The sequence below is a fragment of the Roseibium sp. TrichSKD4 genome, assembly GCF_000148725.1.
Taxonomy (GTDB): Bacteria; Pseudomonadota; Alphaproteobacteria; order Rhizobiales; family Stappiaceae; genus Roseibium.
Genome location: NZ_GL476320.1, coordinates 227698 through 282958 on the forward strand (window position 1 = coordinate 227698; position 55261 = coordinate 282958).

Here is a 55261-nt window from a genome sequence, read left to right on the forward strand (position 1 = left end):
GATGATCCAGCGGTGGTGCGGTTTGAGCACAGCTCGAAGCGGCATGGTGCGCGGCCTTTGGCGCCAGTGCATCTCAACGCAATCCGGACGCCTGAGGGAATTCAGGTCTCATGGGTTCGGCGCGCTCGATATGGCGGCGACAGCTGGGAGCAGATTGAGGTGCCTCTGGCCGAAGACCGTGAGGCCTATGAGGTCGATATTCTGACGAACGACGGTCAAGTGCTGCGAACGCTCTCAAGCGACCAGCCCACGGTTGTCTACCCCGAAACAGAAGAACTGGCGGATTTCGGCGGGCCTGTGTCTTCGCTCTGCCTGTCCGTCGCCCAGCTGTCTGCCACCTATGGGCGCGGCGCATCTACAAAGAGGTGTCTTCATGTCTGAAACCCAGCGCTTCAATCTTCCGCTTATCGCCGCCGCGCAGGCGCAAAAGCACATCACTCACAATGAGGCACTTATCCGTCTCGACCGATTGATGCATCTGGCGCTGGTCAGCAGAAGTCTTATAACGCCGCCAACAGCGCAAGAAGGCGAGGCCTATCTCGTTCCAAATGGAGCCAGTGGCGTATGGGCTGGTGCGGACGGGCAGTTGGCATTTTATGAGCAAGGAAGTTGGATTTTCACAAGCCCGGTCATCGGTCAGACGGCCTTTGTTCAAGATGAAGGCTGCCACTTGATCTTTGATGGTACAAGTTGGCTTCTGCCTGAAACGCCGACCACGTCAGAAACTGTTCTGGCTCAAGGAGCGCTTGGTGCGCGCAGCTGGCACAAGGTGATCGAGGCAGACTTGTCCAATTTGTCCGGTGGGTCCGTCACCGCGCCGGGTCTCATCCCTAACCGAGCCATTGTCATGTGTGTCTCCACCCGCACCAGCGAAATGGTGCAAGGGGCAAGTTCTTATGACTGCGGCATTTTGGGGAAACAAACAAATTTGGTGGCAATCTGGGTGTTGCTGCTGGCAGCAGCAATCTCGGAGTGATCGGTCCAACCGCGTTTTACAGCCCAACGGATGTGGTTCTGACGGCACGGGACGGAGCCTTTACGGGCGGTCGGGTGAAACTGGCCGTCCATTGTTTTGTGCCCGAAGCAACGATTTGACGGCTATTTCTCGTATCGGCTTCCTGTCCAGCGATACCGGATTTCACCCACCCAGACATCGCGCATGCCGCGCTGGCTTTCAGGGCCGAGTGTCAGTGGTTGAAGGGCAATGCCTTGCAGAACTTTCCGATAAACACCCTTGTCGATGGCCTCGGGCGCATCCCAATACCAAACGTCCAATTGGCAGGCGTTGGCAGTGCAAAAGCGCGTGTCGGTCCAGCTCACAAAAATGGCGGCGTTTCCCGGTTTTCCGTCCAGGTCGCGGATCGCGGTTTGAAACGGCGGCGATGACCAATTGATCGGCTCAAGCGTTTCAGCCTCGAAGGCCTCGGCATAAAGCTCGTTGAGCCAACTGACCTCCCATTGCGAGGTTGGCGTGCGGAAGGAAACCTCCTCCACATCGTCAGCGCGTGATCCCGTCGCAAAGCCGACCCCGGCAACACATACGCAAAACAAGAAAAACAGCCGAAAAACCTGATCAATGCCATGCAAGGCGGGATGATGGTTCGCGTTCATGCGAAATCCCCCTTGGTCTGTCCGACCGCCTGCGCACCCAATGGGCAGGCAATGCGGTGCAAGACATCATTAACCATAATTTTCCTTAGGACTTCGTAAAGGCGCGGCGGATTTCTCACGCGCCTTTGCTCGAAACGTCCTTTTTCCCGACACCCTGGAACACACAGGAGAGCGCCCATGAAAGTGAGTGAGCGCGGACTGGCCTTTATTGCCAAGCACGAGGGCTTTGTCTCCCGCGGCTATCTTGATCCCGCTGGCATTATCACCATCGGTTACGGCTTCACAATGCGAAGTCGTGTTTTCTCAAGCTGGTGGCGAGCCACCCATAATGGGAGAGCCTTGAAGGTCGGGGATCATTTATCACGCAGCGAAGCCAATCAACTTTTGTTGCGTTTGCTGGATGAGGAATACGCACCGCCAGTCTCAGACGCTTTGCCGAATTTGAAGCCCTACCAGTTCGATGCCTGTGTGTCGGTTGTCTACAATCTTGGCTGCCGGGCGCTGCGCTGGAAATGGTCAAAAGCTCTAAAAAATGGTGAGATCGCGCGAAGTGCTCAGCTTCTGGAGAGAACCGGAACCACCGCAAACGGGATTTCATTGCCCGGTTTGATCAAGCGGCGCTTGGGCGAAGCTCGCTTGCTGCGCACTGGGCATTATGGTCTTGCGCAAAGCCGGATCGCTCCAACGAAAGACGACATCGCAACCTTACAAACCTCGCTCAAGCAGGTGGGGTTCGATTCAGGAAGCATCGATGGTGTGTTGGGAGATCGAACGCGGGACGCCATTCGTGCCTTTCAGCGCAGCCATCCGCCGTTGGTGGTTGACGGGATTGCTGGTCCCGCCACCCGCACCCGTCTGCAAAGGCAACTTGCAAAGCGAAAAGGAACGGCATTGGCGATGCTTTCGGCCCTCCTTGCCCTTTTGGGTAGAGCCATGGGGCAGGTGCCAGTGGATCTCACCCTGATGGTGGCCGTGAGCGCGCTTTGTCTTCGGGGGCTGGCCAGCCTGGTCTGGCGCTACCGCGGTCGGGTTTCTTCTCACATCGCAAAGATCGGAGATTGGGTTCATGACCAACAAATCTAACGCGGAGCTCAGTAAGCCTTCGGGAAAAACACATGTCTTGGCCGGGTGGAAGACGTTCATCTTCAACGGCTTGGTTGCATTGGCCGTTATCGCGGTTCAAGTGCTTCAGTATCTGGGTCAATTCCCCTGGCCGGAGGTTCTGCCCACCGAGGAAGCTGGTTGGGTGGCGCTGACATTGGGGGTGATCAATATCATCCTTCGTCACATCACAATCGGGCCAGCTGGCTGGGTCTCAGGGGAGAATAAATGATCAGTCTCTTGTTGAATTGGCTCTCATCCGGTGTTCTCAGACAGGTTTTGCAAGTGCTGGAAAAACAGATGACCCACCGCGCTGCACACACAGTGGGCCGTATGGATCGTGCCAGAGAGGAAATTCGTGCAGAACTGCAAGCTCGGTCTGAGGCACGAAAGGTGTTGCTTGCGGAAAACGGGTTTTTCTGGAGCGCTGGGCGCCTGGGGCGACTGGTATTCGTTTTGCCGCTTGGCTTTTGGTGGGCAGCTGTCTGTCTCGACAGTGTGTTTCGCTTTGGCTGGAATGTTGCTGAAGTTCCCGTGCTGCGAGACTGGGGCGGAGTGATCGTCGCCAGCCTCTTTTTGGTCGATGGCGCAAGGGCTATCAGTCGCGGTTTTGTCGCAGGGCGGAAAGCATGAGGAGCCAACGTCGCATTAGTGAGATCTGACGGTTTCCTCCAGCCAGTCTGCGATCGTCTGCATAGCTTGTGTTTCCATGGTCGTGCTTATGGTCAGATACTCTTCCAACGCTCCTGTGGCAGACCACTGAAACAGGTGATTATGATGTGGTAAGGTCACAACACGTGATGACTGGTGGCGCAAATAAGAAGCCATGATTGGAGCATTCTCTGCGGCGGACACCTGAATGTCACTGCCTCCATAAAGCGCAAATACCGGGATTTTCAAGTTTTTGAGAGCCGGAGCTGGGCCATGGTTGGCGTAAAAACGCGCCCATTCTGTGGCCCATACCTCCATATTTTCATCTCGCTCGGCTTTCGTTGCATTCGCTTCTTTCAAAAGTCGTGAAATGCGGTCTTTAACTTCATCCAGAGTCTCCGCAGATTTTAGTATGGCGGCAAGGGTCTTCACTTGCCGCCGGTTAGAGGCAATTTCCGCGTCGGTTGCGCCAGATGTTTTGGCGACATCCGCGACTTGAGACAGCATAACATCCGGCAACAGCGGGAGTGCGGGTCCCGCCAAATAGACATGGAAATCGGCAGGTTCCAGCTGTTGTGCCATTGGTGCTATATATCCGCCTTCTGAATGCCCGAGATATCCTGTTGCTTGAGGGTCAACCTTTGGGTGACTTCGTAAGAATGAGAGGGCTGCTGCGGCATCTTCAGCAAACTCTTTTGGGGTTGCGCTGGCGAAGTCTCCTGTGCTCTGGCCGACACCACGATCATCAAATCTCAAGACTATGTATCCCTTGCGAGTCAGATAGTCTGACAGGACAAGAAACGGCTTGTGGCCGAGCAGCTCCTCATCCTTGTTGTGCGGGCCTGATCCCGTAATGAACACAATTGCCGGGGCCTTGTGAGCGTTTGTTGGGATGGTGATTTCAGCATCAAGTGTGATATGGCTCTCTCCCCCTTCAATTTTGACATTGTGAATTGCATAGGGCCTGACCTTTGGTGTCTGGGGGCGGTCAATTAGCCCAAAGGCAGACGCATAACCTGCAACAAGGGCTAGAAATCCTTCAAAAATCATCTGTTTAAGTGTCCCTGGTGGAATTAGTGGTTCAAAATAGCTCTGATTCCATATGGGAAAAAATTATCGTAATACAATAATTAATTATATAAATGGACGAATCTATTTGCTCCAATTTTTGGTATCCCGTCCCACTCTCCTGACAGAATGTTGTCAGGAGGGGGGTGCTAGTCCTTGCCTCGTTGAAAAACACAATGAGGACGTTTCAATGACTTTTAAACCCGCCGATTTCGCAGTCTGGTTCGAGCTTCCGGTGTCTGATCTGGAAAAAGCCACCCGGTTTTACAACACGGTGTTTATGACAGAACTGAACCGGATTGATGATATGGGCCCGAACCCGATCGCCATGTTCCCATATGAAAGCGACAATGGTGTTGCTGGACATCTTTATCCGGGCAAGCCACCTGCAAGGGGAACCGGGCCAACGATCCACCTTGCGTGTCCTGACAGCCTTGAGGCAACTGTCGAACGCTTTGGGGCAGAAGGCGGAGAAATTGTCTTCGAGCCGGTCGCCATTCCCTCTGGACGGTTTGTTTATGGTCTTGATCCAGATGGCAATTCCGTCGGAATGTTCTTTTCCAATCCCAAATGATTTGATCGAGCTTTATTGATGAGACGCGCAGACCGCCTGTTCCAGATCGTGCAATACCTTCGGGGCGGGCGGCTTGTGCGGGCACGGCAGCTGGCCGACAGGCTGGAAGTGTCTGAACGTACAATCTATCGCGATATTGCAGACCTTCAGGCGACCGGGGTGCTGATAGATGGGGCTGCCGGGGTTGGTTATATCCTGCGCGATGGCTATGACCTCCCGCCGCTGATGTTCACGCGTGAGGAAATTGTCTCGCTGGTCGCTGGGGCACGTCTGATCAAGGCATGGGGCGGTGCAGGTATGGCACGGGCCGCGGAAGAGGCCTTGGTCAAGATAAACTCGGTTTTGCCGAAAAATCTCAACACACGTGCGGACTCAGTTGAAATTCATGCGCTTGCCTTTGAGATGACGCCAGAGGTTCGCAATCTTATTGATCTACTGGAAACAGCAGCCAATGAACGAAAACGCTTGTCGATCAATTATCAGGACGCAGCCGGTAAGGAGACGCGGCGGGTTCTCAGGCCGCTGGGACTTTGGTTCTGGGGCAAGGTCTGGACACTGGTAGCCTGGTGCGAACTTCGGGATGATTTTCGCATGTTCCGGTTGGACCGCATTGCCGCTGTTTTGGACACCGGTGAGACCTTTCGGTCTGAATCTGGAAAGACGCTAAAAGACTTCTATCGGCTGATGGAAGAGGAAAACTGCTGAGCTACAATTACGGGCAATAGCGATCCGGAATAGTCAGCGGCGTGATGATTTGAATATCACTCAAGCTGTTGTCAGGCGGAGCATTCGGCAGAACGCGTCGATGAGCGAGAATATGTTGAATGGCCGTGCGCATATCCTGTTCAAGATCATGATAGAGGACCAGCGTCAGCGCTTCTGAGCGCAGGAGGTCGACATTGTCTTCGTCAAGGTCGTGGCCGATTATAGCGATTGGTTTTTGCCGGAACTGGGTCAGCGTTTTGATAACTCCATGATTGCCACCACCCATGGAATACACGCCGATAATACGGGTGCCTTTTTCATAAGCCTTCTCAATGGCTTCGGCGGTGCGTCTGTTGAGGCCCGCACCGCTTCCAACCTCCAGAATGGGAACGTCTGGCCGACTGCGGCTGAACTGCTGGCGAAACCCATCCAGTCTGTCTTCTTCCCCTTGAAATCCGCGATCACTCTGAGTCGCTAATACGGTGCCATCAGCGCCATTCAAAAGGCCGGACATCAGATAACCAGCCGTTTGCCCAGCCTTGTAATTGTCGAGCCCGGCATAAGCTGTTCGCTGCGAGGAAGGGCAATCGGTGAAGATGGTGACCACTGGAATGCCGCGCATTGTCAGATCAGAAATCGCATTTCGGATTTCCGGTACATCGCGTGCCTTCAGGCAAACACCATCGCTGCCTCTTTTCGCAATGCGGACAAGTTCCGCCACACAATCCGGTACTGACAGTGTTTCGTGAAACGTGAACCGGGCGCGGATTGAAAGCGGTCGAAACGTGCTAAGGGCCCGCTCTGTTGAGCTGCGAATTTCCCGCAAGAACCGGGAAGGGGCTTCTGCCACAACATCTATAACAAGCCGCCGTCCGCGTGCAGACAGTTGCTGTTCCTGGGCTTCAAGCTCACGGAGGGCGGTCTCCACCCGTCTTTTGGCCTGTGGGCTCACTCCGGCCCGCGCATTCAAAACACGGTCCACCGTCGCCGTACTGAGGCCGGATTGAAGGGCTATCTCTTTGGCTGGAAACCGGTGTGTCATTTGATGGATTTTTGATGGTTTTTTCCGCTCACGCAAGGGAAGGTGCTCAGTACCATTCTCTCATGACCAGACAGGGAGGGGATCATGGACGCACAAACACCAATGAACGGGTATTTCGACGCGCAATCTTGCCGTCTTGAAGACTTCAAGGCGCTTTTGGATCAAAAGCTCTCGTCTTCAGATCTGAACTACACGGATACCATTGAGCAAAACATCCCGATCTATGACGTATCGAACTTGCGTGGCATGCTGGGCGAAACGAGTGCCCGCCGGCAGATTATGGCTGAATGGGCGTCCGTGTTGAAAGACCGCTCTGGTGTGCTGGTTCTCAAAGGTGCGTATGACGACACGGCTCCGCTGGATGCCGCCACTGAAGTGTTCCTCTCGATCATCGAACGGGAGAAGACAAAAAGCGGCGGCGGTGCAGATCATTTCGCAAAAGCTGGAGCCAACGACCGAATCTGGAATTCACTGCAAAAACTCTGTCTGGAAGCCCCGGACGTGTTTGCACGTTGTTTCGGAAACGCGGCGATTGATGCTGTGTGCGAAGCTTGGCTCGGCCCGAATTATCAGATGACGGCACAGGTCAACCTTGTGCGGCCCGGCGGCGAAGCCCAGCAAGCGCACCGGGATTATCATCTCGGATTTCAAACGGCAGATATCAGTGCGTCCTATCCAGCTCACGTTCATGACCTGTCGCCCGTCATGACGCTTCAAGGCGGCATCGCGCACGCAGACATGCCGGTTGAGAGCGGCCCAACAAAACTGCTTCCGTTCTCTCAGCTTTACAGAGCAGGTTATGCGGCATGGCGGCTAGATGAGTTCCGGGCCTGTTTTGAAGAGCGATATGTGCAGCTTCCCCTTCAAAAAGGTGATGCCATCTTCTTCAATCCTGCGCTCTTTCATGCAGCTGGGGCAAATCGCAGCGAAAACGTCCAGCGGATGGTCAATTTGCTGCAGGTCTCCAGCGCCTTCGGGCGAGCTATGGAAAGCATTGACCGGACAGGGATGTGTAAGGCGCTTTATCCGGCGATACAGTCGCTAAAGGCTGCTGGCACCCTTTCTGATACAGAAATCGAAGCAGCTGTGTCGTCTTGTGCGGAAGGGTACTCATTCCCAACAAATCTGGATCGGGATCCGCCGGTTGGCGGACTTGCTCCGGAAACGCAGAAGCAGCTGTTCCTGCGCGCCTTAACTGCAAACTGGACAGCTGATGAATTCGCTGAAGGCCTTGAGGCACAAAACCAACGGCGGTTGGCCTGAGACCAGGGCTGCTATTTCCGGCGGATCAGTTCAAAGAAGCTGGGGTAACGCGGTCACTCCGGCTGCTCGCCAGAACTTCAACTTCCCGGTCACCGCCGGTTTGCACCTTGAATTTATCCTGAAACAGGCGGCCATTGTTTCGTGCAATCACCTCATAGTCGCCCGCAGCCAAAACGAAGCTTGGAAAAGCTCCTGTGGCTTCCACGACAACATCACCGCCAGGGCTGAGGACCGACCATGATGTATTGGCAATGGCTTCACCGCCTTCTTCATTGACCAGCTTGAGGGTGATTTCAGCGGCCTTATGGAAGAGCGTTGCTTCAGTCAGCTTGCCCGGAAGGACTTGGACATCGGCACGCACAACGGAGTTGCTGTCCCCATAACGGTTGACAATGTGATAGGTTTCGGCGTTCAGGCGCACAATGTCACCGGGTGACAGACCGTCAACGATCAGCTGTCGCTCACCGCGCTCATTGAACTCCATTCCGTAAACGTCAAATTGCACGTCTGTACTCAGTGGTGTGTCCTGATCAAGACCCGCATTGAGCTTCACACCTCCGGCATTGAGTGTCACCATTTTGGATTCGACCTTGCGGCCCATCACAATCCGATTAACCGCCGAGGCATACCCGTAGCCGGTGTGAATCAGATAAACGCCCGGATCGAGTTGAAACTCCGCATGCCCACCTTCAGATTTCGCGATGAGTTCCAGACGGCCATCTGAATTGGTGGTCTCGCTGTAAATCCGCCAAGTCAAACCACTGGTAAGCGGTGCGGTGTCCCGGGTCAGCTTGGCCATCAGGTGAAGAACGCCGCCATTGAGTTCAGATGGAAAGCCGCTGCCGCTTGGGCTTGCTGGGGCATAGGGAAGCAAGGCATCTGAAAAGAGAGGTTCGGGAGGACGGTCCAGAAGGTTCTCAACCGGCTTTTGGGCCTCGATCACGACGGCATTCGGATCGGGTTTCAAGCGGGGCGGCATCGGCGGCCCATTTTCACGCTGTTCGGATGCGACAGTATTCTTCTCTGAGATGGCGTGTGCAGGTAGGGCAGGGCCAACTGCCACCAATGCTGCCAAACACAGCGCGGACCATTTATTTTTGAACGAACCGTTCAGCACCCTTACCACTCCTGACCAGTCAATCGGGTTGCCAAGCTGCGTTTTAAAACGCGTCTAATGCTCTTCCTGCTATGAAAATCCAGACGATTTCAAGGCAGTTTCACCGAAGTTGACAATTGTGGTCAATAGATTACCTGAATAACCGCCTCATCACACTCGCATTTTGCAGGATTTTACAATGTCATCCATTCTATCCCCAAGGCCAGAGGTGCTGGACTTCTTGCTCAGCCGCCGCTCTCATCCATCCAAGACGATGACATCTCCCGGCCCGGATGAGGTGATCCTTCAAAAGCTCCTGGCTGCTGCAGCCCGTGTTCCTGACCATGGAAAGCTGACCCCTTGGCGGTTCGTGATTTACCGCTCGGACAAGGCGGTCGAGATTGGCGAGAAACTGGCGGAAATGGCAGAAGTTCGCTGCGGGCCGCTTGACGAGGCTCGGAAGGAGCAGGAACTCACCCGGTTTTCCCGCGCGCCTATCGTTATTGGCGTGATCAGCACAGCCGGAATGCACCCCAAAATTCCGGTGTGGGAACAGGAATTGTCAACTGGCGCCGTTTGCATGAACCTTGTAAATGCAGCCGGTGGCGCGGGCTTTGCCGCTCAATGGCTGTCCGAATGGTATGCCTTTGATGAGGAAGCCAGCCAATATCTCGGGTGTCGTGAGGGCGAGCGTTTTGCTGGTTTCATCCATATTGGCACACCGACCCAGGCTCCGGTGGAGCGGGCGCGCCCGAACCTTGACGAGATTTGCACCAACTGGCCGGAAAGCTGAGGTTTCATGTTTTACGAAACGTCCAAAAATGATCACGGACTGCCCTTTAACCCGTTCAAGGCCATCGTATCACCGCGGCCAATTGGTTGGATTTCCAGCGTTGATCTGGAAGGGCGGGCCAACCTTGCGCCCTACAGCTTCTTCAACGCCATCGGGGATACGCCGCCTATCGTGATGTTCTCGTCCACCGGGTACAAGGACAGTGTTTCCAACATCGACGAGACTGGCGAATTTGTGTGCAACATGGTCAGTTGGGACCTAAAGGACGGCATGAACACATCATCCGCGCCTCTTCCGCACGGAGAATCCGAGTTTGAAGCGGCCAAGTTGGAAATGGCTGAGAGCAATCTGGTGAATGTTCCGCGCGTGGCCAGCGCCTATTCCGCGCTGGAATGCAAACACCTTAAAACCGAGAATATGCGTGACCTGGATGGCAACGAGACCGGCAGTTATGTGGTGTTTGGTCAAGTGGTGGCGGTGCACCTCGCTGATGACGTTTTGACCGATGGACGTTTCGATGTGACCAAGGTGCGTCCGCTGTCGCGGTTGGGTTACAAGGATTACGCGGTCGTAAATGAGGTCTTTGAAATGGGCCGCCCCGGCGCTTGATCCTCTCAATTTAGCTCGATTAATGAATAAGCGGTCCTTTTTTGAAGAAGGCCGTTTTTGCATGTTCTACGTTTGAGAGTTCTGCCGGTCAGTGCGTCGAGTCATTCAATTGATTTGCATTTTGCAAAACCGCTTGCATGAAGAAGCACACTGAAGTATGAGAAAATTAATTACTTCTATCAATGCTTTCGATCTCCAAAGAAAAAATGATCGCGTTACCATAGCATGTGGATTGTTAACTATTTGTTAACCTTTGTGGCCCGAAATTAACTAATAGATAACGAAACTCTCGAGGAGCGGGTATCATGCGTGTAGCAGAGACCGCGTCGGTAGCGTCCCGGATCGAGCAGGCCTTTCAATCGGCAAGCAGTTCGACGGGAACATCCTTCGACTATCTCTTGAAGACGGCCCAACGAGAATCTTCGATGAACCCGACCGCCAAGGCGCGCACGTCGAGCGCGACCGGTCTGTTTCAGTTCATTGAGTCCACGTGGCTGGAAACATTGAAAGAGGCTGGCCCTAAACACGGGCTTGATAAGTTTGCGGATCAGATCAAGCGGACCAAAAGTGGTCGCTATTATGTCTCTAATCCGCGGGCGGAACAGGAAATCCTTGATCTGCGGAAGGATCCCAAGGTTGCCGCGTTGATGGCAGGCGCCTTGACCCAGAAAAATTCGGATCAGTTGAGCCGCAAGATTGGCCGTGAGCCATCAGACGGCGAGCTCTACATGGCCCACTTCCTTGGAGCCACTGGAGCCTCTCGCTTGATTAATGCCGTGGATAGCAATCCGGACCTGCGGGCGGACGCTTTATTTGGCAAGCAAGCGCGCGCCAACAAGCCGATCTTTTACCATCGCAACGGATCACCACGCTCCATGACGGAGGTCTATGATGTCATCGTGTCCAAGCACGATGCGGTGAACATGATTGCGACCGTGACCGGGCAGGGAGGGCGTGCCCCAAAGGTCTCGGGCCTGACACAGGTGGCAACTCTGCCAACGGCCAAGCCGACGGATAATGTAGGTGTTCCGATTGCTCGCCCTGACCTGTCGCTGTTTGCAGATGTTCAAACCGGAGAGGCAGAGCAGACTCAGGTTGCCTTTGCGAACAAGGCCGCGCAGGCAAGTGAGGATGCGCCGGTTGTTGATCGTGCCACTCGCCGGATCGCATCCGCATTCAAGGCGACTGAGACCGTCAACCCGTTCGAGGCCCTGTTTCGAAATGACAACGGGTCGGAACAGGTGCAGGTCAATGCCCGCCTGACCTCAGCTTTTGCAGCTGTTGAAGAAAGCGCTTATTCACGCCTTTCCAACAACGGGTCCAAGTTGGCCATACAAGAACTGGCGATGGCTCAAGACGGCATTCCGCTTGATCTTACGCGCTTCTTGACACTTGATGATCGCTGGGAACAAAGAGACCTACTTCCCCCTGCGTAAGAAAAATCACCTGCGAAATTTATGGTGAACCGATCGTTAAGGCTTTGATGTCACTTTTAACTGGTGGAAACAGATCAGTAGTGCGTCAGAGATGGTCATAAACGAGTTTCTAAAATGGGTTGAAACAGCCCCGGATGGGCCAAGAGCGGAAGCTGCGGGAGCACTTGCGCGGGCATGGTTGCATTCCGAATTGTCTTATGAGGAGCGGAAAGGGGCGACAGTTGCCCTAACCTTGCTGCTTGATGATCCTTGCGTGGATGTGCGCAAAGCGCTTGCCGAAAATCTGGCGCGCAGCACAGAAGCTCCAGCTCATGTTATTCGCGGGTTGGCAGGTGATATCGATGAAGTGGCCGAGCCCGTGCTTCGCCGGTCTCCCATTTTCTCCGATACCGAGCTGGTGGACTGGGTGGCTGAAGGGTCCGAGCGCGCTCAAGTCGCGATCGCCCAGCGGGCTTATCTCTCTGCAGCCGTCAGCGCTGCGCTTGCTGAGGTGGGGGAGGCATCTGCCTGCGCTGCACTTCTCGACAACACCAATGCTACGATTGTTCACTCAGCGATTTCGCGAATTGCAGAACGTTTTGAGGATCATGCAATTGTGCGTGAACGTCTCCTGCAAAGAGACGATCTGAACATTCGCCTGCGCCATGGCCTCTTGCTGCGGCTTGCAATCAGCCTTGAAGCCAATCCGCTTGTTCAACGGGGCATGTCGGAGCGCGCTAAGCAGAAATTTGCAGCTGAAAGCAGTGACAAGGTGATCCTGCGTCTGGCGTCCAAGGCAGACGAAACTCAGCTGGCAGATTTTATCCCCTATTTGCGCGATGAAGGGCATTTGAACACACGACTGCTCTTGCGGGCTGTATGTTGCGGGCAGCTGCGCCTGTTTGTGCATGCCCTGTCAATTCTGGGCAATGTCCCGGCACCGCGTCTGCGGGACACGCTTCAAACAGCTCGTCCGGCCGTGTTGCGCGCCTTGTTGCGTAAAGCAGGCCTTCCGGTTCGAGCCCATCAGGCCTTCTTGCTCACCATGGATCTGGCTCGTCAGGTTGAAGCAGATTTTACCCGGGATCTGCATATCGAGCAGGCCCGGTACCTGACCGAATATCTTCTGGAAGAGTTGCAGGATGAAGCCCTGGGCGGGGACGATGATATCGTCGCCTTCCTGCGCAACTTTGCAGTGGATGTGGCGCGTCAGGAAGCACGCGCCTTTGTGAAGGAAAACAACATTAAGTCGCTTGCAGCTGCATAGCGCCTTCTACATTGCTTCCCTGCTGAAATGAAACTTAATAACCTCCGCTAAAAGTGGAGGTTATTTCTTTTTTGATTGGGCTTTCAGGAGCGTGTCGGTGATCTCCGCCAGCCCCTGCACCAACTGTTGACCTGCGGGGCTGGTTTCATCGCGTGCGCCTTCCGCCACCATGGCTCTGATCGCTGCAACATATCTGCCGACAATTTCCGTCGGCAGTTGGGCGGCATCCTGCGCACAATCTACAAGGTGGCAGAATAGGGCAGCAGCTTGCCCGACAAGCGGATATCCAAGCGTCACGGCTTGACCCTTGATGTTGTGAGCCGCCTGATACACCGGGTCGAGGGTCTCGGCAGTCAACCCATTCTCCTCAACGGCTTGCCAAGCGCTGCCAAGCTCATCAGCTTCCTTGCGCATCCAGCCGTCAAAGTTACCCGACAGGCGTTGCATCGCCGCTTCTGCGGCCTCAATCGGATTGAATTTGGCTGTTTCGCGCGGGCCGAGTTCGCGAACCTTGGACCTCAGGGTTTGCGGTGGTTTGATAACCTCATAGTCCTCATCGTCTCCCGGCGTGTCCGCAGCCATGGCCTGCCTCTTGAGTGAGCGTTTCCGATTATTCTGTCACATGATACTTGAAACAACCTCAATTGGCGAAGTCATTCAACACCCTTGGGCAAAGCTGGAGGGTGTGTGCCGGGTTATGCAGCGATCTTTGCTCACTTCGCTAGAAGAACGGCGTCAATATCGGAACATCTCTGTCAATATGCGCTCATCCCAGCCGTGGTCAGGATCAAACATGATCAGGCCATCCAATGCCAGCTCCTCACGAATTGACACGCTGACTACATTTCTGATTTCCCGATGATCTGCCGATGCACTGACAGGTCGCTTCAATGGATCGAGGATTTCAATATCCACCTGAGCATGATCAGGCAAAAGAGCACCGCGCCAACGCCTAGGGCGAAACGCGCTGATCGGTGTGAGCGCCAGAAGCGGGGAGGAGATTGGCAAAATGGGGCCGTGCGCTGATAGATTATAAGCGGTGCTGCCTGCCGGCGTCGCCACAATGATCCCGTCACAAACGAGTTCATCGAGGCGAACACGCTGATCGACCGACACTTTCAAACGTGCTGCTTGCGAGGACTGTCTGAGGAGAGACACTTCATTAATGGCGCGCGCCGTGTGGCGGGCGCCATCCTGGTCTGTCACGTCCATGGTAAGTGGGTGAATCGTTGTGATATCTGCGACCTTCAGTCGAGCGCGCAGGTCCTCGGCCCGAAATTCGTTCATCAGGAAACCGACTGAACCCCGGTTCATCCCGTAGATCGGTTTTCCCGACCCCATGAATTTGTGCAGGGTTTGAAGCATGAGCCCGTCACCGCCAAGAGCGACGATGATATCTGCCTCGCCCGCAGGAGCGCTGCCATATGCAGCTTCCAGGCTTTGCCGTGCGGCAATGGCCTCTTCTGTGTCGCTGGACACAAAGGCGAGCTTATCCGTCTCGATATCTGCAGGTGTGTCTACATGCTGGTTCATGGCGCGCTGCTGAAATCCCCTCAGGCGTCGTCGGCCTCGTATTTTGTCCATTGCCAGTAAATGCAGGAAAATCCAATCACGCCAAGTGGATAATTAGGCGGAGGGGTACGGTTGCATCCCGTGGAGAGAGGAGCGCTTAGTTATTTGGCCGCGGACGACGGGCAGGCATCAAACGGTAACATGTCACTCCACTTGGTAAAGGGAACGGCAATCGAGCGAGACTGTTTCAGTTTTGCCGAGAGAACCCCTGCGACGACAAGCTGGTTATCGACGTTAATGAACACCGGGCCTCCAGATGCGCCTTTTTCAGTCGCACAAGTGGTAACCCAAACGCCGTCTTTCACGCCATCCAATCGGCAATTGGCGTCGAGCGTCGGCAGGAATTTTCTCGAACGGCGATAGCCAGCTGCTTGTAAGCGCGTTTCACGGGTGATTTGTTTGGTGTTGGAGGGCGAAAACACGGCCGCTGGGGTGACTTCAATTGGTCTTGAGAGACGAACAACAGCTACGTCGAGTTTGGTGTCTTTGAGTTTTGGTGTGCCGATGTAAGTGTGCCCCTTGGGATATCGCACGCAGTCAACCGAAGAGACGCCACTGTTTTGATCGCGCCGAACCCCGGCCACAAAGCGCAGTTTGTCAAGCCGGTGCGCCTTTCCGGTCCTGCCATCAAACAAACAATGCGCCGCCGTCAGGATCGTTTGTGGCCCTATGAGGGTGGCGGTGCACATGGCGATCCTGTCATAGCCAACCACATTCAATCTCCCAACTGCAGGCCAAGGGGCTCTATCGGTGTCTACGACTTGAAACCGATTGGTATCGGCAAATGCGGTTTTAGGGTTCCCAGACAACGCTGTTACCGCGATCCCTGCAAAAACCAAAAAAAAGCGGAGCATCAGCGGCGATTACAGTTGTGAGGAGTGAGGACCTTGGGAGAGGAGAGTGGCTGCAATTTCTCGGACCGATCAGTTACATGGCATTAGATTAAACCTAGCGCTTCATGCACAAATTGGAAGTTTTGAAGGTGATATTTGAGGGTGTTTTCACCTAAGGCGTTCAACTTAAAGTATTTAATGCGCAGCGGATGATGAATTTATAAAAAATATTGCCCTTGCCTAAAATAACCAAAGGTATCGAAATATACGGCGATTTCTTCGGCAGAAATTGATATAGGTATTACGTTTGTTGGTGGCTTCTATATTTTGTCCGGGGGTGGGGTGGCAAATAAAAGCAACTTTTTATTGTGCTTGAGGCTGGGACTTGGATTGGATCGCCTTCCACGCGCCGAACAAACACTTGCTCTCAAACATTTCGACGGAACACGCTTAAGGACTGCTCGCGGAATCGCGGTTTATTTTGAATTCGCCCGATTGAGTGTGTTCTGTGTGTTTTTGCTGACCATTTCGGTATTTTGCTACGATTTGGCAAAACCCGAGTTTCAATACAGTTTCACCCCGTACTTACTCGCTTTTGCTCCATCCATTGCCGCCGTATTGGTGAGTGGCGCGCTGAAGTTGGCGTTTTTGCAAAAGTCCTTCAGTCTATCCAACTGGGTATTCTATCGAAAACTCCATGCGATTTTTGGCATAACTTGTTCACTTGCTGCCTGCGCATTGTTCGTTGTGGAAGCCGGAGAGAAAAACTTTGCAATCGTTTTTGCGGCCGCTTGCATCCAAATGCCAGTCAAACTTGGGTATGTCGCCTTTAGCAGAAGGTTCCTGTATTTAGCGTACTTTGTTGTTCCGGGTCTTTTTCTCGGCTTTCTCTCTATTGTTGCGGCGGAATTTGGAAACTTCCCGATTGAGCCAGGAATGGGTGATTTGTTTTGGTTGGTCATCCATGGGACGACAGCAGCAATTAGCGCCACTTTGGCAATCAACTGGATATCGACACAAGCCAGTTTTGTAGAAAGCAAGGTTATCCTCGCAAATGCTGACTTGGAAGAAGAGAGAGAAGGTCTGAGAGCGGAGAAAGAATTTTCCGAGAATATCAGAAACTCTTTGAGCGAAGGTGTCGTGATTGCAGATCATGCATTGTCGATCATTCAAATGAACCCGGCTTTCGAGGTGCTGTTCTCAGGTTTGAGCGTCGGAGACAAGCTTCCCTCCCATTTGGCGGAGTTTGCAGGCAGAACAAAGCTCGGCTCACGTAGCGAGCGTTCAGATCTGGAATTGGAAGACGGGCGTATTTTAAACGTCGGTTGCCAACCGTTTTGGATAAAGTCTGATGAAATTGGCTACATTTGCACTTTGCTCGATGTCACTGAACAAAGACGGATTGACGAAGAAATAGCGAAGAACGAGCATCTGAAAGCACTTGGTGTTCTGGCCAGCAGTGTAGCACACGACTTCAACAATTATCTCGCAATCATGCGGGCAAACACCGAACTCCTTTTGAAACTGGATACCGTTGGAACACAAAACCGACACTTGCAGAATATCCTGCACTCCTGCGAAAGCGCCTCTATCGTCACTCGGCAATTATTGTCCACCGTCAGGGATCTTCCAGAACAGATCGAAATCGTGGATGCGGCAGATGTCTTGAAGGCTGCTGCGCGCTTGTTGTCCCATTCAGACCGATATCGAGTTCCAATATCCATGGATCTTGAGGATGGAGCATATATTCTGATAGATGCGCTTTTGCTGGAAACGATGATCCTGAACCTTGTGTCGAATGCCTGCGATGCGGTGGGGAGTGACGGTCAGGTAGCATTATCCGTTCGACGGTATGACGGCGAAGTCAGTTTAAACGTCATCGACAATGGGGAAGGTATTTCCGCCGACATGATCGAAAAGGTCACTCAGCCGTTCTTCACCACCAAACGGGATGGCAGGGGAACCGGGTTGGGCCTGTCCACGGTCGCCTCATTCGCCAAGCGTCACAACGGTCGGCTGAAATTGCACAGCGAACTGGGCAAGGGAACAACCGCATCTCTTATCTTTCCAGCACAGGACGTGACTGCTGAAGGTGGTCAAATGGTTGAAAGTGAAAGTGATCGAAGCGCATCGGATAGCTGTAAAGTTCTGGTGGTTGAAGATAACCCGGAATTGAGACTTACGCTGGAGGAGCTGCTTAGGGTCTTGGGCCATCAAGTCATTACTGCGAGCGGCACTAACGAGTTCAATAGAATTGCAGATTCGCAGCTGCAGGATGTTGATTTGGTATTCTGCGATATTCTGTTGGATCAGGAATTCGGAAGCGAGGTGCTGAAGGCGTTTAGATCCAAGGGGCATACTGCGCCATTTGTGTTCATGAGCGGAAATCTACCCAAACACGAAGAAGAAACGATCCTTGAAATTGAGCCTTGCCAGTTTCTCCAAAAACCTCTGACCCTTGCAGACCTTCAAAAGGTATTTTCAAAGCAAACTGTTCGAGAGTATGCCTGATACTAATTCAGAAAACTCTGTCACGAGATGCAGGTGATCGAGGTTTCAGCCAGGTGAGTAAATCATCCGCAGTCATTGGCATGGCAAAAAGGAACCCCTGAAACCGGGTGACCCCTGCCGACTTCAGTTTTGAATACTGTGCCCCGGTTTCAACGCCTTCAACGATCAGTTCTGCGCCTAATTTCCGCGTCATGGAGACAAGTGCTGAAACCATTGCGCTGACACGGCTGTCCGTTTCGATATGGGTTATCAGCGAGCTGTCGAGCTTTAAGAGGGAAAATGGAAATTGGGTCAAGCGGGCGTAACTCGAATAGCCCTTGCCGAAATCATCGATCGCAATGCGTATTCCTGCCGCTGACAGGGCTGAGAGGTTTTCGCCAATTTGGCCGTAATTTTGCGCCATGTCATTTTCCGTAAATTCCAGAACAAGCCTTTGAGACTTGAGACCGTTTACGGAAATGGCTTGCAAACAGCTTTCAACGAAGTTCTGCCCAGATGCGTGCGAGGGCCGAATATTGATTGAAAGCTCAATGTCTGGGGCTGCATCGAAAATTGGTTTGGCGCTGCGGCAAGCCTGTTCGAGAACGTAATTTCCAAGAGCCGGGCCAAGCCCGATTTCGTCTGCGATATCAAACATCTCTTCAGGACCAATTGTTCCGGTTACCGGGTGCAGCCAGCGCGAGAGCGCCTCAAAGGCCACAATCTTTTCATCGGGACCTTTCACGATCGGTTGGAAGACAATTTCGATTGCCTGATTTTGAATGGCGTTGGTCAATTCCTCTTCAATTTATACGCGTCGTCTGAGTTCGCTCGCCATGGAAGGGTGATAGAAACACGATTGACGGCGCCCGCGCCCTTTTGCCTCATAAAGGGCAAGGTCCGCCTCATGCATCAGGTCTGACATTGTCCGATACTGACCTCTGTCGGAGGTCGTAATGCCGATGCTGCCCGTTATGGAAACCGTGGCTCCTTCATAGTCGATACGTGCGGAAATCACCTCAATCACTTTTTCGGCCAATTCGGCAGCAATATCCTGGGGGCCGTCGACGACAAGGGCAAACTCGTCGCCGCCAAGACGCGCGATCAAACTAGCGTCAGCCAATGATTTCAATCTTTTGCCGATTTCCTTCAAGACAAGATCGCCGGCAACATGGCCGAGGCGATCGTTAATCGGCTTGAAACCATCCAGATCCAGAAGCAGGAGATTGAACTCACTGGTCTGATCATCTGCTTGCAGTTTCTCTAGGTGTTCGGAAAAGGCACGGCGATTGTATAGGCCAGTGAGAAAATCGGTTTCAGCGACCTCTCGGACCTTTCGATTGGTTTCATGAAGTTTTCGCGCCAGTTTCATGCTGCGGAACAATTCAAACAGCAAATAGAGAAAGCCCAATAGACCGCCGGCACCCAAAGCGATATTCAGGCTTTTCAGCATGTTGGTCGCCTCAAATTGGGCTTCAAGCGCAGATGCTGCCTTGTTGCGACGCTTGTGATAGGCCGCCTGAGCCAAGTTTAAAACCTCTTGGCGATGCGCAAAATAGAGCTTTTCCAGATCGGCTGCTGTCTCGGGCTTACCTTCAACAATAGCATTCGCAGCCTTTTCGAAGTTCGGCAAGTCGTCCTTCAGGCGATTGACAATCAGCTGTGCTTTGTCCTGATCGTCGTAGGCTTCGATATAATCGGCTTGCGCCAACGTGTGCGTTCGCGACCAGAAAATATCCAGCGCGCGGTTCATGTCCTTTCGTGTCGCCCAATCTTCACCTTTGGCAATCGCAATCGCCGTCTCGAAAAAAGTCCGATACTCCCACCCAAATTGACCGACTTCTTCCAGCCGAGCAGAATAAAACTCTCGCCGATCAAACTCGGTTACCGCCGTGTTGATGGTGATTTGAGTAAAGATCATGCCAACCACAAACAGAACAATGACAAGCGCGGAGCGCATGAGCGACCACTGTCCTGTCAGTGTTTTGGTATTAAGTTTCATTCTGAAACCCTGTTTGCTGGTGCAATGTAAGTTGTATGAAGCCGCTGGCCGTTACTGCAGAACCGAAATATCGGCTATCTGCCAAACGCTGCGCGCTTCACGCAATTGATCGTGAATTTCCGGGTAGTCGGTGAACGGATAAACGACCCAAGACGGACCTTTGCTGCGCACGGAGAGACGGTCGCCGTTAATTTCGATGGCAATCAAGACCGGATAATTTTGCAGCTCTTCAACCGGGATTTCGGCTGAATATCCATCAAGCCCTGTGACCAGCATCCGATCTGCACTTACGTTGAAATGGTCCAGCAGTTTTGAAAACAAAACCCCTCGCACAGTGGCAATGTCTTCAGATTCGCCAACAAGGTGCGTCTTGATCTCCGTACTGCCGATTTCGGTTAGGTCGCTATCTGTGACGCCGACACTGGTGCCCGAGTTTGGGGTCAAGGTGAACAAGGGTTCGGAGGCCTTGGCCGGTGTCGCCTGTGCAGTTTGCAGCACCAAAATAGCCAACGCCGCAAATAGTATGCCGGAAAGTGAGCTTGATCGCATGACGTGCTCCCTACTTGGTTGTTCGCGCAAGTTTATTGCATAGTAAAGTAGAGCAGAATGCTAGTTAAAATATGTTATGTGATCGCATGAAAACTTCGAAGAAAACACCGTAAGAGGCTGTAATTTAAAGAAAAGGTGCCTGAGATTGTGGTTTGGGTTAACAAAGCGCAATCGGCATCTGCGGAACTTTTGTGAAACTATAAAGGCTGTCTCAGCCCATGAAGATGGTGCGGAGAGAATTCAGGACTTGGGGAAGGGTGGTGGTGCCGGCAGCAGGATTCGAACCCGCGACCCCGAGATTACAAATGTTGGTGGAGTTAATATATTACAATTAGTTACGCTTTGTATATTTCTGAATTCAAGTATTTCTCACACGCAACCATAAAGAAGATGTTGTTATTGAAAGGTGCGTTGCGATCCACGGGATCAACAGGTTGCTGACAATTCGGTGATGATGGACTTCATGCTGAAACTTCGACGGTGCAAGGTAGCGGTGTTTGGAAAAATCGATATAAGTGGGGTAACGATTCACTGAGCAGATGATGTATATGATGCCCTTTGCCGGCAACGGAGGCATGAATGAATTGGGATGAACTCGTCGAGATTGGCGCTACAGGAACGGTTGATACCGAACTGCTCCATTTCGATACTAACAATCCACGCTTCACGCCTGACAAACGTCCGAATGAAGATACTGATCAGGCCATCATCGCTGAATTGGCGAGGAGTGCTGATCTGTCCGAACTCGTTCAATCCATTGGAACTAGTGGTTACATTAATATTGAGCCGCTAGTTGTAGTTGTTCGTGGGGGAAGGCTTGTTGTACTCGAGGGGAATCGAAGGCTTGCTGCGCTTAAAGCCCTGCGGAACGAGCAATATGCACAGAATGCGAAACTCAGTATCCCGGAATTTGGACAAGAAGTCAGCGAAACTCTCAATAAAATCTTAGTCTACAGGGTCGAGCGCGAGGAAGACGCCCGTCAATTGATAGGGTTTAAACACATTAATGGCCCGCAAGCTTGGGATGCGTTCGCAAAGGCAACGTTCGCCGCCCGCTGGTTGGATTCGCAAGCAGTAGAAGAGACCCCCTTGTCGCTCATGGCTATAGCCAGCCGAATGGGCGATAAGCATGCGACTATCCATAGGATGGTGACTGCATTTTATGTTCTTATGCAGGCTGAGGATGAAGAAATATTTAGTATGGAGGATCGTTACAAGCGCGCCTTTAGCTTCTCGCACCTGTATACTGGACTCTCATACGCCGAATATACAGATTATTTGGGGATGCCACGGCCTCAAAGAACAGAGGATCCAAAAAGAAACCCTGTGGAGCCGGAGTATTATCCTAAACTTAGATACTTGCTGACTTGGCTGTATGGCTCCAAAGAGCGGGAAATACAGCCAGTAGTACGGAGCCAGAATCCGGACCTTGGTCGTTTGCGGGAGGTTCTCAAATCAAAACCAGGGATAAAGGTGCTTGAGCAGACGAGCCATCTTGAAGATGCACTTATTACGTCCACGCCTAAAGATATTCGATTTTCGAAACATATAGTTGATGCAAATGCCGAATTGAGGCTTGCCCTTGAAACGCTCGATGGGTTTGATCCTGAAACACAGCCAGAGCTTCAAGAGATCGTAAATTCTGCTTATAAACGCGTTCAGCTCATTAAGACGAGTGTTGATGTGCAAATGACTGACTTCGAAAGAGAAATAGAAAAATAACGATGGTTGGGGAACCCGTTGTTACTCCAGTGCCAGGAGAAAAAGACCACGTCATCGTTGATTGGCTGGAACTGGTAGCGTTTTTTAACGACTACCGCACAGCTCGTGTCGACGAACTCGTTGCAGCGCTCGAAGAGCAATTTGAAAGCGCTAACGATGATGCCGATGTCGATGAAGACGACCCTCTCGGATCCGATGACGTTGGAAATATAGGCAGAAAAGACGCTGAAAAAGAACAGCTTCTCGAGCGAATTGAAAACGAAGTCGAATTCCGCATTAAAGATTGCGATGGTACTTACCCGTTCGAGCTTACAGATGATGCTGAAGAATTAATTCTAGTAGAGAATTGGCAAAGCGATCACTATACACCCTATCTTACTTGTCTAATTACTACGCATTTGACACGAAGTAGCCTATTCGATTTTGTTGTGCCTGATAGAGTCATTCAAAGACTCCGGAATCGTGTATTTCAAGTACTCTCAACCTTTGCTATGGCTGGTTTAGTATCCGGAAGCGCTGCGAGTATTGGTTGGCCGCGTGAAGATCGAGCTTCGATACTTGATACGCTGCGGCGCGCAGAAGGGCGAAATGCGGGTTTTGCAACCAAGGGGCAGCCGGGAAGGTATACTTCACCAAAAGAAAAGGATGGTGGAGTAGATGTTATCGCGTGGAGGATCGAGAATCGTCCTCCGCCGATTTTGTTTTATTTTGCGCAAGTCGCTAGTGGTCACAATTGGCCCGGTAAACCGGTGAGCGTACACAAGGACTTGTTTGAAAGAAACTATATGGATGATCCGCATCGCGGGAATGTTAACTTTGCCACTCTCTTGCCGTTCCGTATTCATGACAAATTAGAATGGCAAAATGAGCATGTAATTCATGGTACGTTACTGGATAGAACGCGATTGCCGAATTACGCGGTTAAAGGGAAGTTGCTTGCCGATAGTGGAGTGGAAATGGATGAGTCCGAAAATATGCCTCAAGTATTAGATTGGATTACACAATTCCGAGGTGTCGCTGGCCTCTAAACCAAATTTGGTTCTATTAGTATTTCGTTCTCTCTGCGCTTCGATTGCAGGCTATAGTTTACAGAAATCGAAGAACAGTTTTGTGTGTGGTATATTTCGCGGATCAATGGAGCGTCATCATATGTGAGAATCCAATTAGGAACGGATCCACTAGTCAGAATATCAGATAATGCAACGTGTTTTGCTTCGCTCATCCCATTTAAATAAAGCCTCCCTCCTACCTTAACATAAGGGGGGTCAATGAAATAAAAGATCTTAGAAGGGTCAGTTTTTCTTCGGCTCTGATCAATAAAAGACAATCCATCCTTATTCGAGAGCGCAATCCTACGCCTGTTGTTTCCGAGCCATAGAATTCGTTTCTTCAAGTTATCTACATTGAAACGAGCGTTTATTTTCCACTTGCCTGATTGATCATAGCCACCAATTGGGCCAGCGTTGATTACAATGCCCGACCTCGTTGTGCGGTTCATGTAAAATGTTGAGAAGCCAAGTTCGAAGTCATACTCAGAGCCTTTGAAGTTAGTTACAGTTTCTCGGTGACGATACCATTCGTCCATATCAAGGTGAACTTGCTCCAATCTGGATATGAAAAGATCGGTCTCCTCAAGCATTGCGTGCCACGCGGAGTAAATGCGTAGGTCGGCGTCGTTTAGCATGAGAGCATCCACATCTCCGCTTGCCAATAGTATCAGTGCAGCACCAGCGCCACCGCAGAAGGGTTCCGCGAAAATACGGACGCCTTGTATTGAAGAAAGTCTCTGTCTGAGAAAGGCTGACATGAAACCTTTTCCGCCGGGATACCGAAAGGGTGATATCGCATTCTGACTAGATCGACCTTGGTCTTTAGGTATCTCGGTAGTGGGTAGCATCATAACAGGATTTTGTGGGTTGTCTCTGGGAGCCAATTTGGGATTCTAGAATTGACCAAGGCATGTTTGGTGGCTCGTCATATCAAGAATTATTGAATAAGTCTGATACTTTTTGGTTCATAAAGTGCTAAAATGAAGCAGTTTCAACGTTCTTAGAACGCAATGGTCTCGCGCAAAAAGTATTTCCGCTTATATCTACGGCGAATATGTCATCCCCGCGCCAAATCATACCAAGCGGTCAGTTTCCCGATTGCTCTCCGGGCAAGGTCCGGGTGCAGGCCGAGATAGTGTTTCATGATCTCGTTGACTGACTTCAGGCTGTGGCCGGTGATCGCCGCGATCTCGGTCACCTCGCAGCCGGCCAGTGCCAGCCAGGTTACGGCCGTGTCGCGCAGATCTTGATCTCGAAAATCTTCCAGAGACGGTGTTGGTTGGATGACCGGTTCGCCTTCGGGTTGATTTGAAACGACCGTCAAGGTGCTCACCAGCTTGAATTTGGTTATCCGGTAGCCCTTCGGTAGCGGAGAGGCGAGGGAGCCGTCCTGCAAGCGCCAGATGCCGAATGCGGCCGCGATGCAGATCTCGCGAAACAGGTGCTGGTAGTGCTTGGCCAGAAACGGCCGTCTCTGGCGCTCGTCTAGGTTCACATGTGGCCAGTTGACCCGCCAGTCTCTTCGACGCTCCTGTGCCGCTTTCTGCCGTCTGTCGACGATATCAGAAACCGGCAAAAGGAGAGGCTGGCCGTGTTTCTTGCCCTGGCGAAAGAGGACGCCGAGTTCGCTCATCTGTTCATAGGTCAAGTTGAGCCGATCGGCTTGCCGTTGTCCGAACCAGACGCCTTGTGTCACGATATCGCCAACCTCGGGTCGACCAACCACATCGCATGTTTCGACCAGGATCCGCATCTCGTCGATTTCGCCAAACCGGACGCGGGGAGGGGCCACGGGAAGGCTGTCTTCCATATGGCTTACTGGGTTGGAACGGGCCTTGTCGTTCTTGATGGCAAATTTGTAGACCTGACTGAGAAACGATCGCGCCCGGCGTGCCTGTGAAAGGCCATGCCTGATTTCAACCTGGTCCAGAAGCAGGGCCATGTTGCGCGGCGTGAAGGCTGCCGCCAGTTCTTCCCAGAAACGACCATTCTCAAGTTGCTCGATCAGCCTGGCCGTTTCCCGGTAGCCTTGAGCCGTCTGCGGCTTCAATGGCCGTCGGACCTTTCGCCCCTCCCTGATTTCCTTGCCCAGCATGCGCGGGTTTTTCTCGCAAAAATCGGAAATGAGGTGGGCTAGGGTCGGAAGTCCTGCAGCGCGGGCATATTGTAGACCAGCGCGCCGACGTTTGGCCTGGCTGATTTCCCGCGTCTTTTGGCGAAGGGCGGCGAGTTCCTGTTGCTTGGCGGCTGACCAGGCGATGCATTCGTCGATCGAGAACCAGGTGCCGTCCGGATGCTGAAGGTTCTCACCTTTCAGGCCGAAATTCCTGCGTAGATCCGGTGCCGGGAAAAAACGCGGGCGACCATCGCGCCATGTCACGAGTGGGATCTTGATGTCGGGTTTCTTGATCATGGGTCTACATCTTTGCTGACGATGTCATTTTAGCAAAAAGAAAGGCGGGGCAACCACCGCTTTGCCCCGCCAGTCGGGATTGGCGTCGTCTCATGCCAATCCGGGGAGGATATTTGACCGTCAGAACAGCCGACCGAGTGTCGGCTTTTCCTCGGGTGTCTCTTCGAGTGGCCTCACGTAGACAAGAAGGTAAAAGATCAGGCCTGCGCTGATGGCCAGGGCGAGAAGCCCGGCTGCGCCGACGATGGTCCAGATCAGGGCTTGCGGGTTAAACGTGGTTATCTGGTCCATCATCTTGCCCGCCTCTGCTTCTTGATGTGAAGGGCTTCGGCTTCGCCTGAATGCGTCAGTTCCAGACGGGTCGTTCCCTTTCCGGCTACTTCCACAGCAAGCCCGCGAATTACGAGTTTGTCTGCCGTTTCCAGTCGGATGCGGCGGTTTGAGCCCTTCGGTCGCCATCCCCCGCCTACGCGCCATGCGCACTTGCGACCGGAGATTTCGACCAGCAGATCTTCCTGCGCCTTTGTGAGGGGATCTGTCTCTGGGGTGCTTCGAAGAGGGCAGGTCATGCGTGGCCTCCCTGCACACTTGTGACTTCGGTCAAAGAGGTTGTCACCCGGTCCGGATTATCTTCGAAGACGTCATTCAGCTCTCTGAGGAACAAAGACATGAAATTCGGGCCATCGTTCAAAACACCGACCTTCACCTCACTGGCCAGCAGTATGGCCAACGCCCTCATTACAAGCGCTTTTGGATGGCCAGCGTTGAGCAGTTCAAAGGTGGTTCGATCCACTTCGAAATAGCTGGTGCGAAGGTCCCTTTGCATTTCAACAAAGGCCCTGTCGTCATTTGAGCGACATTTGGAGAGCGACAGGGCCGCACTTGCCATGAGGTCCCGCCGAGCCTTTTCGATAGCCTTGTCGACGTCAAAATGAACGTTCATGCGGCGCTCCTTCCGAATTCGCTGGCCAGCCGGTCGGCGGCGTCTGAAATGATCTCAATGAAGTGTGGGTCGGTTCCCCCGGCAACGTCTTCCGGGGATCCGGGCAAATAGGTGTTGCCGTTGGTGGCGATCCAGCGTTCGACGGCTGGAAGTGACCAGCCGTTGCAGCCGGGGAGTTTCGGCGGAAAGCCGTGCTCCGCCTCCAGCTTTCGGCGCTTTGAACGAAACGTGGTTTCCGTGCATCCCAGTCGCTGCGCCACTTCATGGGCCTTGATTGTTCGGGCTGGCGTCATGTTTCTGCTCCGAATTCAAAATCCACCAGACCGTTGTCCCGTGCCGTGTGCATGGCTTCAGACGGCCTGGAAACCCGCCACCAGGTTCCGGTCTTGATGCAAGTGAGAATGAGAGTTGGTTTCTCCGGTTTCCCGGTCGGTTGACCGATGCCGAGCAGCTTTAGAATTGGGTGCATCACCTCCCCACAAGGTGACGCACCCCACAACACCAACTCACGGAGTAAACATCGATGTTGTGTTTTCAGAAATTCGAAATTGTTATCAGTTTGGAGACTGTCGCCATGTCCAAGGATGATGCCGGTCGGCCCTTTGGCGAATTTACATTTCAGCTGGAAGGCCCGGATTTTCGGGGCCAAATGACGGTAAAGGTCACTGATATTGACGCGCTTGGCGAGGGAACCTGTCCGGCAAAAGTCGCCAAGCGAAGCCTTCACCGAGCGCTGAAAGCTGCTGCAACTGCGGCGGGCGAAGATGGACCGGATGCCGAATAGAAAGCCTGCATCCCTCGTCGAATGACGGGGGAGCGTTTGAGTTCGCGTAGAATAGTCTCTGAACATGCAGAAGCGCATAAGCCTCACCTATTCAATCAATGAATGAAGTGAGATCAGATTATGCAATATGAATTAAAAGTCAATGCAAATGTATAATGCTCAATTTTTGTACGAATGAAAATTCGACGAGCCGAGTTTGATAAAATTATATATGCAATTATTACGGGAGAAATAGCAGTGCGCACCGCAGAAATGACAATGGATGTAGCATCGGCAATCGGCTTGATTTCAGCTGAGTTGCGTATGGTCGGCATGAAAATAGTTTCAGGGCATGATTTCGCCGAATACGCAGATCTGGTTGCTGCATCGAACAGGGTGCTAACAGAGCACTTTGCCATTGACTATCACACGCTTTCGCCTGTGGAAGGCTTCTGGATAGTTCTAACCGATGGTTCGGGAATGCCTGCAGCTACGGTAGCGGCGCGTTTGGATTGCCTCGGCCCAATGACGTTGGCGCAGCATTGGAAGATGTATCTGCCACGTATATACAGCTCAAAAACTTCTGGCACCGTAACAATTAGTCAGCGACAGCATGGTTTTTGCCAAGAAGTAAGCGGCCGTGTTGCTTACCTTGGAGAGATGTGGGTCAAAGATAAATTCAGAAAGCAAGGATTAGCTAAGAAGCTCGCTATTCTGGTACAGCTCGTCGCACTACTTCAATTCGATCCGGACTTCATCTACTGCTGGATGTGGGAGGATCGCGCTAAGAGTGGGTTTGCCCAGGCATGTGGATTTACCGAGGTGGTTGCGAGGGGAATTCGTTGGGAAAACCCGCCATCGAATAAGTCTGAGATTGCAAAGCTGTGGCTGGCTGGAAATCGAAAATCTCGTCTCTTTGATCTGGCTTTGAATGTACTAGAGTGCGCTCTAGAATGAATGAGTAGCAAATAATATGAGGTATTCCCGTTTTAGTTCTATAAGGAAGAAGTAAGCGGTCGTATACTATCTTCTCCAAACCGTTTATTGTCGATATGAGCGTAGAAACAATATCGGAGATCGGAGTGTTACACTCAGAGGTTTCTTTGTAACTTGAAGCTACAAATTTTCTATATGCATTTCCTATGGCTTCGTCGATATTTATTCTTTGCGCGCTGCCAAGTTGGAGGACCTGTGCAGTAAGAGAATGTTCGCCGGCCATCAATACTGATGGTGCTAGATCCCCGATTGATACTCCCGACATGAGAGTGTAGTGCGGGGAAACTTTTGCTAACTCGGTTGTCTTAGTGCCGCCATGCGTGCGCCAGTGATCGAGAAGAAAGCGACCAATATCATTGTGTGACAGCATAGCTGAAGAAAGATTTTGCCTAATTATATAGTTCATTTTCTTTGCTCGGGCGGTCGTATTTGTTAAGGAACCATTCGGCTTCGATGAGTACATCTCGACATTCGAGCATGATTAGCAGCCTTTGGTTGTCAGTGAGTGATGGTATATCCGTGGAACCTGTTACCAAAATGACAGCGGCGAGAAACTCTGTTTCAAGTCCGTAGAGAAACATCTTATGCAAAAATTGCTTGTAGGCGTCCTCAAACGGGATTGCATTGATGTTTGTTAATGAAAATTTCTGAAGATATTCACTTAGGTTTTCCATGAAACATGCCTACTCTATATCTTCGGTTGCTTTGGCATTTACCTTTTCTCGCTCCAGCATGTCGAGGTAAGTTAAAGTTAACAGCTTTTTGTATGAGTCGTAGTCGGATACTCCGCCATTTGTTATTGTCAACTCAATCTCCCGCGCCACTCTTCTTGCTTTCTGAAATATCTCGAAATTTATTTCGTTAGGAAGGAGGCTGTAGTCCCTCTCGATTATTTCCGTGTTTGCCGTTGGTTTTGGTTCGCCTTTACCGTAGATCAGCCAAAGAACGTCTACACCAAACCGGCGCGCATATTTCCGAGCTTTGTCTTCTTTAAAGGAGCGTGATCCGTTCTCATGAGCTGAGTAGGTCGGGACACTTACTCCTAGTGCTCGTGCTGCATCTGAGGCGGTGGGAAAACCAGCCTGTTGCCTAGCGAATTGCAATCTCTCGTGCTTGTCCATCGGGTCCATTCGAAGTCTGGGGGGTGTAAAAGTTATCCCCATGATGCAGCTCCGCTGTATGCAATTGGCTTGATTGATATTATGCAATACGAATAAGATGCATAACACAAAATGGAAAATGCATCATGAATTTTTCAACTTTGCAGGAATTGAGACGTGCTCGGGGATTAACTCAGGCGCAACTCGGTGCGCGGGTCGGCTGTTCACAATCGACTGTGCATCGGATTGAAACAGGCGCCTATGACCCATCGGGCGCGCTTCGAATAACCCTGACAAACTGGATTGAGAGTTCAGCTGGTCCGATCGAAGGGTCACCTTGTGAAAACGAGGGAGGCGGGCATGAGTGATCAGGACAAGCAGCCTTGCACCTCGATTGTCTCTGTGCAGCTGCTCTCCAACAAGAGCAAGACGCGGCATGTGGCCGAAACAGATGACCGGCGTCTGGTCGTGCTGGAGACAACGGCGGCGAGCAACGATCCGAATGTGATTTGTGGCCCGGTGACGTTGCCGCAGGTTCTGGAGCATTGCGAAATGATCCTGGCCGGATCGGCCCGTCATATCAGCCACAACTCCACACCATTGATGCTGGCGGCTGCCTTGCTCGCCATCGAGGGCGAATTGCGCCGGCTGAAGAATCTGGCTGAACCGCAGTCACCGGAAACCTGACCAACAGTCCCTCGCGTTCCGGCCGACAGGTTTCGCGTACGGCTGGCTGAGACTTCCAGATTTTCCATTTGGAGGCACATGTGCCCAATATCAAAAGACCGGATGCCGCGCAAAAGCTGGCCCGCATAGAAGCACGGCGCAGACGCCTCGGCGTGACGCTGGATGAATTGGCAGCGCGATCAGGCATTGATCGCCGGAAACTATCTCGAATGAAGGCGTCCGGTCGTGCCCGTACAGCCGATCTGCGAAAATTGAACACTACGCTTCGTACGATAACGCGGGAGAGGAAATCAGAAAGGTCTTGCTTCTGGATCTTGAAAAACACTCTGGATGCTGCGGCAAAGGTCGCATTTCAAGGGTTTCTTGCAGCAACTAGCTCCGTACTCTCGGAAAAGCATGTTCATCAAGTTGCTGTCTATTTCCTCGTTACCGGCGCAAATGTGCCAGCGGCTACGGCAGCGCGCGTAACAAATTGCACCCGTCAAAACATCTTTAAGACAGTGCGTCGCGTTGAGGACCTTCGAGAAGATCCAGAGCTTGGCCCTGTGATCGACAAACTTGAACTGGCGCTCTTTCCCAATGGGGAGGGCTGAATGTCCCGGTTCGCGATCGCCAAGTCGAAGGTGCTGGACAATCTGGAAACCTTGATTCCGGAGCTTTTCGGGGAAAATGCCAATCCGCGCCACCGCAAGCGCGGGAGCTGGAATATCACGTGGCCCTGGAGAAATGGTGCCAAGCCGAGCCAGACAATCATCTGGCTGAGCGGCGCGCGGCGAGGCGGCTGGTGCGATTTTCCATCCGGTGAACGTGGTGATGCGATCGATCTGGTTGCGGTTGGTTTGAAGGGGGCCGTGACAGATGAAAGTCGCCTGGAAGCCGTTGCCTGGATTGAGGATCGGTTCGGGCTGCGATCCATGAGCCCGGTGCAGAAAAAGAAAATCGCAGCCGAGGCGGCAGCCAAGCAAAAGGCCATGGAAGCCGAGGCTGAACGGCATCGCCGAGCTGCACGGGAACGGGTCCGCAAGTTCTTCTTTTCCTGTACCGATGCGATCTTCGACACACAGATTGAAACCTATTTTCGGGTCAAACGCGGTGTTGAGTTGCGGGATATTCCCAATCTCGCACCAGCCTTTCGATATCACCCGGCCTGCGAATACTGGCTGGGAGCGCCGAGGGACAGTGAGGGTAACAAGCTTGCGAAAGGTCCTCTCTTTCCCGCCTTGATATCTGCCATGGTCGACAAGGACGGACGACTGGGAGCCTGTCACTACACGTTTCTTGCCCATGACGGCCGCGACAAGGCCGAGGCCATTCCTTTCGGGGAAGACGAACCCAAGGCGAAGATGATGTTTCCCGAGACAGCGGGGCTGATGATCCGTTGCACCTACGGGCCGAGCGGATTGAACATGGAGCGCGCGGCCGCTGCGGGGATCTCCGGAATGGCGAGCCTGACCGAGGGCATCGAGGACGCATTTTCTGTTGCCTATGCGGATCCGGATCTGCGGTCAAACGCTGCCGGAAGCCTGCCCAATCTTCTGACCGTCTACGACCACCCTTCGGTGAGTTCCTGGTTCGTCTTCAAGGACAACGACTGGAACAAGCCCCAACCGCAAGCGCTGTTCGATCGGGCCGTGCGCCGAATGCGGGGATTTCGAAAGCCGATCGAGACCATCGCCATGCCTGCGAGCTGGGGCAAGGACGTAAACGACGCCCTGACGGGCAATTCGTAAGGAGAAGAAAGATGGATTTTCTGGAAATCGACTGTGAGAGCTATGCCACACGGATTGCCTATGCAGCCACCAATGAACTGTTTGGCCTGCTGCAGGCGGAAGAAAAACCGGATGTCGCCGCAACCAACTTCCTTGGCGTCTTCGAGGAGGAAGAACTGGAGCGGCTCGTCCAGATGATGGGAGCCTATGTGTGCAACAAGGGCTGCGATAGCGGTGAACGCCTGTTTCGCTTCATCAATGAAAAGGAACGCATGCAGGAAAGCTGGCAAGACGCGCCAGCGCCCCTGAAACTTCTGCTTCAGACCTTTGTTGATGTGTGCGCCGGCATTCACACCAAACTGCGCTGTTATCAGATCCAGGCGGAACAGAAGGCGCAACGGCCCGCTGCCCCCGGAAAGGTCGCACTCGAGGATACCATCTTCGAGCCGGTCGGGTCCCTGAATGAATTGCATCCCCACGCGGTAGAAGCCAGTCGCCAAAGTGCCCGGCTGGGCAAGGATCCGGTGTCGGCACCGGTCGCGGCAACCGCTGCCCCTCTTTCGGCTGGCGAGACCGTTCATTCTGGTGAAGGCAATGAGCCCGATACCTCATTGCCTTCGGTGCCGCAGACGCCATCGAAGCGTAAGGCATCGAGGAAGAAACCGAACAAGGCTTCGGACAAGGTTAACTGAAAGCCTATTCCACATCCTTTGATACTTCCGGACAGCTGAAAATGTCCGGACATTTGTCAACCAAACGGCCCTAGATGACCGGATCAGAAAAAGACACAAACGGTTTTCCACAGGAAAGAGGCAAGCGGCGCGTTGCGGCGGTGACGGGCGCTGCAAAGGCTCGCCTTGAAATCTCGTCGCAACGCTTCTCGCCAACGCAATGGCCGATCAAGGGCATGCCTTATCAGGGTGTGGATCCGGGCAAATGGCGAGAAGAAGGCGACGTGGATGATACTGGGTGCCTGCCGGAGGATTGCCCGGTTTATCCGCTCGGGTTCGATGGCGAGAATTACTACTACATCGACACGAAGGGCCAAGTGTTTTGCACTGGCGACAAGGCCATGGGGGTTGAGCGCCTTCAAAAGCTGTTTTCCAGGCATGAGGATTTTCTGTGCTGGGCATGGCCCGCCTTCAGCAAGAAAAAGGAAGTCGTGGGGTTCAAGGCCGAGGAGGTTCGCCGCGATCTCTTTGCTGCCGCCCACGAGAAGGGGGGGTGGCAACCCAATGAACTGGTGCGCGGCCGGGGAGCCTGGCGAACGGATGATGATCGCCTTGTGCTGCATTGTGGCGAATATCTCTGGATGGATGGACGGCTGCGCGATACCGGCGAAGTCGGGGCCTATTTCTATATGCGACGACCAGGTGGAATGGTTCCCTGGGATCAGCCTGTTCCTCATGAAGACAATCCCGCCATGGAAATATTCCGCATGTTGCGCACCTGGAACATGGAGCGCGGCAATGTGGATGCCATGCTCACGCTAGGCTGGTTGGGGGTCGCCATGCTCGGCGGAGCGCTGGAGTGGCGACCTTCGATATTCGTGGTTGGAGAAGCTGGATCGGGCAAGTCCGAGTTGATCCGTCTTTTGAAGATCATCCTCGGCCGGGGACTGGTTTCGACAACAAACGCAACGGAAGCCGGTCTTTATCAATATCTTGGCTATGACAGCCTCTCGATCTGGATTGATGAGATCGAGGATGAGGACGATCCGGCCCAATCCGCCAAGGTCTACAAGATGGCGCGTGATGCAGCGTCCGGTTCGGTCAGGATCCGTGGTGGTGCCGATCACAAGGGCGTTGAGTTCATGGCGCGATCCGCTTTCGGGTTTTCCGGGATCAATCCGCCGCCCATCCCAGTCGCGAACCTGACACGCCTTGCGATTATCCAGCTGGGACAACTGATTTCCAAAGATGGTATTGTTCCCAAACTGTCAGAACCGGAGACAACTGGGCCGCGCCTGTTGCGACGGCTCGCTGATCAGTGGACGGATTTCCCAAAGATCTATGAGCAATATCGCACGGTGCTCCGAGTGGCCGGACATGACAGTCGCGGTCAGAACACGTTCGGTACCTTCCTCGCCTGTGCGCATCTTCTGCTGGGGGATGATGGGCTTGAGGATCTGGAATTGCCGTTTGAAAGGTTGGACTTCTGGGGCTCGGCGCTTGCGGCAGATATCGTTCCCGAGTTGCAGGACAAGGAAGCAACCTGGCTGGAATGTCTGAATGTCATCCGGACAACACCAATCGATAATTACAGCCATGGCCAGCGTCAGACAGTGGCGCAAATTATTGAAGAACTGAAGCTCGCCCAGATCGAGGAGGGCCCGGCTCGTTCGCGCCTGGCGAATGCTGATATCGGCTTGCTGGGGAAGGGGATGGTTGGCGAGGGCTACGGCCTGGCGATCCCTAACAAGAGCCCGGTTCTTGCCCGAATGCTGTCCAAATCGAAATTCGGAGGCGAAAGCGGATCTGGATCCTGGGCATGGGCGCTAAGACGTGGCCCGCCAAACATCATTAAGAAGGGGCTTGCCACTGGCAAGCATAGGGCCGACGGGACGGATGTCCTCGACAACAGGGTATCTGTTGCCGGGAGGCAGGTCCGCTGCATCTTCATTTCCCTGCACGATCTCATGAAATCCGGAGCCTGACCCGTGATCCCGATCCAGCTTGTTTTGGGCGGACCAGCGCCGCCAACGCCCCCAATTCCACCCCCAAATCGGGCGAAATCCGCAACCCCGACCCTTGTCCTTGCAGGAAACAGACCGGTTGACCGGTCTGAAAGGGACTTATTGTGTCTGCGAGCGGCAATCGTAGACGTTTTGAACGACGCAAACTGTCTAAACTGTCTAGAGGCTGTCTAGTGAAATATCATTACAAAACAACGCACTACGCAGGATTAGACACTTTAGACAGTTTAGACAGTAACTGTCCTTACATGTGCCTGTGCAGGCGTACATGTGAGATATATGTGTGTCTAATGTGTCTAAACTGTCTAAATATATATTATGTATATGAAATCATTATTCTTTTAATTAGACAATTCGTTAGACAGTCCCTAGACAGTTTCCTCTGCCGCTTCCCAATAAAATATTCCAGGAGCGGTATCGATGTCTGATGATGATCTGTTTGATGGCGATGGTTACGGGGGAGATCCTTACGCCGATGCGGGGGATGCGCTGGCGCGTCACCGGCCGGATGAGACGGAAATCAACGGCAAGAAGCGACCTGGGCGGCCAAAAGGCTCGCTGAACCGCAAAACCAAGGACTTTGAGAAGTTCTTCCATGCCAAGGGCTTCCGAGATCCACTTGTGGCGATGGCTCAGTTCCTGACAGCGGATCCAGTAGAGCTGCAGGCGTGGTTTGAGGACCACGAGCGAGCGAAAACGTCGATCGGCAAGAAGGTTCAGACCACACTTCCGAGCCTGATGGAAATCATTAAGGAACAGCATACGGTGGCGAGCCAGCTGGCTCCCTATCTCCATGGCAAGAAGCCGGTTGAAATCGCAATCCTCGATGAACGACTGCCGACGCTGATCGTCGACCTGGGCACGAACCAGCTCGAAGAGGGTAAAACGATCGCTGGTCGCAGGGCATTGAGCCTTGGTCAGACAATCGACGCTACATCCAATGAAATCAATGACTTGGAGGATAGTGACGAATGATCTCACACGAACACTTATCACACGTCATAGTCAAGATATTGAAACTTATGGGCAAATTGCAGATTGCGCCCGTGATCAAAAATCATGGGGTTGCAAGGGGGGAATGCCCCATTTTGCAACCTCAATGCCCAAGGTACGGCAGAGCGCCATGGCACGGTCGATCGGGCAGGGGGCATGACCAGGCGGGGGCAGGCGGCAGGCTTCCCCGGAGCCGGGGGGTGGGCACACCTGTAGGGGAACGGTTCTCACACCGTTCCCATTTTTTGCATTCTGCGTCAGGGCTGGATCGTCAGGTTCACCGGGACGGTTCTTTCGGGCCCGAGGGTCGGGGGTGTGGGCATGAGTAAACACGTTTCTGAAGTCGTCGGTCAGAAGGAGTTTCGCGTCTATTCGGAAGAGCAGATGCGGAAGAAGGCCCTTGAATACGAGATATCGGAAGACTTCGACCTGACCCGCTACGTGCCTCCCGGTCCCGTCGCCCAGGCCTTCATCCTTGAGCCGCTCAAGACGGCCGTGATCATGGGACCCCTGGGTGGGGGGAAAACGACAACCTGCGCCTTCAAACGGATCTACGCGGCGACAATCGCGCCGATCTGCAGTCATCCCAGCGATCGTAAGCCGACGCGTATGTGCCGCTGGATTGTCTTGCGCGATACATTCCGCTCCGCTGAAAAAACCGTTCTTGAAAGTTGGAAACAGTGGTTTCCGAAGGGATATCCGGGATCGACCTGGACCGGGGGGAATGATCGTCCAGTAACGCATACATTACGGTTCGTTGGAAAAGACGGGATCCGGATCGAGGCGATCACGGAGTTCGCAGGCCTCAATGAAAACGACATCGAAACCCTGATGAAGGGGCGAGAGTATTCTGGGGTGTGGCTCAATGAGCTGGACACCCATGCGGAAGGTGCGCTGGATGATGCCGAGCAACGTGTCGGCCGCTATCCTATGAAGACAATCATGTTGGATGCGGACGCGCCAAGGCGCGGCTTTGTTGTTGGAGATATGAACGCGCCAACTCTGGACAACTGGACATATCCAGTCCTTGTCACAAATCGTGCTCCCGGCCGCGCGTTCCACGAGCAGCCTAGCGGCCGCTCTTCTGAAGCGGAAAACCGCTTCAATCTGGAGGCAGACTACTACAATCGAATTATCGAGAACCAGGACGAGCATTTTGTGCGCAGAATGGTCGACAACGAGTTCGGCTATAGCCGAGCGGGGAAACCGGTCTACGAGAGTTTTGACCGCAAGATCCACGTTGCCCGGTCGGAAATCGGTTTCCGGCCGGAACTGGAGCTCGTTGTTGGCATCGATATTTCGATGAACACCCTCAATCCGGCTGCTGTGTTCAAGCAGGTTCACTCGCCTGGCCGGATCTGCAACATCGATGAGCTCTATTTGGGGCATGGGGTAGGTGCGGCCCGTTTTGGCGAGGCGTTGAAGGCCCGTTTTTCCGAGCGATACGGAGAAGCCACTTCAATCCGCATGTTTGTCGATCCGGCTGCTGAACACGGTGCCGACAAGGAAGGCGGTCAGCTCACGGCCATGGAGGTAATCGCCATGATCACGGGCCTACCGGTTCTCATACCTGCCGGTGGGAGCAATGAGCTAGGATTGCGGCTCGATGCGGTCAAGGCTGAGCTGCGCGGCTATCTGGAACCCAACACGACCTTGCTCGTCTGCCCGGTTCGGTGCTCGCTCCTGCTTGCGGCCATGGAAGGGAAATATCGCTACAAGCGGCGTCCCGCGACGGCCTCGACCGAATACGAGGAAGCTCCGGAAAAGACCCATCCCTATTCGGATTTATGCGACGCCGATCAGTACGGAACACTCGGGATCCGAGGGCGAACAGGGTCCTTGCGAGCTGCGGCCGGGCTGGACAGGACGCCAGGGAAGTCGGGTTCAACTCCATGGGGCGGGCGTCAGCGTCAGTCTGGTGGAGGTTTCGACGTTCACAAGGTCGGGTGCTGATGCTGGAGATCTCCACTCCCGCAACCTTGCTGGATATGGCCGAACTTGGCGGCGGAAAAACGCGCGTTCATTGGGCCATTTTGAGGGAAATGCGTGACGGGGGCAAAACCTGGGCGTTTCGCAATGAAGGCGAATTGATCGGGATCGCGGGCCTCTATCCAATCACCGGCGATGCCTGGGAGGCCTGGTTCAATCTGAAACCGGAGATGGGCGGACATCTCGATCAGATGTTCCGCGCCATCCGGTTGACGCTCCAATCCGGAGACTATCCTGAAATCATCGTGATCTGCACCAGTCGGGCCGGGAAAATCATGGCCCGGCGCATGGGGTTTTCATTCGCAGAAACCTGTGATGCGGGAGAAATCTGGAAATGGGTAAAATCTTCGGAGGCGGTGGCAGCAACAAGGCAACAGCCCTCGCAAAAAAGAACGCGGAAGAGCAACAGCGCCGCAGTCTAGCCCAGCTCGCCAAAAGTCAGGCCGAGGCCGACCAGGCCGGATCCAATCCGGGGGGTGGCAAGAAGCGGGGCAACCGGATGCTTACCTATCTGAACGGAACTTCCCTGTCGGGGGACGGGCAAGGAACACTCGGGTAAATGGTCGACCTGTCCGCCCTCAAGAAACGGCGAAACGGCGCTCAAAGGGAGCGTGATGCGTTCCAGCCGTTGCTGGATGAAGCGTACCAATACGCCATTCCCTTTCGGAAATCGGCAGCCAAGACGGGCAAGGGTGACAAGCGCGTCAACGACGTGTTTGATCACACCGCGATCGACAGCGCTTTTCGTTTTGCAGGCAAGGTCCAGCAAGATCTCTGGCCGGCAGGACAGGATAATTTCGAGCTGGAACCGGGTCCGGTCGTTCTTGATGAGAACGAGCGCGACAAGATGTCCAAGCAGCTCGCTCCGATCAGCAAGATCGTCCAGGCATTTTTTGATGACGGCGATTTTGACATGGCCTTTCATGAGATGGCCCTGGATCTAAGTGCTGGCAATGGGGCCATGTTGCTCAATCCCCCCGGACCGGATGAGCCGGAAAAACTCTGGGAGCCGATATCCGTCCCGATCGAAGAGCTTTTGATCGAGAACGGCCCGAACAACCGAATTTCTGCGATTTTCTGGAAACGCAAAATGTCCGTGCGGGTGTTGCAGGACACGTGGCCGGAGGGGAAGTTCGGTGAAAACCTCAAAAAGCTCTTGAAGGAAAAGCCCGAGGGGGAAATCGACGTGAATGTCGATACCGTCTGGGTTCCAAAAGAACGCCGTTGGCGAATGATCGTCTGGTGCAACAAGCAGGAAACGGCGGTTTTCCAGAATGAAAGCCGGACCTGCCCGTGGCTCTTTGCAAGATATTTCCGGGTTCCAGGCGAAGCTTATGGTCGGGGCCCTGTCATGCTGGCCATGCCTACGATCAAGACGCTGAATACAGCAGCAAGGCTCCAGCTGCAGGCGGCTGCGATCGCAATGCTGGGCATTTATACGACTGTCGACGATGGCGTGTTCAATCCGGATCTCGCTTCACTGGAACCGGGGGCGTTCTGGAAGGTTGCGCGGAATGGGGGGGCATTGGGGCCATCCATCAATCGGTTCCCGGATCCGCGCCTCGATCTGTCCAATCTGGTTCTGAACGATATGCGCATGGGGGTGAAAGCCACCATGATGGACCAAAGCCTTCCGGCAGATGGTGCGGCCGTTCGATCGGCAACGGAGATCCTTGAGCGGGTCAAGCGGCTCGCCTCCGATCACCTTGGAGCCTATGGGCGTTTGGTCAAGGAGATCGTCATTCCGGCCGTCAAACGGGCCATGGAGATTGCCTATAACAAGGGGCTTATCTCCGACGAGATCCCGATCGATCAGCTGCTTGTGCGCGTTCGTGTCAAAAGCCCTTTGGCGTTGGCGCGAGAAGCGCAGCGGGTGGAGAAGGTTATCCAGTGGCTGCAAATGGTGATTTCGATCGGCGCGGCCGTCGGTCAGCCGGGCTTCCTGCAGCAAATCGCAAAGGTCGAAACCGCTCTTACCCAGATCGGGCGTGATCTCGGCGTTCCGGAGATGTTTATCGTTTCTGAAAAAGAGCGGGAAGAAAAGAAAAAGCAGGATCAGGATGCTGCGATGGCAGCGGCTGCCCTGGCTGCTGCGGGTGAGGTTACGGGCGCGCAATGATCGACATGGAAAATATCATTTCCGGTGCTGCAAAAGGTGGTTGGGACTGGTTTGATCAAGTGGACGACAAGGCTAAAGCTGCCCTGAAGCTTGATCAGGAAAAAGCGGCGGAAGACCGGAGTGCCATTGCGCGGGCATGGGCCGACTTTGCCGCAACACCGGGCGGAGAAAAGGCACTTGAAGCGCTTTTCGACAGCACATTGCGGCGAACAGTCTTTTTCGTATCGCTCGGCCTCGACATGCAGTCGATGGCTGCTTTTGGCGCATTCCGCGAGGGACAGAACTCCGTTGCACATTTAATTGCCAAGGCCATCGCGGAGGGCCGCGGCGAAAATACAAAACCGAGAGAAGTCTGATGCATTTTTTGAATAGCATTCGACCAGTATTTGCACCGGAAGGCGGTGCAGGTGCAGGTAGTGGTGAAGGAAGTGGCGAGGGCACATGGACACCTCCAGAAGGAATACCTGCTGAATTTGTCGGAACTTCTGCAGATGAGACACTCGCAAAACTGCTTCCGGCCTACACGGAAACACACAGCAGGGCAGAAGGCTTGCGGACCAAAGTCGCCCAAATGCCGACACGGCCGGACACATCGGACGCCTATACGTTCGATCCGGGCGACAAGCTCAAGCCATGGTTCGGAGACCTCAACAGCGATCCGATCTGGGGACATACGCGCAAGGCGGCCCATGAAGCAGGACTGAGCCAGGACCAGCTGCAGAAATTCGTGTCGGGCGTTTATGGGCCCATGATCGATGAAGGGCTTTTAGCCACTCCCTATGACCCGGCAACCGAACTCAAGACGTTCATGAGTGAGAGCGGGCTAGATCAGAAGGGGGTTGAACAGGCCCTCTTGAACAATGAGGCCTTTGCGAAGGGGCTTTCCAGCCAGCTCAAGGGCGTTTCGGAGAATATGAAGCCGGAAATCCAGGCTTTGCTGGTTTCCCTGTCTGACACTGCGGCGGGCAACGTCCTGCTTCGGGCTCTGTCCGGCCGCCTTGCAGAAAACGGGATCCGGATCAGCGGCGAAAGCGGTGGCAATGGCGTCTTGACCGCCGAAGACGTGAAAAAGCTGCATACAGATCCCCGTATAGATCCGCGAAACCGCAACCATTCCGATCCGGACAAGCGGTTCGATGAGGATTTGCGCAAACGGTATGATGAGGCCTGTAATCAAAGCAGGAACTAAATTAATACCAAGTGCCTCATGCGTAAATTTTGCGAATATATTTTATGGCGTCATGGCGGCAGTCTGAGAAGTGCGCTAGATATCCAGTTCTTGTGTAGACACTCCACCGTAAACTATCCCGGAAGATCATATCTTCCGGGATTTTTTGTTTGTTTGGCAATAAGCACGATTTCCACTCTTTGGTCATCGCTATTGCACGGTTGACGCTATCTGAGCCGTCCTAAACTTGCTCTCAGCCAAGGGCGGACCTGCAAGCCGTGCGGCCTCTCCGGACAACGGACCCGCGCGCGCAAGTGGCCTCTCCAGCCCCGGTGTTTTCGCTTTCAGCATCGAGGTAATCAAGATGACCGCGCAGGCTCCTGTCTGGTTCCAAACCCAGTATCCGCAACGTGCCATGCACATTTATCAAGAGAAGGGCAACCGTCTCCGTCCGACCGTCTCGCACCCCGTGCGTTTCGAAGGGTCGGAAAAGGCAATTTTCTATCTGGCCGGCACATCCAAGGCCGTCAAGAAAACCCGCAACCAGAAGAACACGCCCACCGGTGGTCAGCGCAAGAAGTTCGAGGTCCCGCTGGAAACCTGGACTGTCTTCGACACGGTTGAAGAATGGGATCTGGACCGCATGACGATCGACGAGCGCGAAATCGTCTACGAAAGCGGTGCGATGGCCCTCGGCCGGGCGACCGACGAGGAGATCTATGCCAAGATGGCAGGGGTGAAATCCAGTGTCGATGGCGGGCTCGACTTCTCCGCAAGTGCCTTTGACGCCGCGAATGCCATGGTACTTTGTGAAGCCCTTCAGGACATGAAAGTTCCTTGGGACGGCAATACCTGGTGCGGCCTGCCTGCCAAGCAGTGGAACCAGCTTCTTGCCAACAAGGTGGTGAACAACTCCCAGCACGTTGGGTCCGATATGCCCTTCGTGAAGGCGACCGACACCCGCTTCTGGAATGGCGTCAACTGGTTCCTGTTTGTGGAGCAAGAGCCACAGGCGCTTTATCCGGTTCCAGGTGAAAACAAGCAGGATCTCTTCGCCTGGCACCAATCAGCCATTGGATGGGCCGCTCATACCGACATCAACATGCGGGAGCAGTGGCACAACGAATATGACTGGTGGTCCATCAACATGAAGGCGAAGGGTGCTGCCAAGGAGCTGCAGGAAGGCAATGGCATCGTTCGCTTCCGCACAGGCACCGATACCGCGCTTGTAATCAAGTAACGAAACAGCTGTCGGCGGTTAACCGCCGACTTCGTTCTCCGAAAATCCAGGGACTTGAACCATGACTTTCAAAGTGGACGGTTTTCGAACCATTGACCATATCGGGACGACCGATGCATCCAAAGCCGGCTCCATCCGGAACATTCATGCCTACATCACCGAAGATGATGGTGCAGGCGTTGAAACGGGGAATTACTTCCTCGAAATCCATGATCGCTTGAAAACCGGCGACCAGATCTTCTGTTCGCTTGACGTTGCCGGTACACCGACCGGCCGGATCTACATCGTCACCGCGTCCAGCGCCTCCACCGTTTCGATTGCGCCGTTCCAGGCGGCTGCAATCGCCTAACGGTTCGGGGCTGGCAGCCACGCGGGTTTTCGGGTCCCCGCGTGGCTTGTCTTCAGGGGTTAGAAATGCGCCTTCTCAGCACACTAGATATTGTCAATGCAGCTTGCGCTGAAATCGGCGCGGATCCTTTGCAGGATCTGGACGAGGAAACAATCGGCGGGCAGTCGGTCACGTTGATCTATGAAAACCTTGTCGACTTCAATCTCAGCATCGAGCCTTTCGAGTTCAAGTTCGACCTGCGACAGTTGACCCGGATCGACGGTGAACCGCCCTTGTCCGGTTTTACCTATCTGTACGATGTGCCGGGGCCAAAGTCTGGACCGCCACGTTGGCTGACTGATGATCCGACTGATCCTGATTGCCATTATACCCGGTTCCGCCTGATCAAAGGTCAGGTTCATGCCATGGACATGCCGATTTTTGCGTCAGTGCCTTTTCGCCCTGATCCTCAGAACTGGGAACCTGCCTTTCGAAAGGCGACAGTCTCGGGGCTTGCTGCACATCTGGCCCTTTCCCTTGCTAGTGATGCCAATTTGCACGAACTCCTGAAAATGCGCGCCTATGGCACCCCGCAAGAAAACTACAGGGGCGGGGAAATGCGGACGGCGATCAACAACAATGCCCAAGCAACACCGCCACAGCGGATTGCCATGGATCGCAATCCGCTTACACGTTCCTGGAGATCCTGATGGTTGCTCGCCCTGGACGCCTGCAGTCTGCTTTCACGGCCGGTGAGCTGGATCCGCTTTTGCACGAGCGGTCGCAGCTGAAGTATTTTTCCACTGGCGCGGATCACATGGAGAACGTCGTGTCGATCCCACAGGGCGGGTTTGGTCTACGTGGTGGCCTGCTTGACATTGGTGCAGTGGATCCAGCCGCATCGCGTTTATTCGACTTCAAGGCGTCAGACGGTTCTGCTTACGATCTCGTCTTTGCTCCGGGAAAGATGGAAGCCTGGGGCAACTCAGGAAAGCTTCAGGACCTTGCCATTCCAGCGCTGTCCGAAACGATGTTGCCCGGTCTGAATGATGCCCAGCAACGGGACACAATGATCCTGCTTCATGCGGACTTGCAGCCGCAGCGCATCAAGCATGCCGGGCCGCAAGCCTGGTCTGCTGATGCCGTGCCGCTGACCGGTTTACCGAGCTATGACTATGGAGCGACTTATTCGAACGGGGTTGCTGCCGTCTGGCGACTGGAATTTGTGGGCCTCGATGCAAACAGCATTTTCACTCTGACGATCAGTCAGGAGGAGACGGTTTCCATAGGCTACACCACGGCCATGGGAACTTTGGCCTCACGAGTACGAACTGCGGTGCAGGATTTGCCAAATGTCGCCCCCGGAATTTCGGTTGCATCTGCCGGTGGAAGCAAAATCGCTGTTACGTTTTCTGGCGAAAACAATGCGGGGGACGGGTGGGCTGTCTCGGGCAACGTGATCAACAAGGCCGATGCTGCCATTCTCGCCGCAAAAACCACGGTAGGGGTTGCTCCAGGCGAACCCGTGATTTCCAGCGTGCGCGGTTGGCCTCGATGTGGAGCATTCTACAACCAGCGCCTTTTGCTTGGTGGGTTCAAAGGCCTACCGAATGCATGGATGTTTTCCCTCCAAGGGGACTACTTCAATTTCGATGAGCGGTTTTCAGCTGCAAACGGTCCGGCGTTAATCCCAATGGATGTTGATGGCGGGGAGGTCGTTGAACAGATCGTCCCGTCCAGAAACCTAGCGATCTTCACAAATGGGGCGGAATACTGGATCGCTGAACGCGGACTGAGCCGAACGGAGCCGCCAAACCATGTCCAGGCGGGTGAGCGCGGCGTAAAGAACGGTGTTCCGATCGTTGCCAATGAAGGCGCGTTGAATTTCGTTTCCAGTACCGGGTCCGTAATCGGTGAATTCAGATACACGGACGTAGAGGGGAACTTCGTCTCGCGCGATATTTCCCTGCTTGGGTCCCATCTCATCATCGATGTCAAAGACCAGGCCATGCGCCGGGCTGAAAAATCCACAAGTGGCAACTTGAATGGAATTGTCCTTGAAGACGGTCAAGCGCGGCTGGCGACATTGCTGCGCGAACAGGACGTGACAGCCTTTTCGCGCATGACGTCTGATAGTGGGCATTTCAAGGCTGTTTCGGTCAATGGCCGAAATGAGATGAGCTGGATTGTCGATCGGCCAGCAGGGCGACGCCTTGAACGCCTTGTGACGGGGTACCTGCTGGACGAGGCACAGGAGTTCACCTTTTCTGCGCCTCAGTCGCAAATCTTCGGTCTTGCCAGATTTGAAAACCGCGAGATATGGGTTGTTGGCGATAGTAATGTCATGGGCCCTTATCTTGTCCAGTCGGGAGTGGTCACACTCGATTTTCCAGTTGTGGCCGGATATCTGGGAACGTGGGCTCCTCCAAAGGTCACCATGTTGCCGCCTCCGCGCGACATTGGTCCGGCTGGCGCAAATGTCGTCTTGAAAAGGCGATTGCGCATTCACTCCGCAAAAATCTCGGTTCTGGATACCACATCTTTGGCGATCGGTATCAATGACGGTCCTTTGAAGGATGTCGGCCTCCAGCGCTACGGGCTTCAGGCGGATACAGCGGAACTTCGCCAAGGTGTCACCGAGACAATCACGGTGCGCGGTCTGACAGGCTTTCACGATGAGCCGAAACTGACCCTTTCACAGTTACGGCCGGGAAAACTCACTGTCCGGTCTGTCACCATCGAGGCGGCTCTTTAGGAGGCAAAAATGGAACTTGCTTTAGCGGCAGTCGGAAAAGTTGTCGGATCCGGACTTGCAGGCGCGGGAGCTGCCGGCGCAGGCGGTTTTGCCTCCACTGCGCTGACTGTCTTGCAGGGCGCGTCAGCGGTTCTCGGTGTTGTTGGGCAAATGGGGGCCGCAAATGCATCTGCACAGGCGGCGGAAGATGCGGCCGTTCAAGCCGATCTGCAGGCTGGGCAGGAAAAGGTCGAGGCGACAAATCAGCAGACGCAAATGAAGAAGGAGCTGATGAGGATCCTCGGAGAAAACGAAGTCGCTGCAGCCAATGCCGGGATCGACATATCCGCAGGCGTTGCGCAGCAAGCCAATGCGACCGCCAAAAAAGATGCGCATACCAGCCTGACAGTCAGCCGGAACGATCAGGAGTTTCAGTCCGCACTGTATCGGCTGCGCTCCAAGGGTCTTCAACGAAAGGCAAAAAGCCAGAGACAGGCCGGTTTATTGAACGCCGTTGGTACTGGCGTGGATTTCGGTATCAGCTTGTTCAATCGGGGGTAACATGGCCAATCGCCAAAGCCGGGATCCGGGAACGTTTCGGAGTGTGCAGAGTGTGGCTCGCGTGGGCGGGGTTCCTGACTTTGCGGTTGATACCGGAGATGCTGCACGAGCCCTGGCAAATGTAGCCGGATCAATGTCGGGTCGCCTTCGTGCCCTTGCAGACAAGGCTGCCATTCGCGAAGCCGAACAAGCGGGACTGAGCGCAGCTCAACGCGGTTCTGTTTCCTACCTTCAGGCCAGATCGGTTGAACAGGATGCGCCGACGGCCAAGAAAGGAAGGCCGTCGCGCGCGCAGGTCAACGCTCCATCTGAGATCAGAAATACGATTGTTCAGGCCGCGAAGAAATATGGCTTGGGTCCAAATGCGCTTTTGAAGGTTGCCCAGCTGGAAAGCTCGTTCAACCCCCAAGCAAAAAACCCCAATTCCAGCGCTGGCGGTCTTTTCCAGTTTATCGACGGTACCGCCAAGGACTACGGGCTTAAAAACCGCTACGACCCGGTTGAAGCGGCCGATGCCGGCGCACGCCTCATGCGGGACAATCGCAATCATCTTGTGAAGGTGCTCGGACGCGAACCAACTGCTGGGGAACTCTATCTTGCGCACCAGCAAGGCAGAGGTGGGGCGGCAAAGCTTCTTGGCAATCCCAATGCCAAGGCATCCGATCTTGTCGGTTCTGATGCCGTTCGCCTGAATGGTGGGAAGGCCGGAATGCTGGCTAAGGATTTTGCCGCACTTTGGCTCCGCAAGGCCGGGGATGAGCCCGGTAGCGTTCGACATGGACTGCCAAGCCTGACAACAGAACCACTGGCTCTTCGCAGAGATGGAACCTTGCACGGTGATGCCTTCGATGCTGCAGCCATCCGAGCCTATTCCTGGCGTGTGTCCGAGGGGCTTTCCACGGACCTTGCAAATGCCTATCAGGATTTTGGAGATGATCCTGGAGGATTTGCCAACAGGATGAGCGAGATCAGGGAGACTTATCTCAAGGATCCCAATCTGGCAGACCCCGAAGTTCGTGAAGCTTTTGAAAAGAGCTTTGCCCAACAATCCAGAGGATACCGCCTAAAGGTAGCAACCAATCAGGAGGGGCAGCTTCGACAGGAAGAACTTGCTGCAACCCAAGGGGCTATTTCCGCGCGTGAGCGGGATATCGAGCGCCAAGCCCATGCCCTTGGTGCAAATGATGACGGGGATGCAATTCTTCACCAGCAGCTGCAACAGTCGCATTCCATGGTTGATGCTGCGGTAGAAGCCGGAACACTGACGCCACTGCAAGGCCAAAGGAAGAAGGAGAGCCTTTCCCTTTCTGCCGTACGTGGCCGTGCGCAGGGTGTTTTTGATGCTCTGGATACGCCAGCGAAAAAGGAACAGTTCGCCCTTTCCCTGCTGGAAGACTGGCAGTCTGGCGAAGGACCAATCGCCCAGCTGGATCATGGATCGGTCAAGGCGCTCTCCCAAAGTCTTTATCGGGATGCTCGGGCGCTTGCCAACAAACAGGATGCAGAAACCAAGCTTAAAAAGACCCGTATCAAGTCGCTGATAAATGACGATATTGCGTCGATCGAGAAAACCGGAAAATCGGTGGATTTTGAGGCAGCGGGAATTCCTCCCGAAACTCTGGTTACGGCTCTGACGCCCGAAGAATACCAATCATGGCAGGAAGGCAAAGACATTGCCGGCCGGATTTATGACGCGGTTGCGGATCTCGATACCTTGTCTGCAGAAGAGATCGAACAGCGTCTTGAAGCCCTGGAGCCGGAAGCCGGATCAGAAGGGTTTCGCGACCAGGAAGCAATATTGACCGCTGCTGAGCGTAAGGCGCGCAGTGTGCTCAAACTCAGATCCTTGGATCCGGCGCGGGCGGTCGAGGAGAGCTTTGACGAGATTGGCGAACTGGCGGACATGACGGATCCGGAAGATCCACAAACCATAATTGATCTGGTCGGTGCCCGTCTTCGTGCCCAGGAAACGCTGGATATTCCGGAATTGGCCCGCCAGCCGCTGACAGTAGCGGAAGCCACAAATCTGGCGCGGGCGCTCAAGGCGGGTGATGACGCTTCGCAGGTGGCAGCGATGCAGGATCTCGTCGAACAGGCCCAGATGGCCTATGGCGATTATGCGGACGAGGTTCTTCGCCAGGTGTTGCAGGTGCATGGCGTGGATCGCGAACTAGCGAAGGCTGGGGCGCAGATGTTCAAGAAGATATCAAAGAATGAGCGACCCAATGAACAGGACTTCCGCAAAGCTGACCTTGGACGGGAACTGGGTGCTTCGGATGCATCGTTCGGGGCAGCGCCGGATCCGGCAACAACACCAGTCCCTCCCTACCAGGCAATTCAGTTGCTTCTGGATCAACCCGATCTCGCGCCGTCCTTTGATAAAAAATACGGGCAGGGGGCGGCTGAACGTGTGTTGAGCGGCAGGCGAAATGATCCGTACAGGCGGCGGGTAGAGGGCGGAACAGAGTTTGTCGACGATACCGGTGAAGGGTTCATTCCCGATGGAAAGTAACATCTTCGATCAATTTGATGACGATCCGGAACTGCAGCCGGGTCCCACACCTGGCCTCGGTGAGCGGTTCATTCTGAACTTCGACGATGCTCAGCGCAAGAACACGATCGGCGGTGCCATTCACGATGCTTCCACCGAAAGCAGGCGGAAGGACCGACGTCGGCACGATGATCGCTATGAAGCCTTTCCCGAATGGCAGGGGTTTAGCGAAGGTGCTGCAGCTCTTGGCGGACAGATTGCTGGAACAGCCGCAAGCGTCGAGAATTTTGTGCCGGTCGGATTGGGCGCGCGGGTTGTTGCAGGAACAAAGGGCGCTGTATCCGGACTTTGGGCCCGCGTTTTTGCCGGATCCGTCGATAGTGCGGCGGTGAATGCCGTCTCTGATGCAGCTATCCAGGGCATTGAAATCGGCGCCGAGTTTCGGGACGAGTTTGATCCTGTCCAATATGGTGCAAGTGTCCTGCTTGGCGCTGGCATAGGCGGGGCTGGTGGCGCACTTGCCCACGGCGTTGACCTTGCCAAAGGAAAGTTCCGGGAGCGCGGAGGAAATCAGGGACCGAATAATGACCTGGCTGGAGAGCGGACTGCCCTCATCGATGCGCCGGCAGATCCGGCGAGGGGGATTGAGGCCGAACCGCTCCATGGACAGAAGGTTACCATTCTCGAAGACCAGTCGGGCGTCAGGGATGGAGCGGTCAAGGTGCGCCTTGAGGATGGTACAGAACACATCCTTGGGGAAAGACTGGTCCAGGAAGTCGAACCGGATGTGAAACCGGCGACCGTGCCGGAACCTGTTTCAGCCAGTGAACCGGTTGTTAGTCCGGATGCTGATCCCGTGCCGCAGACACTTGGCGAAAGCCTCTCGGATAGTGCCCTTGAAGCCCATGGTCTGAATGCTCAAAAGCGGCGCATTGCAGATGAACTGGCCGGATTGCCGGACGACAAGCCGTCGCGACCACCTACCTTGTCGGAATTTCTGGCAGGAGAAGGTGGGCTCAAACTGGATGCTGGCGGCGAGTTGGCCGCGCGGGATCTCGACAAGAAATTCGTCCCCGGTCGTGGCCATCTGGTCCGCTCGTCCGGCAAGGATCTGGACTATGCGCGGGAAGCCGCAGCCGAGGCCGGGTATTTTGATCATCTCTATGGCACTTCGGATGAGGCCGTCGCCAAATCGACCGTCAATGATCTTTTGGAGCTGCTGGACCAGGACATTCGCAGCCGGGATGTCTTCGCACCCAAAGATGCAGAGCAGGCAAGCCAATGGCAGACCGTACGTGATGTGAAGCAGGCGCGGGCGGAACTCAGAGATACGATCGACCAGATTTATGAAGGTGGCACGGACCTGTTGCCGGACAAGACAGTTATCCGCACAATAGAGCATATGCGCAATGAGGGCCTGTCGGCAGATGATGCGCTTGAGCGTGCGTTCATCGAGGAATACAATGCCGGAGGTAGCAAGGAGCGGTTTGAGGGAATAGATGGCAAAGAAATCGACATTCCGTTTGACCGCCGAGCTGGCCGAACACAACGCGAAGAAATTCAGAACCGCGGCGGAAGAATACGAGGGCGAGGAGAAGGAACACCTTCTGAACCTCGCCAGCCAGCTGGACGTTCTGGCCGTTCTGAGGCGGCACAATTCCTCAACAGCGAAAGACCCGGCACCCAAAACCGACTGACTGGGACGGAACGCAAGCGCCCTCAATCCGGCCGATCCGGAGACGGGACTGCGCAGCCGGTGGCGCGTGTGCGCGAGACGGCCGAAGCCCTCGCCAAGGTGTTGAACATTCCTTCCACACGGCAAGGGCGGATCCGGGGCAGTAAACAGGTCCTTGGGCAATACAATTCGAAATCAGGCGGGGTGCGTGTCCAGTCCCTCGATGACTTCGATACCTTGACCCATGAATACGGACATCATCTCGACAACAAGATTCCGGAAATCAAGGACTTCATTTCGCGCAATTCGAAAGCGCTGGAACCGCTTGATTATGACGGATCCAAGCAGCGCGACTTTGAGGGATTTGCGGAGTTCTTTCGCCTTTGGCTGACCAATCGGCCTTATGTGCAAAAGCAGTTTCCCGAACTCTCTGCCGACTTTGCAAAGGTCCTGGACAACCATCCCGAACTTGTGAAGGGCATCGATGCGGCCGCAGATGCCTGGGCGGCCTTCATGGATGCCTCCAGCCAGTCAGTTGTCGCCTCGACGATTGTTTCTTCAAAAAGGCAGGGGTGGGTGGCAAGTGCGCGCAAAGAGCTCCGCGATGCCGGTATTGGCGGCACGATTTCCGACGTGCTGCAGCGGGTGTATACCGCATTCATCGACGATCTGAACCCGATCCAGGCGACGGTCAGACACCTTAGCGATCTGCATCATGCAAACACCGGCAGGCATCTTGACCTGAAAGTGACAGAGGATCCCTACAAGCTGGCGCGCATGAGCCGGGGAGCGTTTTCAGCCGGTCAGATGGATATCAAGTATGGAGTGGTGCCCTATCGGGGGCTCAATCCGGAAAGTCCCTCCCTTCGCGATGCCATCATCGAGGCGACGGGCAAGCCGAATGACCTTTCCGCCTGGGACGAAAACCTTGTGCGCGATTTTGGCTCCTACCTGTGGAGCCGTCGCGCGATCGGCGAGTGGGACAGGTTCCGTTCCGGGGATATTCCCAATCCTCCGGACAAGCTGACCAAAGGCGATCACATCCAGAATGTGAAGGATCTGGATGCGGCATATCCGCGTTTCGCGTCGGCTGCGCAAAAGGCCTATGAGTTCAATCGTGCCCTTTGGAAAAAGAAGCTCGATGCAGGCCTGATCGATCAGAAGACCTACAATGAAGGACTGGCGATCAAGGACTATGTTCCGGGCCTGCGCGATTTCTCGACGAGCAAGACAGACGAGAAGGTCAAGGGGAACAGGGGAAAGGCGTCCAGCCTCAAGAACAGCATCGTCAAGCGGTTTCGCGGGTCGAAACGCGATGTCATCAATCCGCTGGAAAGCATGGCGGCCGATGCCTACGAGACCTCGTCCGCGATCGCTCGCAACGATGTTCTGAAAGCTCTTCACCGATTGGCCAAGGTTGCGGGCGTGGGCGGCGCGCAGATCGCCGAGGAGATCCCGGTGAAGCACCTGCAGGCGTCGATGGTGGATCCGCTGGAAGCGGTCGAGAGCGCAGCGAGAAATGCCGGGCTTGGCAAGGCCGATACCATGGTTATCCGCGATGCCCTTGAAAGTGCAATCGGAGACGAGAAGGCGGCCATCTTCCGGCCCGCAATGATCAGCGAGAACGGCGAGCCGATTGTCTTCTTCCGTGACGGGGGAGACCTGAAGGCCTTGCGCCTTGCTGACGGGAAATTCGGTCAGGACATGTACGCGGCCCTGACGATGATGAGCCCCGCAGAAAAGAACTTCTGGATCGAACTGGTTGCAATGCCGGCGCGTGTTCTGCGCATGGGCATTACCACATCTCTCGATTTCATCGGCGCCAACTTCATTCGCGATCAGGCCATGGCCGCGATCTATTACGGCAAGCCGCTCCAGCGTGTTGGACGATCCCTGCAAGGGGCAGCCGATGACATTCTCGGCACGGAAACGGCAAGAACCTATTCCCGGGTCTTCGGGATATCCGGAGGGCAGGAAACAGCCAGCCTTTCCGATGTTCGAATTGAACGGGACCTGATGAAGCTAAAGCGCAAGGGATGGGCGGCACAGCGTCTTACCAGCTTCAGGGGATTGCTGCAGACGGCGGAAGTCGCGGAAACCGCGTCCCGCATGGGCCTGTTTAGAACGTTCAACCAGGAGGCCAAGGCGAGGGGGCTGGATGATTTTGAAGCCGCACTTGAAGCCTCCTATCGGGCTCGGGATTATATCGACTTCGATCGCCGGGGGGCGGTCATGGGCGCATTGGCGAAGATCACCCCGTTTCTGAATGCCTCCCTGCAAGGTCTGGACAAGACGAGTCGGCACATGTTGTTGCCGCTGGCTCGCAAGGCGCTTGGCAAATCGAAGGGGCCGGAAGATGCCCGCGCACTCAGTGAGGCCGTAAAGACTTGGGCCCGAATGGGAGTGGTGACGGCCGGGTCCGCGTCTCTATATGCTCTCATGTCCAGGCACGAGGATCACGACGAGATCTCGACCTACACCCGATCCACACATTGGACAGTCAAGGTGGGGGACAAATGGTTTGCCATTCCCAAACCATTCGAGCTGGCAACCATCTTCAACCTGGCTGAAGCCACATTCGAAACCATCAAACAAAAGGATCCGGTTGCCTATAATCGTTGGATGGACAGTCTGCATTATTCGCTGACGCCGCCATTCGTGATGGAGGGCAATCCCCTGATAAAGAGCTATTTCGAGGTGCGCACAAACACCAGCCTGTTTTCAGAAATGCCGATTGTGCCGGATCATCTTCAGGCGCTTGAACCGCATTTGCAGTACACGGCGCGGACATCTGCCTTTTCCAAGCAGATTGGAGAAGCCTTTGAATTGTCGCCTGTGATTGTCGATCATCTGATCATGAACCATCTGGCAAGCTGGGGGCGCTCGGCCTTGTCGCTCTATGATATGGCCCAACCGGATGCGCCTCGCCCTGGCTGGGATGATGCGCCGATTACCAGGCGCTTTATCAAAGATGCGGCAAAAGGCTCCCAATCCGTCACCCAGTTCTGGGATCTTATGGCCACAAGGTCAGGGGCGCTGGAGGGCAAGGCGCAAAGCTGGCAGGCGCTTGGTGAATTCGAGCGTGAGGATTTCTATGCCAGTCAGGACAAAATCGGGAAATCCTACATTACGCTATCCACCCACAAGGCAAAGGTGAAGCGACTGCACCCGCTGGTTCGGGCGCGCAATGCAGTCCAGGCGATCAACACCCTGCGCCGGGAAATGGCCAGCGGCACTTTGCGGAACCAGACGGGAGAAGCGCAATCGGTCGATACGGCCGCCCGCACGACCGCTGATGACATTTTGGGAAGCCTGTCCATGGCAATCACCCGCAATGCCCTGCGCATAGTAGGCGTTGAGGGGTGGGCCCAGCGAACCGACATCGACGAGGACGGCTTTTACCGGGAGCTGGAAGCCGTGGATCCGGCACTCTTGCAGACACTTGGATCCCTTTATGCGGAAAAGAAAGTCTGGTCGGCCGATGCCGTTGAAAGGATGTGGCCAGACCTTCAGGAACGGCTTCTGTCTGAAGGAACCAGCGCGCTGACCCTTGATCTGGTGGCAGGCGTGGAAGCTGACGGTTATGCGATTTCCGGTGGGCTCAAGCGGCCCAAGCTGACAAAGCCGGAAGTCCGACCGTCTGGCGGTTGACGATATAAATCCCCGGTTAGTCTGAACCTGTCGAAATGGCGAGGTTCAAAATGAGCGCGGTTTTCCCGATCGAAGACAAACCCAGATACGGCCGGTTTGTTGCAACGGCCGGTCAGACCATTTTCGCCATTCCGTTCGAGTTTCAGCAAAACCGGGATGTGAAGGTTCGAAGGACACCAGTCGCGAACGGTGTGCCGACGCTTCTGGCTGAAGGTGTGAATTACACCATGGCGGGCGCTGGCGTTTATAACGGCGGCAGTTTCGTTCTGATCGACCCTGCCAGCGAAGGGGATGTCTTCGAGGTTTGGGGGGATGCGGTCCTCGATCGGACCAGTTCTATTGTCCAGGCTGGCAAGTTCCGATCAAAGCCGAACGATGATGAACACGATCGCCACCGCATTATCCAGCAGGAACTGAAGCGTGAAGCAGAACGGGCCATTCGTGGGCCTATGGGGATGAAGGCTCCGGAGATCATAGGAGAGCCCACACCCGATCGAACGCTTATGTTTGATAATGATGGAAATATCATCGTTGGACCAAACGCTGGAGATGTAGCCGGCGCAAATCAAGCCGCGCAAACAGCGGTTACTGCTGCCGAAACTGTGCAGTTAGCCAAACAAAACGTCCTCGATCTTGAGGAGAAAGCTCGCCGTTGGGCGTCTGAGACACCGGGTACGGAAGTTTCTGACGGCGAGTACTCGGCCAAACACTATGCTGAAATAGCCCGACAGTTGGTCGAAAAACCGCTGATTTTTTACGGGTTAAGGCGCGGAGATAATCATCTGATTTTCGATGTCGGCGCAGGGAACTTCGTTTCGCAAAACTATCGCTGGTGGGATCTGAAATCCCCCGGGATCAACTTTTCCATAGATGCAAACGGGCATTTGATTGCCGAGATAATGTGAGGATCAACATGCAAATTGATCTTGGGAAACTGAAATTCACATGGCGCGGCGAATATGACGCCGCAACTGAATATGAGGCCGATGATACTGTTCGTCTCGGTGCGTCTGCCTACATCTGCGTTGCGTCTGACAAGGTGACGGGCATTGCCCCAACGCCGGGCGCAGACAATGCCACCTGGGAGCTGATGGCGCGTGGGACCGATGGCAAGGTCTTGGGTGTTCATATCATCGAGAGTGGAACGAGGACCGCAGTTAGCACCGCTGCAACCATGAAGCTGTTTGGGGGAAACTTCGACAAGATCAGCCCGACGTCCAGAATCATCGCTACATGCACAGTTTTGGGAGCCGGTGCACATTCCGGGAACTCTGGGTCGGGGTTGGTTCTGGATGACCAATGGGATTACGGCTGTGCATACCAGTATGATGGGCAGTACCACTCATCTCAAACAACTATCCTCGTGGGGACGAGTGACTTTGGGGTACTTCCAGTTGGAAACAAACGGATCGACTTTGGTTGGAATACAGCAAATGGCCAGGCGAATGATCGTCCCTTCAACTTTCTAAATCCGAATGCAGCTGATGACGCAAGAAACCAGCAAATGACCAGCCGGATTATCGTCTGGGAAGTGGAGGCGGAGTGATATGAAATACATTGTTGAAGCCCTCGACGAACTGTGTGCAGGTGCGGT

58 protein-coding genes (1 of these 58 cut by a window edge) are annotated in these 55261 nt (G+C 54.2%); 40 read left to right on the top strand and 18 right to left on the bottom strand.

The annotated features are described in order from the left end of the window. The 3 genes from TRICHSKD4_RS28530 to TRICHSKD4_RS32055 form a co-directional block, all read left to right on the top strand. A partial coding sequence (locus TRICHSKD4_RS28530; RefSeq protein WP_168157061.1) for a hypothetical protein occupies nucleotides 1-381 on the top strand: 381 nt, incomplete at its 5' end. Further along, on the top strand, nucleotides 374-976 hold the full coding sequence (locus tag TRICHSKD4_RS21665) for a DUF2793 domain-containing protein (RefSeq protein ID WP_208993159.1): 603 nt from the start codon (nucleotides 374-376) through the stop codon (nucleotides 974-976). The genes TRICHSKD4_RS28530 and TRICHSKD4_RS21665, both read left to right, overlap by 8 nt. Further along, nucleotides 973-1095: a hypothetical protein gene (locus TRICHSKD4_RS32055; RefSeq protein WP_009469117.1), complete on the top strand. Its 123-nt coding sequence runs from the start codon at nucleotides 973-975 to the stop codon at nucleotides 1093-1095. The genes TRICHSKD4_RS21665 and TRICHSKD4_RS32055 overlap by 4 nt, the downstream gene beginning before the upstream one ends. Before the next feature lie 3 nt (nucleotides 1096-1098). Here TRICHSKD4_RS32055 and TRICHSKD4_RS21670 read toward each other — a convergent pair whose 3' ends face one another. Then, nucleotides 1099-1611, bottom strand: a complete 513-nt coding sequence (locus TRICHSKD4_RS21670; RefSeq protein ID WP_009469118.1) for a hypothetical protein — start codon at nucleotides 1609-1611, stop codon at nucleotides 1099-1101. A gap of 177 nt (nucleotides 1612-1788) precedes the next feature. On the opposite strand from TRICHSKD4_RS21670, the gene TRICHSKD4_RS21680 reads away from it, so the two are divergent. The 3 genes from TRICHSKD4_RS21680 to TRICHSKD4_RS21690 are packed head-to-tail and all read left to right on the top strand — an operon-like array spanning nucleotide 1789 to nucleotide 3345. After that, complete coding sequence (locus TRICHSKD4_RS21680) at nucleotides 1789-2694, top strand: glycoside hydrolase family protein (protein ID WP_009469120.1); 906 nt, start codon at nucleotides 1789-1791, stop codon at nucleotides 2692-2694. Next, nucleotides 2678-2944, top strand: a complete 267-nt coding sequence (locus tag TRICHSKD4_RS21685; RefSeq protein ID WP_050763513.1) for a hypothetical protein — start codon at nucleotides 2678-2680, stop codon at nucleotides 2942-2944. The genes TRICHSKD4_RS21680 and TRICHSKD4_RS21685 overlap by 17 nt, the downstream gene beginning before the upstream one ends. Beyond that, nucleotides 2941-3345 carry a hypothetical protein gene (locus TRICHSKD4_RS21690; RefSeq protein ID WP_009469122.1) on the top strand — a complete coding sequence of 135 codons (405 nt, stop codon included), beginning with the start codon at nucleotides 2941-2943 and terminating at the stop codon, nucleotides 3343-3345. Before TRICHSKD4_RS21685 ends, TRICHSKD4_RS21690 begins: the two co-directional genes overlap by 4 nt. A 15-nt stretch (nucleotides 3346-3360) precedes the next feature. On the opposite strand, the gene TRICHSKD4_RS21695 is transcribed toward TRICHSKD4_RS21690, so the two are convergent. Further along, a complete protein-coding gene (locus TRICHSKD4_RS21695) occupies nucleotides 3361-4413 on the bottom strand; it encodes a S9 family peptidase (RefSeq protein WP_009469123.1) in 1053 nt (350 codons plus the stop codon). A 208-nt stretch (nucleotides 4414-4621) separates the two neighbouring features. Between TRICHSKD4_RS21695 and TRICHSKD4_RS21700 the strand changes: the two genes are divergently transcribed. After that, nucleotides 4622-5005 (top strand): VOC family protein, encoded by a 384-nt coding sequence (locus TRICHSKD4_RS21700; protein ID WP_009469124.1) that lies wholly within the window; start codon nucleotides 4622-4624, stop codon nucleotides 5003-5005. A gap of 18 nt (nucleotides 5006-5023) precedes the next feature. Then, nucleotides 5024-5710 (top strand): YafY family protein, encoded by a 687-nt coding sequence (locus TRICHSKD4_RS21705; protein ID WP_009469125.1) that lies wholly within the window; start codon nucleotides 5024-5026, stop codon nucleotides 5708-5710. Between the two features lie 7 nt (nucleotides 5711-5717). Here TRICHSKD4_RS21705 and TRICHSKD4_RS21710 read toward each other — a convergent pair whose 3' ends face one another. Further along, nucleotides 5718-6752, bottom strand: a complete 1035-nt coding sequence (locus tag TRICHSKD4_RS21710) for a LacI family DNA-binding transcriptional regulator (RefSeq protein ID WP_139052250.1) — start codon at nucleotides 6750-6752, stop codon at nucleotides 5718-5720. An 84-nt stretch (nucleotides 6753-6836) separates the two neighbouring features. On the opposite strand from TRICHSKD4_RS21710, the gene TRICHSKD4_RS21715 reads away from it, so the two are divergent. Beyond that, a complete protein-coding gene (locus TRICHSKD4_RS21715; protein WP_009469127.1) occupies nucleotides 6837-8015 on the top strand; it encodes a phytanoyl-CoA dioxygenase family protein in 1179 nt (392 codons plus the stop codon). Nucleotides 8016-8040: 25 nt separating this feature from the next. Here the strand turns inward: TRICHSKD4_RS21715 and TRICHSKD4_RS21720 are convergent, their stop codons facing one another. Beyond that, nucleotides 8041-9132 carry a hypothetical protein gene (locus tag TRICHSKD4_RS21720; protein ID WP_009469128.1) on the bottom strand — a complete coding sequence of 364 codons (1092 nt, stop codon included), beginning with the start codon at nucleotides 9130-9132 and terminating at the stop codon, nucleotides 8041-8043. A gap of 178 nt (nucleotides 9133-9310) precedes the next feature. Between TRICHSKD4_RS21720 and TRICHSKD4_RS21725 the strand changes: the two genes are divergently transcribed. From TRICHSKD4_RS21725 to TRICHSKD4_RS21740, 4 genes are all read left to right on the top strand, one after another. Beyond that, nucleotides 9311-9904 (top strand): nitroreductase, encoded by a 594-nt coding sequence (locus TRICHSKD4_RS21725; protein WP_009469129.1) that lies wholly within the window; start codon nucleotides 9311-9313, stop codon nucleotides 9902-9904. 6 nt (nucleotides 9905-9910) lie between these two features. Next, the gene (locus tag TRICHSKD4_RS21730) at nucleotides 9911-10513 is read left to right on the top strand and encodes a flavin reductase family protein (protein ID WP_009469130.1); all 603 of its coding nucleotides are present in this window, start codon (nucleotides 9911-9913) and stop codon (nucleotides 10511-10513) included. Between the two features lie 305 nt (nucleotides 10514-10818). Then, nucleotides 10819-11949: a transglycosylase SLT domain-containing protein gene (locus TRICHSKD4_RS21735; protein ID WP_009469131.1), complete on the top strand. Its 1131-nt coding sequence runs from the start codon at nucleotides 10819-10821 to the stop codon at nucleotides 11947-11949. A gap of 91 nt (nucleotides 11950-12040) precedes the next feature. Further along, a complete protein-coding gene (locus TRICHSKD4_RS21740; protein WP_009469132.1) occupies nucleotides 12041-13195 on the top strand; it encodes a DUF2336 domain-containing protein in 1155 nt (384 codons plus the stop codon). Between the two features lie 60 nt (nucleotides 13196-13255). On the opposite strand, the gene TRICHSKD4_RS21745 is transcribed toward TRICHSKD4_RS21740, so the two are convergent. From TRICHSKD4_RS21745 to TRICHSKD4_RS21755, 3 genes are all read right to left on the bottom strand, one after another. Continuing rightward, nucleotides 13256-13777 (bottom strand): Hpt domain-containing protein, encoded by a 522-nt coding sequence (locus tag TRICHSKD4_RS21745; protein ID WP_009469133.1) that lies wholly within the window; start codon nucleotides 13775-13777, stop codon nucleotides 13256-13258. A gap of 153 nt (nucleotides 13778-13930) precedes the next feature. Continuing rightward, complete coding sequence (locus TRICHSKD4_RS21750) at nucleotides 13931-14728, bottom strand: NAD kinase (RefSeq protein ID WP_009469134.1); 798 nt, start codon at nucleotides 14726-14728, stop codon at nucleotides 13931-13933. A gap of 140 nt (nucleotides 14729-14868) precedes the next feature. After that, a complete protein-coding gene (locus TRICHSKD4_RS21755; protein ID WP_040617473.1) occupies nucleotides 14869-15621 on the bottom strand; it encodes a serine protease in 753 nt (250 codons plus the stop codon). A gap of 915 nt (nucleotides 15622-16536) precedes the next feature. On the opposite strand from TRICHSKD4_RS21755, the gene TRICHSKD4_RS21760 reads away from it, so the two are divergent. Next, a complete protein-coding gene (locus TRICHSKD4_RS21760; protein ID WP_168157062.1) occupies nucleotides 16537-18111 on the top strand; it encodes an ATP-binding protein in 1575 nt (524 codons plus the stop codon). Nucleotides 18112-18118: 7 nt separating this feature from the next. Here the strand turns inward: TRICHSKD4_RS21760 and TRICHSKD4_RS21765 are convergent, their stop codons facing one another. The 3 genes from TRICHSKD4_RS21765 to TRICHSKD4_RS28535 are packed head-to-tail and all read right to left on the bottom strand — an operon-like array spanning nucleotide 18119 to nucleotide 20641. Continuing rightward, nucleotides 18119-18886 carry an EAL domain-containing protein gene (locus TRICHSKD4_RS21765; protein ID WP_009469137.1) on the bottom strand — a complete coding sequence of 256 codons (768 nt, stop codon included), beginning with the start codon at nucleotides 18884-18886 and terminating at the stop codon, nucleotides 18119-18121. 12 nt (nucleotides 18887-18898) lie between these two features. Then, nucleotides 18899-20092, bottom strand: coding sequence for a GGDEF domain-containing protein (locus tag TRICHSKD4_RS21770; RefSeq protein WP_009469138.1), 1194 nt, complete (start codon nucleotides 20090-20092; stop codon nucleotides 18899-18901). Between the two features lie 51 nt (nucleotides 20093-20143). Then, nucleotides 20144-20641, bottom strand: coding sequence for a molybdopterin-dependent oxidoreductase (locus tag TRICHSKD4_RS28535; RefSeq protein WP_009469139.1), 498 nt, complete (start codon nucleotides 20639-20641; stop codon nucleotides 20144-20146). Between the two features lie 579 nt (nucleotides 20642-21220). Between TRICHSKD4_RS28535 and TRICHSKD4_RS21780 the strand changes: the two genes are divergently transcribed. Together TRICHSKD4_RS21780 and TRICHSKD4_RS21785 are read left to right on the top strand one after the other, a co-directional pair. After that, nucleotides 21221-22363 carry a hypothetical protein gene (locus TRICHSKD4_RS21780; RefSeq protein WP_009469140.1) on the top strand — a complete coding sequence of 381 codons (1143 nt, stop codon included), beginning with the start codon at nucleotides 21221-21223 and terminating at the stop codon, nucleotides 22361-22363. A 2-nt stretch (nucleotides 22364-22365) separates the two neighbouring features. After that, nucleotides 22366-23391, top strand: a complete 1026-nt coding sequence (locus TRICHSKD4_RS21785) for a hypothetical protein (RefSeq protein WP_009469141.1) — start codon at nucleotides 22366-22368, stop codon at nucleotides 23389-23391. On the opposite strand, the gene TRICHSKD4_RS21790 is transcribed toward TRICHSKD4_RS21785, so the two are convergent. The 7 genes from TRICHSKD4_RS21790 to TRICHSKD4_RS21815 all read right to left on the bottom strand — a co-directional run bounded on the left by TRICHSKD4_RS21790 (nucleotide 23388) and on the right by TRICHSKD4_RS21815 (nucleotide 27237). Then, nucleotides 23388-24263, bottom strand: a complete 876-nt coding sequence (locus TRICHSKD4_RS21790) for a DNA adenine methylase (RefSeq protein ID WP_371256944.1) — start codon at nucleotides 24261-24263, stop codon at nucleotides 23388-23390. The two genes, TRICHSKD4_RS21785 and TRICHSKD4_RS21790, sit on opposite strands and share 4 nt — an antisense overlap. A gap of 206 nt (nucleotides 24264-24469) precedes the next feature. After that, nucleotides 24470-25825: an integrase gene (locus TRICHSKD4_RS31315; RefSeq protein WP_009469143.1), complete on the bottom strand. Its 1356-nt coding sequence runs from the start codon at nucleotides 25823-25825 to the stop codon at nucleotides 24470-24472. Between the two features lie 120 nt (nucleotides 25826-25945). Then, nucleotides 25946-26119, bottom strand: a complete 174-nt coding sequence (locus TRICHSKD4_RS30940; RefSeq protein WP_009469144.1) for a hypothetical protein — start codon at nucleotides 26117-26119, stop codon at nucleotides 25946-25948. Beyond that, nucleotides 26116-26394, bottom strand: a complete 279-nt coding sequence (locus TRICHSKD4_RS21800; protein ID WP_009469145.1) for a hypothetical protein — start codon at nucleotides 26392-26394, stop codon at nucleotides 26116-26118. The genes TRICHSKD4_RS30940 and TRICHSKD4_RS21800 overlap by 4 nt, the downstream gene beginning before the upstream one ends. After that, nucleotides 26391-26768: a hypothetical protein gene (locus TRICHSKD4_RS21805; RefSeq protein ID WP_009469146.1), complete on the bottom strand. Its 378-nt coding sequence runs from the start codon at nucleotides 26766-26768 to the stop codon at nucleotides 26391-26393. Before TRICHSKD4_RS21805 ends, TRICHSKD4_RS21800 begins: the two co-directional genes overlap by 4 nt. Beyond that, a complete protein-coding gene (locus tag TRICHSKD4_RS21810; RefSeq protein ID WP_009469147.1) occupies nucleotides 26765-27061 on the bottom strand; it encodes an AlpA family transcriptional regulator in 297 nt (98 codons plus the stop codon). The genes TRICHSKD4_RS21805 and TRICHSKD4_RS21810 overlap by 4 nt, the downstream gene beginning before the upstream one ends. After that, on the bottom strand, nucleotides 27058-27237 hold the full coding sequence (locus tag TRICHSKD4_RS21815) for a hypothetical protein (RefSeq protein WP_009469148.1): 180 nt from the start codon (nucleotides 27235-27237) through the stop codon (nucleotides 27058-27060). The genes TRICHSKD4_RS21810 and TRICHSKD4_RS21815 overlap by 4 nt, the downstream gene beginning before the upstream one ends. 105 nt (nucleotides 27238-27342) lie before the next feature. Here TRICHSKD4_RS21815 and TRICHSKD4_RS21820 point away from each other — a divergent pair, with 105 nt between their 5' ends. Together TRICHSKD4_RS21820 and TRICHSKD4_RS21825 are read left to right on the top strand one after the other, a co-directional pair. Next, nucleotides 27343-27552 carry a hypothetical protein gene (locus TRICHSKD4_RS21820; protein WP_139052253.1) on the top strand — a complete coding sequence of 70 codons (210 nt, stop codon included), beginning with the start codon at nucleotides 27343-27345 and terminating at the stop codon, nucleotides 27550-27552. Nucleotides 27553-27789: 237 nt separating this feature from the next. Continuing rightward, on the top strand, nucleotides 27790-28488 hold the full coding sequence (locus tag TRICHSKD4_RS21825) for a GNAT family N-acetyltransferase (protein WP_009469150.1): 699 nt from the start codon (nucleotides 27790-27792) through the stop codon (nucleotides 28486-28488). A gap of 722 nt (nucleotides 28489-29210) precedes the next feature. Here TRICHSKD4_RS21825 and TRICHSKD4_RS21835 read toward each other — a convergent pair. Further along, the gene (locus TRICHSKD4_RS21835; RefSeq protein WP_009469151.1) at nucleotides 29211-29690 is read right to left on the bottom strand and encodes a helix-turn-helix transcriptional regulator; all 480 of its coding nucleotides are present in this window, start codon (nucleotides 29688-29690) and stop codon (nucleotides 29211-29213) included. Between the two features lie 83 nt (nucleotides 29691-29773). On the opposite strand from TRICHSKD4_RS21835, the gene TRICHSKD4_RS29665 reads away from it, so the two are divergent. From TRICHSKD4_RS29665 to TRICHSKD4_RS21945, 22 genes are all read left to right on the top strand, one after another. Beyond that, nucleotides 29774-29995 (top strand): helix-turn-helix transcriptional regulator, encoded by a 222-nt coding sequence (locus TRICHSKD4_RS29665; RefSeq protein ID WP_009469152.1) that lies wholly within the window; start codon nucleotides 29774-29776, stop codon nucleotides 29993-29995. Then, nucleotides 29988-30314 carry a hypothetical protein gene (locus tag TRICHSKD4_RS21845; RefSeq protein ID WP_009469153.1) on the top strand — a complete coding sequence of 109 codons (327 nt, stop codon included), beginning with the start codon at nucleotides 29988-29990 and terminating at the stop codon, nucleotides 30312-30314. The genes TRICHSKD4_RS29665 and TRICHSKD4_RS21845 overlap by 8 nt, the downstream gene beginning before the upstream one ends. Before the next feature lie 80 nt (nucleotides 30315-30394). Beyond that, nucleotides 30395-30907, top strand: coding sequence for a transcriptional regulator (locus tag TRICHSKD4_RS21850; protein ID WP_009469154.1), 513 nt, complete (start codon nucleotides 30395-30397; stop codon nucleotides 30905-30907). Beyond that, a complete protein-coding gene (locus tag TRICHSKD4_RS21855) occupies nucleotides 30908-32044 on the top strand; it encodes a hypothetical protein (RefSeq protein WP_009469155.1) in 1137 nt (378 codons plus the stop codon). An 11-nt stretch (nucleotides 32045-32055) separates the two neighbouring features. Beyond that, on the top strand, nucleotides 32056-32715 hold the full coding sequence (locus tag TRICHSKD4_RS21860) for a hypothetical protein (protein ID WP_009469156.1): 660 nt from the start codon (nucleotides 32056-32058) through the stop codon (nucleotides 32713-32715). 74 nt (nucleotides 32716-32789) lie between these two features. Next, nucleotides 32790-34679 carry a hypothetical protein gene (locus TRICHSKD4_RS21865; protein ID WP_009469157.1) on the top strand — a complete coding sequence of 630 codons (1890 nt, stop codon included), beginning with the start codon at nucleotides 32790-32792 and terminating at the stop codon, nucleotides 34677-34679. 459 nt (nucleotides 34680-35138) lie between these two features. Further along, nucleotides 35139-35693, top strand: a complete 555-nt coding sequence (locus tag TRICHSKD4_RS21870) for a hypothetical protein (RefSeq protein ID WP_009469158.1) — start codon at nucleotides 35139-35141, stop codon at nucleotides 35691-35693. A 339-nt stretch (nucleotides 35694-36032) separates the two neighbouring features. Next, nucleotides 36033-37664, top strand: coding sequence for a hypothetical protein (locus tag TRICHSKD4_RS21875; RefSeq protein WP_040617332.1), 1632 nt, complete (start codon nucleotides 36033-36035; stop codon nucleotides 37662-37664). Further along, nucleotides 37664-38122 carry a hypothetical protein gene (locus tag TRICHSKD4_RS21880; RefSeq protein WP_009469161.1) on the top strand — a complete coding sequence of 153 codons (459 nt, stop codon included), beginning with the start codon at nucleotides 37664-37666 and terminating at the stop codon, nucleotides 38120-38122. Before TRICHSKD4_RS21875 ends, TRICHSKD4_RS21880 begins: the two co-directional genes overlap by 1 nt. Before the next feature lie 137 nt (nucleotides 38123-38259). Then, nucleotides 38260-39819, top strand: a complete 1560-nt coding sequence (locus tag TRICHSKD4_RS21885) for a portal protein (protein WP_009469162.1) — start codon at nucleotides 38260-38262, stop codon at nucleotides 39817-39819. Beyond that, on the top strand, nucleotides 39816-40175 hold the full coding sequence (locus tag TRICHSKD4_RS21890; RefSeq protein ID WP_009469163.1) for a hypothetical protein: 360 nt from the start codon (nucleotides 39816-39818) through the stop codon (nucleotides 40173-40175). The genes TRICHSKD4_RS21885 and TRICHSKD4_RS21890 overlap by 4 nt, the downstream gene beginning before the upstream one ends. Beyond that, nucleotides 40175-41008: a hypothetical protein gene (locus tag TRICHSKD4_RS21895; protein ID WP_009469164.1), complete on the top strand. Its 834-nt coding sequence runs from the start codon at nucleotides 40175-40177 to the stop codon at nucleotides 41006-41008. Before TRICHSKD4_RS21890 ends, TRICHSKD4_RS21895 begins: the two co-directional genes overlap by 1 nt. 226 nt (nucleotides 41009-41234) lie before the next feature. Continuing rightward, complete coding sequence (locus TRICHSKD4_RS21900; protein WP_009469165.1) at nucleotides 41235-42227, top strand: phage capsid protein; 993 nt, start codon at nucleotides 41235-41237, stop codon at nucleotides 42225-42227. Between the two features lie 61 nt (nucleotides 42228-42288). Next, nucleotides 42289-42576, top strand: a complete 288-nt coding sequence (locus tag TRICHSKD4_RS21905; protein ID WP_040617333.1) for a hypothetical protein — start codon at nucleotides 42289-42291, stop codon at nucleotides 42574-42576. A gap of 65 nt (nucleotides 42577-42641) precedes the next feature. Beyond that, nucleotides 42642-43265, top strand: a complete 624-nt coding sequence (locus TRICHSKD4_RS21910) for a hypothetical protein (protein ID WP_009469167.1) — start codon at nucleotides 42642-42644, stop codon at nucleotides 43263-43265. Then, nucleotides 43265-45310 carry a hypothetical protein gene (locus tag TRICHSKD4_RS21915; RefSeq protein WP_009469168.1) on the top strand — a complete coding sequence of 682 codons (2046 nt, stop codon included), beginning with the start codon at nucleotides 43265-43267 and terminating at the stop codon, nucleotides 45308-45310. Before TRICHSKD4_RS21910 ends, TRICHSKD4_RS21915 begins: the two co-directional genes overlap by 1 nt. Before the next feature lie 9 nt (nucleotides 45311-45319). Continuing rightward, complete coding sequence (locus TRICHSKD4_RS21920; protein ID WP_009469169.1) at nucleotides 45320-45850, top strand: hypothetical protein; 531 nt, start codon at nucleotides 45320-45322, stop codon at nucleotides 45848-45850. 1 nt (nucleotide 45851) lies between these two features. Further along, on the top strand, nucleotides 45852-48362 hold the full coding sequence (locus TRICHSKD4_RS32445) for a transglycosylase SLT domain-containing protein (protein ID WP_050763515.1): 2511 nt from the start codon (nucleotides 45852-45854) through the stop codon (nucleotides 48360-48362). After that, nucleotides 48319-53667: an LPD38 domain-containing protein gene (locus TRICHSKD4_RS21930; protein WP_208993160.1), complete on the top strand. Its 5349-nt coding sequence runs from the start codon at nucleotides 48319-48321 to the stop codon at nucleotides 53665-53667. The genes TRICHSKD4_RS32445 and TRICHSKD4_RS21930 overlap by 44 nt, the downstream gene beginning before the upstream one ends. 50 nt (nucleotides 53668-53717) lie before the next feature. Continuing rightward, a complete protein-coding gene (locus TRICHSKD4_RS21935; RefSeq protein ID WP_009469172.1) occupies nucleotides 53718-54572 on the top strand; it encodes a hypothetical protein in 855 nt (284 codons plus the stop codon). Between the two features lie 8 nt (nucleotides 54573-54580). Further along, entirely contained in the window at nucleotides 54581-55213 is a 633-nt protein-coding gene (locus tag TRICHSKD4_RS21940; protein WP_009469173.1) for a hypothetical protein, read from the top strand. Nucleotide 55214: 1 nt separating this feature from the next. Further along, nucleotides 55215-55261: the start of a hypothetical protein gene (locus TRICHSKD4_RS21945; protein ID WP_009469174.1), read on the top strand. It continues 379 nt past the right edge of the window; 47 of the gene's 426 nt are visible here — the first part of the coding sequence; the start codon lies at nucleotides 55215-55217; its stop codon lies beyond the right edge, outside the window.

Bases quoted from the DNA above. Each gene is read 5' to 3' on its own strand.
- TRICHSKD4_RS21895 (WP_009469164.1), top strand. From the start codon at position 40,175: ATGCATTTTTTGAATAGCATTCGACCAGTATTTGCACCGGAAGGCGGT.
- TRICHSKD4_RS21880 (WP_009469161.1), top strand. From the start codon at position 37,664: ATGCTGGAGATCTCCACTCCCGCAACCTTGCTGGATATGGCCGAACTT.
- TRICHSKD4_RS21875 (WP_040617332.1), top strand. From the start codon at position 36,033: ATGAGTAAACACGTTTCTGAAGTCGTCGGTCAGAAGGAGTTTCGCGTC.
- TRICHSKD4_RS21740 (WP_009469132.1), top strand. From the start codon at position 12,041: ATGGTCATAAACGAGTTTCTAAAATGGGTTGAAACAGCCCCGGATGGG.
- TRICHSKD4_RS28535 (WP_009469139.1), bottom strand. From the start codon at position 20,641: ATGCGATCAAGCTCACTTTCCGGCATACTATTTGCGGCGTTGGCTATT.
- TRICHSKD4_RS21835 (WP_009469151.1), bottom strand. From the start codon at position 29,690: ATGGGGATAACTTTTACACCCCCCAGACTTCGAATGGACCCGATGGAC.
- TRICHSKD4_RS21715 (WP_009469127.1), top strand. From the start codon at position 6,837: ATGGACGCACAAACACCAATGAACGGGTATTTCGACGCGCAATCTTGC.
- TRICHSKD4_RS30940 (WP_009469144.1), bottom strand. From the start codon at position 26,119: ATGATGGACCAGATAACCACGTTTAACCCGCAAGCCCTGATCTGGACC.
- TRICHSKD4_RS21905 (WP_040617333.1), top strand. From the start codon at position 42,289: ATGACTTTCAAAGTGGACGGTTTTCGAACCATTGACCATATCGGGACG.
- TRICHSKD4_RS21750 (WP_009469134.1), bottom strand. From the start codon at position 14,728: ATGAACCAGCATGTAGACACACCTGCAGATATCGAGACGGATAAGCTC.
- TRICHSKD4_RS21940 (WP_009469173.1), top strand. From the start codon at position 54,581: ATGCAAATTGATCTTGGGAAACTGAAATTCACATGGCGCGGCGAATAT.
- TRICHSKD4_RS21670 (WP_009469118.1), bottom strand. From the start codon at position 1,611: ATGAACGCGAACCATCATCCCGCCTTGCATGGCATTGATCAGGTTTTT.
- TRICHSKD4_RS21730 (WP_009469130.1), top strand. From the start codon at position 9,911: ATGTTTTACGAAACGTCCAAAAATGATCACGGACTGCCCTTTAACCCG.
- TRICHSKD4_RS21760 (WP_168157062.1), top strand. From the start codon at position 16,537: ATGGGTGATTTGTTTTGGTTGGTCATCCATGGGACGACAGCAGCAATT.
- TRICHSKD4_RS21910 (WP_009469167.1), top strand. From the start codon at position 42,642: ATGCGCCTTCTCAGCACACTAGATATTGTCAATGCAGCTTGCGCTGAA.
- TRICHSKD4_RS21815 (WP_009469148.1), bottom strand. From the start codon at position 27,237: ATGCACCCAATTCTAAAGCTGCTCGGCATCGGTCAACCGACCGGGAAA.
- TRICHSKD4_RS21820 (WP_139052253.1), top strand. From the start codon at position 27,343: ATGTCCAAGGATGATGCCGGTCGGCCCTTTGGCGAATTTACATTTCAG.
- TRICHSKD4_RS21890 (WP_009469163.1), top strand. From the start codon at position 39,816: ATGATCGACATGGAAAATATCATTTCCGGTGCTGCAAAAGGTGGTTGG.
- TRICHSKD4_RS21690 (WP_009469122.1), top strand. From the start codon at position 2,941: ATGATCAGTCTCTTGTTGAATTGGCTCTCATCCGGTGTTCTCAGACAG.
- TRICHSKD4_RS21700 (WP_009469124.1), top strand. From the start codon at position 4,622: ATGACTTTTAAACCCGCCGATTTCGCAGTCTGGTTCGAGCTTCCGGTG.
- TRICHSKD4_RS21855 (WP_009469155.1), top strand. From the start codon at position 30,908: ATGTCCCGGTTCGCGATCGCCAAGTCGAAGGTGCTGGACAATCTGGAA.
- TRICHSKD4_RS21780 (WP_009469140.1), top strand. From the start codon at position 21,221: ATGAATTGGGATGAACTCGTCGAGATTGGCGCTACAGGAACGGTTGAT.
- TRICHSKD4_RS21770 (WP_009469138.1), bottom strand. From the start codon at position 20,092: ATGAAACTTAATACCAAAACACTGACAGGACAGTGGTCGCTCATGCGC.
- TRICHSKD4_RS21725 (WP_009469129.1), top strand. From the start codon at position 9,311: ATGTCATCCATTCTATCCCCAAGGCCAGAGGTGCTGGACTTCTTGCTC.
- TRICHSKD4_RS21870 (WP_009469158.1), top strand. From the start codon at position 35,139: ATGTCTGATGATGATCTGTTTGATGGCGATGGTTACGGGGGAGATCCT.
- TRICHSKD4_RS21860 (WP_009469156.1), top strand. From the start codon at position 32,056: ATGGATTTTCTGGAAATCGACTGTGAGAGCTATGCCACACGGATTGCC.
- TRICHSKD4_RS21680 (WP_009469120.1), top strand. From the start codon at position 1,789: ATGAAAGTGAGTGAGCGCGGACTGGCCTTTATTGCCAAGCACGAGGGC.
- TRICHSKD4_RS21865 (WP_009469157.1), top strand. From the start codon at position 32,790: ATGACCGGATCAGAAAAAGACACAAACGGTTTTCCACAGGAAAGAGGC.
- TRICHSKD4_RS29665 (WP_009469152.1), top strand. From the start codon at position 29,774: ATGAATTTTTCAACTTTGCAGGAATTGAGACGTGCTCGGGGATTAACT.
- TRICHSKD4_RS21785 (WP_009469141.1), top strand. From the start codon at position 22,366: ATGGTTGGGGAACCCGTTGTTACTCCAGTGCCAGGAGAAAAAGACCAC.
- TRICHSKD4_RS21915 (WP_009469168.1), top strand. From the start codon at position 43,265: ATGGTTGCTCGCCCTGGACGCCTGCAGTCTGCTTTCACGGCCGGTGAG.
- TRICHSKD4_RS32445 (WP_050763515.1), top strand. From the start codon at position 45,852: ATGGCCAATCGCCAAAGCCGGGATCCGGGAACGTTTCGGAGTGTGCAG.
- TRICHSKD4_RS21755 (WP_040617473.1), bottom strand. From the start codon at position 15,621: ATGCTCCGCTTTTTTTTGGTTTTTGCAGGGATCGCGGTAACAGCGTTG.
- TRICHSKD4_RS21685 (WP_050763513.1), top strand. From the start codon at position 2,678: ATGACCAACAAATCTAACGCGGAGCTCAGTAAGCCTTCGGGAAAAACA.
- TRICHSKD4_RS21810 (WP_009469147.1), bottom strand. From the start codon at position 27,061: ATGACGCCAGCCCGAACAATCAAGGCCCATGAAGTGGCGCAGCGACTG.
- TRICHSKD4_RS21805 (WP_009469146.1), bottom strand. From the start codon at position 26,768: ATGAACGTTCATTTTGACGTCGACAAGGCTATCGAAAAGGCTCGGCGG.
- TRICHSKD4_RS21885 (WP_009469162.1), top strand. From the start codon at position 38,260: ATGGTCGACCTGTCCGCCCTCAAGAAACGGCGAAACGGCGCTCAAAGG.
- TRICHSKD4_RS21695 (WP_009469123.1), bottom strand. From the start codon at position 4,413: ATGATTTTTGAAGGATTTCTAGCCCTTGTTGCAGGTTATGCGTCTGCC.
- TRICHSKD4_RS21745 (WP_009469133.1), bottom strand. From the start codon at position 13,777: ATGGCTGCGGACACGCCGGGAGACGATGAGGACTATGAGGTTATCAAA.
- TRICHSKD4_RS31315 (WP_009469143.1), bottom strand. From the start codon at position 25,825: ATGATCAAGAAACCCGACATCAAGATCCCACTCGTGACATGGCGCGAT.
- TRICHSKD4_RS21920 (WP_009469169.1), top strand. From the start codon at position 45,320: ATGGAACTTGCTTTAGCGGCAGTCGGAAAAGTTGTCGGATCCGGACTT.
- TRICHSKD4_RS21845 (WP_009469153.1), top strand. From the start codon at position 29,988: ATGAGTGATCAGGACAAGCAGCCTTGCACCTCGATTGTCTCTGTGCAG.
- TRICHSKD4_RS21665 (WP_208993159.1), top strand. From the start codon at position 374: ATGTCTGAAACCCAGCGCTTCAATCTTCCGCTTATCGCCGCCGCGCAG.
- TRICHSKD4_RS21800 (WP_009469145.1), bottom strand. From the start codon at position 26,394: ATGACCTGCCCTCTTCGAAGCACCCCAGAGACAGATCCCCTCACAAAG.
- TRICHSKD4_RS21790 (WP_371256944.1), bottom strand. From the start codon at position 24,263: ATGATGCTACCCACTACCGAGATACCTAAAGACCAAGGTCGATCTAGT.
- TRICHSKD4_RS21935 (WP_009469172.1), top strand. From the start codon at position 53,718: ATGAGCGCGGTTTTCCCGATCGAAGACAAACCCAGATACGGCCGGTTT.
- TRICHSKD4_RS21710 (WP_139052250.1), bottom strand. From the start codon at position 6,752: ATGACACACCGGTTTCCAGCCAAAGAGATAGCCCTTCAATCCGGCCTC.
- TRICHSKD4_RS21735 (WP_009469131.1), top strand. From the start codon at position 10,819: ATGCGTGTAGCAGAGACCGCGTCGGTAGCGTCCCGGATCGAGCAGGCC.
- TRICHSKD4_RS21705 (WP_009469125.1), top strand. From the start codon at position 5,024: ATGAGACGCGCAGACCGCCTGTTCCAGATCGTGCAATACCTTCGGGGC.